The 51,809-nt window shown below is 73.9% G+C and carries 49 protein-coding genes; 17 read left to right on the forward strand and 32 right to left on the reverse strand.

Going from position 1 to position 51,809, the window contains the following annotated elements:
• Positions 1–335 precede the first annotated feature (335 nt).
• Positions 336–515: a hypothetical protein gene (locus ABKW28_RS11780; RefSeq protein WP_348609712.1), complete on the forward strand. Its 180-nt coding sequence runs from the start codon at positions 336–338 to the stop codon at positions 513–515.
• A 49-nt stretch (positions 516–564) separates the two neighbouring features.
• Here the strand turns inward: ABKW28_RS11780 and ABKW28_RS11785 are convergent, their stop codons facing one another.
• The 7 genes from ABKW28_RS11785 to ABKW28_RS11815 form a co-directional block, all read right to left on the reverse strand.
• Positions 565–1,053: an SRPBCC domain-containing protein gene (locus ABKW28_RS11785; RefSeq protein WP_348609715.1), complete on the reverse strand. Its 489-nt coding sequence runs from the start codon at positions 1,051–1,053 to the stop codon at positions 565–567.
• 5 nt (positions 1,054–1,058) lie between these two features.
• A complete protein-coding gene (locus ABKW28_RS11790) occupies positions 1,059–1,433 on the reverse strand; it encodes a metalloregulator ArsR/SmtB family transcription factor (protein WP_348609718.1) in 375 nt (124 codons plus the stop codon).
• Between the two features lie 46 nt (positions 1,434–1,479).
• Entirely contained in the window at positions 1,480–4,074 is a 2,595-nt protein-coding gene (locus ABKW28_RS11795) for an FtsX-like permease family protein (RefSeq protein ID WP_348609720.1), read from the reverse strand.
• A complete protein-coding gene (locus ABKW28_RS11800; protein ID WP_348609723.1) occupies positions 4,071–4,802 on the reverse strand; it encodes an ABC transporter ATP-binding protein in 732 nt (243 codons plus the stop codon). Before ABKW28_RS11800 ends, ABKW28_RS11795 begins: the two co-directional genes overlap by 4 nt.
• Positions 4,799–4,942, reverse strand: a complete 144-nt coding sequence (locus ABKW28_RS11805) for a hypothetical protein (protein ID WP_341241365.1) — start codon at positions 4,940–4,942, stop codon at positions 4,799–4,801. Before ABKW28_RS11805 ends, ABKW28_RS11800 begins: the two co-directional genes overlap by 4 nt.
• A complete protein-coding gene (locus tag ABKW28_RS11810) occupies positions 4,939–5,526 on the reverse strand; it encodes a PadR family transcriptional regulator (RefSeq protein ID WP_348609726.1) in 588 nt (195 codons plus the stop codon). The genes ABKW28_RS11805 and ABKW28_RS11810 overlap by 4 nt, the downstream gene beginning before the upstream one ends.
• 172 nt (positions 5,527–5,698) lie before the next feature.
• Entirely contained in the window at positions 5,699–8,731 is a 3,033-nt protein-coding gene (locus ABKW28_RS11815; RefSeq protein WP_348609729.1) for a S8 family serine peptidase, read from the reverse strand.
• A gap of 210 nt (positions 8,732–8,941) precedes the next feature.
• Here ABKW28_RS11815 and ABKW28_RS11820 point away from each other — a divergent pair, with 210 nt between their 5' ends.
• The gene (locus ABKW28_RS11820) at positions 8,942–9,700 is read left to right on the forward strand and encodes an SDR family oxidoreductase (protein ID WP_348609731.1); all 759 of its coding nucleotides are present in this window, start codon (positions 8,942–8,944) and stop codon (positions 9,698–9,700) included.
• Here ABKW28_RS11820 and ABKW28_RS11825 read toward each other — a convergent pair.
• The 6 genes from ABKW28_RS11825 to ABKW28_RS11850 all read right to left on the reverse strand — a co-directional run bounded on the left by ABKW28_RS11825 (position 9,684) and on the right by ABKW28_RS11850 (position 16,688).
• Positions 9,684–10,715 (reverse strand): VanZ family protein, encoded by a 1,032-nt coding sequence (locus ABKW28_RS11825; protein ID WP_348609734.1) that lies wholly within the window; start codon positions 10,713–10,715, stop codon positions 9,684–9,686. The genes ABKW28_RS11820 and ABKW28_RS11825 overlap by 17 nt on opposite strands.
• Positions 10,716–10,743: 28 nt before the next feature.
• A complete protein-coding gene (locus tag ABKW28_RS11830; RefSeq protein WP_348609736.1) occupies positions 10,744–11,421 on the reverse strand; it encodes a histidine phosphatase family protein in 678 nt (225 codons plus the stop codon).
• Positions 11,421–12,506, reverse strand: a complete 1,086-nt coding sequence (locus ABKW28_RS11835) for a phosphotransferase family protein (protein WP_348609739.1) — start codon at positions 12,504–12,506, stop codon at positions 11,421–11,423. The genes ABKW28_RS11830 and ABKW28_RS11835 overlap by 1 nt, the downstream gene beginning before the upstream one ends.
• Positions 12,507–12,542: 36 nt before the next feature.
• Positions 12,543–13,055, reverse strand: a complete 513-nt coding sequence (locus tag ABKW28_RS11840; RefSeq protein WP_348609742.1) for a thioesterase family protein — start codon at positions 13,053–13,055, stop codon at positions 12,543–12,545.
• A 146-nt stretch (positions 13,056–13,201) separates the two neighbouring features.
• On the reverse strand, positions 13,202–15,409 hold the full coding sequence (locus ABKW28_RS11845) for a 3-hydroxyacyl-CoA dehydrogenase NAD-binding domain-containing protein (RefSeq protein ID WP_348609744.1): 2,208 nt from the start codon (positions 15,407–15,409) through the stop codon (positions 13,202–13,204).
• Between the two features lie 67 nt (positions 15,410–15,476).
• Entirely contained in the window at positions 15,477–16,688 is a 1,212-nt protein-coding gene (locus ABKW28_RS11850; protein WP_348609747.1) for an acetyl-CoA C-acetyltransferase, read from the reverse strand.
• A 133-nt stretch (positions 16,689–16,821) separates the two neighbouring features.
• On the opposite strand from ABKW28_RS11850, the gene ABKW28_RS11855 reads away from it, so the two are divergent.
• Together ABKW28_RS11855 and ABKW28_RS11860 are read left to right on the forward strand one after the other, a co-directional pair.
• Complete coding sequence (locus ABKW28_RS11855) at positions 16,822–17,580, forward strand: MerR family transcriptional regulator (RefSeq protein WP_348609750.1); 759 nt, start codon at positions 16,822–16,824, stop codon at positions 17,578–17,580.
• 36 nt (positions 17,581–17,616) lie between these two features.
• A complete protein-coding gene (locus tag ABKW28_RS11860) occupies positions 17,617–18,507 on the forward strand; it encodes an NAD(P)H-binding protein (protein WP_348609752.1) in 891 nt (296 codons plus the stop codon).
• Here ABKW28_RS11860 and ABKW28_RS11865 read toward each other — a convergent pair.
• The 11 genes from ABKW28_RS11865 to ABKW28_RS11915 all read right to left on the reverse strand — a co-directional run bounded on the left by ABKW28_RS11865 (position 18,458) and on the right by ABKW28_RS11915 (position 29,735).
• Positions 18,458–19,522 carry a cytochrome d ubiquinol oxidase subunit II gene (locus tag ABKW28_RS11865; RefSeq protein ID WP_348609755.1) on the reverse strand — a complete coding sequence of 355 codons (1,065 nt, stop codon included), beginning with the start codon at positions 19,520–19,522 and terminating at the stop codon, positions 18,458–18,460. The genes ABKW28_RS11860 and ABKW28_RS11865 overlap by 50 nt on opposite strands.
• A complete protein-coding gene (locus ABKW28_RS11870) occupies positions 19,519–20,937 on the reverse strand; it encodes a cytochrome ubiquinol oxidase subunit I (RefSeq protein ID WP_348609758.1) in 1,419 nt (472 codons plus the stop codon). Before ABKW28_RS11870 ends, ABKW28_RS11865 begins: the two co-directional genes overlap by 4 nt.
• A gap of 73 nt (positions 20,938–21,010) precedes the next feature.
• The gene (locus ABKW28_RS11875) at positions 21,011–21,718 is read right to left on the reverse strand and encodes a CPBP family intramembrane glutamic endopeptidase (RefSeq protein ID WP_193669480.1); all 708 of its coding nucleotides are present in this window, start codon (positions 21,716–21,718) and stop codon (positions 21,011–21,013) included.
• A gap of 16 nt (positions 21,719–21,734) precedes the next feature.
• A complete protein-coding gene (locus ABKW28_RS11880) occupies positions 21,735–23,213 on the reverse strand; it encodes a DEAD/DEAH box helicase (protein ID WP_348609761.1) in 1,479 nt (492 codons plus the stop codon).
• Between the two features lie 226 nt (positions 23,214–23,439).
• Positions 23,440–23,634 carry a CsbD family protein gene (locus ABKW28_RS11885; protein WP_348609764.1) on the reverse strand — a complete coding sequence of 65 codons (195 nt, stop codon included), beginning with the start codon at positions 23,632–23,634 and terminating at the stop codon, positions 23,440–23,442.
• Between the two features lie 94 nt (positions 23,635–23,728).
• Positions 23,729–25,213: an NAD(P)/FAD-dependent oxidoreductase gene (locus tag ABKW28_RS11890; protein ID WP_348609767.1), complete on the reverse strand. Its 1,485-nt coding sequence runs from the start codon at positions 25,211–25,213 to the stop codon at positions 23,729–23,731.
• 68 nt (positions 25,214–25,281) lie between these two features.
• Positions 25,282–26,028, reverse strand: a complete 747-nt coding sequence (locus ABKW28_RS11895; protein ID WP_348609770.1) for a glutamine amidotransferase — start codon at positions 26,026–26,028, stop codon at positions 25,282–25,284.
• 10 nt (positions 26,029–26,038) lie between these two features.
• Entirely contained in the window at positions 26,039–27,199 is a 1,161-nt protein-coding gene (locus ABKW28_RS11900) for a CaiB/BaiF CoA-transferase family protein (RefSeq protein ID WP_348609773.1), read from the reverse strand.
• Between the two features lie 33 nt (positions 27,200–27,232).
• A complete protein-coding gene (locus ABKW28_RS11905; protein WP_348609778.1) occupies positions 27,233–27,973 on the reverse strand; it encodes an amino acid ABC transporter ATP-binding protein in 741 nt (246 codons plus the stop codon).
• Positions 27,970–28,830: an amino acid ABC transporter permease gene (locus ABKW28_RS11910; RefSeq protein ID WP_193669475.1), complete on the reverse strand. Its 861-nt coding sequence runs from the start codon at positions 28,828–28,830 to the stop codon at positions 27,970–27,972. The genes ABKW28_RS11905 and ABKW28_RS11910 overlap by 4 nt, the downstream gene beginning before the upstream one ends.
• Complete coding sequence (locus ABKW28_RS11915; RefSeq protein ID WP_348609781.1) at positions 28,830–29,735, reverse strand: ABC transporter substrate-binding protein; 906 nt, start codon at positions 29,733–29,735, stop codon at positions 28,830–28,832. The genes ABKW28_RS11910 and ABKW28_RS11915 overlap by 1 nt, the downstream gene beginning before the upstream one ends.
• Positions 29,736–29,797: 62 nt before the next feature.
• Here ABKW28_RS11915 and ABKW28_RS11920 point away from each other — a divergent pair, with 62 nt between their 5' ends.
• The 4 genes from ABKW28_RS11920 to ABKW28_RS11935 are packed head-to-tail and all read left to right on the forward strand — an operon-like array spanning position 29,798 to position 34,009.
• A complete protein-coding gene (locus ABKW28_RS11920) occupies positions 29,798–30,328 on the forward strand; it encodes a PadR family transcriptional regulator (protein WP_348609782.1) in 531 nt (176 codons plus the stop codon).
• On the forward strand, positions 30,325–32,376 hold the full coding sequence (locus ABKW28_RS11925) for an NADPH-dependent 2,4-dienoyl-CoA reductase (RefSeq protein WP_348609785.1): 2,052 nt from the start codon (positions 30,325–30,327) through the stop codon (positions 32,374–32,376). Before ABKW28_RS11920 ends, ABKW28_RS11925 begins: the two co-directional genes overlap by 4 nt.
• A 32-nt stretch (positions 32,377–32,408) precedes the next feature.
• Positions 32,409–32,852 carry an HIT family protein gene (locus ABKW28_RS11930; protein WP_348609788.1) on the forward strand — a complete coding sequence of 148 codons (444 nt, stop codon included), beginning with the start codon at positions 32,409–32,411 and terminating at the stop codon, positions 32,850–32,852.
• A gap of 2 nt (positions 32,853–32,854) precedes the next feature.
• A complete protein-coding gene (locus tag ABKW28_RS11935) occupies positions 32,855–34,009 on the forward strand; it encodes an aminotransferase class I/II-fold pyridoxal phosphate-dependent enzyme (protein WP_348609790.1) in 1,155 nt (384 codons plus the stop codon).
• Between the two features lie 329 nt (positions 34,010–34,338).
• On the opposite strand, the gene ABKW28_RS11940 is transcribed toward ABKW28_RS11935, so the two are convergent.
• The 3 genes from ABKW28_RS11940 to ABKW28_RS11950 are packed head-to-tail and all read right to left on the reverse strand — an operon-like array spanning position 34,339 to position 37,710.
• Complete coding sequence (locus tag ABKW28_RS11940) at positions 34,339–35,265, reverse strand: hypothetical protein (RefSeq protein WP_193669469.1); 927 nt, start codon at positions 35,263–35,265, stop codon at positions 34,339–34,341.
• Complete coding sequence (locus ABKW28_RS11945; protein WP_348609793.1) at positions 35,262–36,335, reverse strand: sulfotransferase family protein; 1,074 nt, start codon at positions 36,333–36,335, stop codon at positions 35,262–35,264. Before ABKW28_RS11945 ends, ABKW28_RS11940 begins: the two co-directional genes overlap by 4 nt.
• A 28-nt stretch (positions 36,336–36,363) precedes the next feature.
• Positions 36,364–37,710 (reverse strand): GH1 family beta-glucosidase, encoded by a 1,347-nt coding sequence (locus ABKW28_RS11950; protein WP_348609795.1) that lies wholly within the window; start codon positions 37,708–37,710, stop codon positions 36,364–36,366.
• Positions 37,711–37,725: 15 nt separating this feature from the next.
• Here ABKW28_RS11950 and ABKW28_RS11955 point away from each other — a divergent pair, with 15 nt between their 5' ends.
• Positions 37,726–38,403: a pirin family protein gene (locus ABKW28_RS11955; RefSeq protein ID WP_193669466.1), complete on the forward strand. Its 678-nt coding sequence runs from the start codon at positions 37,726–37,728 to the stop codon at positions 38,401–38,403.
• Between the two features lie 29 nt (positions 38,404–38,432).
• On the opposite strand, the gene ABKW28_RS11960 is transcribed toward ABKW28_RS11955, so the two are convergent.
• A complete protein-coding gene (locus ABKW28_RS11960; RefSeq protein ID WP_348609798.1) occupies positions 38,433–39,668 on the reverse strand; it encodes a PKD domain-containing protein in 1,236 nt (411 codons plus the stop codon).
• A 244-nt stretch (positions 39,669–39,912) separates the two neighbouring features.
• On the reverse strand, positions 39,913–40,206 hold the full coding sequence (locus tag ABKW28_RS11965) for a hypothetical protein (protein ID WP_193669464.1): 294 nt from the start codon (positions 40,204–40,206) through the stop codon (positions 39,913–39,915).
• 82 nt (positions 40,207–40,288) lie between these two features.
• Between ABKW28_RS11965 and ABKW28_RS11970 the strand changes: the two genes are divergently transcribed.
• Positions 40,289–40,933 carry a hypothetical protein gene (locus tag ABKW28_RS11970; RefSeq protein ID WP_348609801.1) on the forward strand — a complete coding sequence of 215 codons (645 nt, stop codon included), beginning with the start codon at positions 40,289–40,291 and terminating at the stop codon, positions 40,931–40,933.
• A 48-nt stretch (positions 40,934–40,981) separates the two neighbouring features.
• On the opposite strand, the gene ABKW28_RS11975 is transcribed toward ABKW28_RS11970, so the two are convergent.
• Together ABKW28_RS11975 and ABKW28_RS11980 are read right to left on the reverse strand one after the other, a co-directional pair.
• Positions 40,982–41,899 (reverse strand): diacylglycerol kinase family protein, encoded by a 918-nt coding sequence (locus ABKW28_RS11975; protein ID WP_193669462.1) that lies wholly within the window; start codon positions 41,897–41,899, stop codon positions 40,982–40,984.
• On the reverse strand, positions 41,896–43,518 hold the full coding sequence (locus ABKW28_RS11980) for an FAD-binding oxidoreductase (protein WP_348609804.1): 1,623 nt from the start codon (positions 43,516–43,518) through the stop codon (positions 41,896–41,898). The genes ABKW28_RS11975 and ABKW28_RS11980 overlap by 4 nt, the downstream gene beginning before the upstream one ends.
• A 17-nt stretch (positions 43,519–43,535) precedes the next feature.
• On the opposite strand from ABKW28_RS11980, the gene ABKW28_RS11985 reads away from it, so the two are divergent.
• From ABKW28_RS11985 to ABKW28_RS12005, 5 genes are all read left to right on the forward strand, one after another.
• Complete coding sequence (locus ABKW28_RS11985; protein WP_348609807.1) at positions 43,536–44,132, forward strand: TetR/AcrR family transcriptional regulator; 597 nt, start codon at positions 43,536–43,538, stop codon at positions 44,130–44,132.
• Positions 44,129–45,727, forward strand: a complete 1,599-nt coding sequence (locus tag ABKW28_RS11990) for a glycerol-3-phosphate dehydrogenase/oxidase (protein WP_348609810.1) — start codon at positions 44,129–44,131, stop codon at positions 45,725–45,727. Before ABKW28_RS11985 ends, ABKW28_RS11990 begins: the two co-directional genes overlap by 4 nt.
• A gap of 80 nt (positions 45,728–45,807) precedes the next feature.
• Positions 45,808–46,848 (forward strand): sigma-70 family RNA polymerase sigma factor, encoded by a 1,041-nt coding sequence (locus tag ABKW28_RS11995; RefSeq protein ID WP_348609813.1) that lies wholly within the window; start codon positions 45,808–45,810, stop codon positions 46,846–46,848.
• Positions 46,845–47,459 carry a hypothetical protein gene (locus ABKW28_RS12000; RefSeq protein ID WP_348609816.1) on the forward strand — a complete coding sequence of 205 codons (615 nt, stop codon included), beginning with the start codon at positions 46,845–46,847 and terminating at the stop codon, positions 47,457–47,459. The genes ABKW28_RS11995 and ABKW28_RS12000 overlap by 4 nt, the downstream gene beginning before the upstream one ends.
• 94 nt (positions 47,460–47,553) lie before the next feature.
• Positions 47,554–48,546 carry a LuxR C-terminal-related transcriptional regulator gene (locus tag ABKW28_RS12005; RefSeq protein WP_348609819.1) on the forward strand — a complete coding sequence of 331 codons (993 nt, stop codon included), beginning with the start codon at positions 47,554–47,556 and terminating at the stop codon, positions 48,544–48,546.
• Here the strand turns inward: ABKW28_RS12005 and ABKW28_RS12010 are convergent.
• The gene (locus ABKW28_RS12010) at positions 48,536–49,543 is read right to left on the reverse strand and encodes a DUF2332 domain-containing protein (RefSeq protein WP_348609822.1); all 1,008 of its coding nucleotides are present in this window, start codon (positions 49,541–49,543) and stop codon (positions 48,536–48,538) included. The two genes, ABKW28_RS12005 and ABKW28_RS12010, sit on opposite strands and share 11 nt — an antisense overlap.
• A gap of 130 nt (positions 49,544–49,673) precedes the next feature.
• Between ABKW28_RS12010 and ABKW28_RS12015 the strand changes: the two genes are divergently transcribed.
• A complete protein-coding gene (locus ABKW28_RS12015) occupies positions 49,674–50,189 on the forward strand; it encodes an NfeD family protein (RefSeq protein ID WP_193669455.1) in 516 nt (171 codons plus the stop codon).
• A gap of 68 nt (positions 50,190–50,257) precedes the next feature.
• Positions 50,258–51,769, forward strand: a complete 1,512-nt coding sequence (locus tag ABKW28_RS12020; protein WP_193669454.1) for a flotillin family protein — start codon at positions 50,258–50,260, stop codon at positions 51,767–51,769.
• Positions 51,770–51,809 lie beyond the last annotated feature (40 nt).

Here is a 51,809-nt window from a genome sequence, read left to right on the forward strand (position 1 = left end):
CGCAGCACCACCCGCAACCGACGCCGCTCCGCCTTGCGGACCTCCGCCTCGGCCTCGTGGGCGAAGTCGAGCAACCACTCAGCATCGAGGTCGTCGACCTCGAGGGGCTGTCCGTGGCTGTCGGTCTCGATCATGACCCGATTCTACTCGAACACACGTTCGAGCACAAGGGTCGATCGGCCCCTGGGGACAGGCCCTGGGAGCCTCCTGGGCGTCCCTGCCGGCAGTGGGCACGACCGCGGGACAGGTCCCCGCACACCCGGACCGAGCTCGCTTAGCGCTCGACCTACTTCGCCGAGCACTACGTGGCGGGCGCGGCACCCCCGGACGGAGACGTGACGGTCGTCCACTCCGCCGGGGGAGGTCGCTTCCCCTTCGGGCGTTCGTGGAACGTGACCGAGCTGCGGGCCGACTTCTCGCCCTGGGATCCCGAGGACCTGGCCGAGATCCTGTGGATCGAGGACGTGAACTGCCCGAACGGGACGGGCAGGACGGACGTCGCGCGAGCCGGGTGACCCGCCGCGACCTCCCGGGGCCGGGTCGCGGGCTCCCAGCCTCCTCGTCTCACCCGGCGACGAGTTCGTCGATCTGGTTGATCGCCGCCGACGAGCCCTCGACGATGCCCATGTCGAGCACGGCCTGCAGCGCCTCGGCGCTGGCGTAGGTGCCGACGTACGTCGCTCGGGTGCCGCCGTCGTGCTCGACGAAGGTGACGACGTTGGAGCTCACCGGCAGGTCGGTGTTCTTGGTGAACTGCTCGTCGAGCGCGAAACCGTCGTCGAAGGTGAAGCCGAAGGGCTCGTCGACACTGACGACCTCCCAGTAGCCGTAGTAGCGCTCCCCCTCGGGGCTGGTCATGTAGTAGTTCGTCCGCCCGCCGGGGGCGAGGTCGTGATCGACGAAGGTGGCCGGGTAGGTCGGCGGCCCCCAGACCCGCTCGAGCTGGCGCGGGTCGGCGTACACCTCCCAGATCCGCTTCGGCGGCGCCGCGAAGTGGGCGACGATGGTCAGGGTGCGGGTGTCGAGGTCGTGGGTGACGTCGGTGACGGGCATGGCGATCAGTCCTCCGTGGATGGCTGCGTGGGTGGTGGGGGCGCCTGCTCGGCGCCGGGACCGGGCTCGGCGATCAGCTCGTCGATCCGGGAGATGCGGCCCCGCCAGAGGAGCTCCAGCTCGGTGAGCATCGCGCCCACCGACCGCACCGCTGCGACGTCGCCGCTGGCGAGGGCCTCGCGTCCCTGCCGACGCTTGGTCAGCAGGCCCGCCCTCTCCAGCACGGCCACGTGCTTCTGCACCGCGGCGAAGCTCATGTCGTAGGACGCCGCGAGCGTCGAGACGGAGTGCTCCCCGGCCAGCACCCGGCGCAGGATGTCGCGCCGGGTGCGGTCGGACAGTGCGTGGAACCAGGCGTCCGCCGCGTCCTCTCCGTCCATGGAACCAACATACAACCAATTGGTTGTATGTTGTCAAGGCCCCCGTCTACTCGAGCCGGGCCACCAGCGGCAGGCGCGACCGGGCGGTGAGGCCGACGACGGCCGAGGTGAGCAGCGGCAGGCCCACCACCACCCCGAGCACCAGCAGCCACGGCACGTCGAGGTAGTGGCTGGGCCCGCCCGCACCCTCGCCGAACCCGTACGGCGCCGTCAGCGGGTAGGTGATCGCCACCCCCGGCACGGCGCCGACCAGGGCGCCCAGCACCGCACCCACCAGACCCACCACCAGCGCGTACGCCGCCGCCACCCCGCGGCGGGTGCGGGGCGTCGCACCGACCGCGGAGAGGGTGGCCAGGTCGGGCCGGGCGTCGGAGAGCGCCAGGAAGGTGGCGGTCAGGGTGCCGCCCAGCATCAGCACCGCGCCGAGGCCGGCCAGCACCAGCTGCACGACCACGGTCCCGTCGTCGGCCTGGTAGCCGCGCTCGGCGTACACCGAGGCGTCGGGCGCGGCACCACCGACGACCTCGCGGATGTCGCGCTCCTGCCCGGCCGGCACCGGGCCGGGCAGGTAGAGCCCCACCTCGCGCACCGGCGCGGCGAGCCGCTCGGCGGCCGCCTCGGAGAGCACGCCCTGCAGCGGCGCATAGCCCTGCTCGACGACGACGAACGTGGCCGGCAGGACGGCCCGCTCGCGGCGAGCATCGGGGCCGCGCACCCGCAGCACCACCACGGCCTCGTCGTCGGCCACCGGCGCGTCGACGTAGGCGAGCACGCCGCCCGCCGCGAGCGTGCGGTCGGCGGCCTCCCGCTCCGAGTCCGAGAGCCCGGTCGCGGGCCCCGGCACCTCGTCGGCCACCAGCACGCTGGAGGAGAACGAGCCGCCGTACGACGACAGCACCGACTCCCCGCCGGTGCGCCGGAACTGCACGTCGGTCCAGCGCCCCTCGTCGGGATCGACGCCGTCGAGGCGGCGCACCTCGAGGTCGGGCGCCACGCCCGCGACCGTGGCCTCGAGCAGGTCGTAGTCGGCGCGGCGCCGGTAGTCGACGACGCTGACGGCGTCCATCGGCAGCGTGGCGGTGTAGGTCTCGCGGTTCTGCGCCTCGTCGCTGGTGACCGCGATCCCCAGCGCGACGACGCCGGCCACGGTCGCCGCGACCGCCGCGACGGCGGGGACCGTGCGACTGCGGTGCCGGGCGGCGTCGCGGGCCGCGAAGCGCAGCGGCAGCGGCAGCCCCCTGGCCAGTCGCGCCACCGCGACGACCACGACGGGCACCAGCAGGACCATGCCGAGCACGCTGAGCAGCGCGGAGGCGGCGATCGCGATCTCGCCGCCGTCACCCGTGCCCGTCCGGGCACCCCACACCGCCGCGGCGAGGCCGGCACCCAGCAGCACCAGGCCGACCAGCGGGGACCGGCGCGAGGCGCGCGCGTCGCCGCGCCGCCCGTTGAGCACCGCGACCACGTCCTGCCGCGAGGCCAGCCATGCCGGCACGACCGCAGCCAGCAGGGCGCTGAACAGGCCGAACCCGGCGACGACGAGCAGGTGGGTCCACGTGACGTCGAAGGGCCCGAACCGGGTGGCGGAGAAGCGCTGGACCAGCGGCATCAGCGCCAGCGCGCCGAGCAGCCCGAGCAGCACCCCGAGCACGGCGGCCACCGCGCCGAGCACGACCCCGGAGGCAAGGACCACCCTGCGCGCCTGCGCCGGGGTGCCGCCCGCGGCGGCCATCAGCGCCAGGGTGCGGGCCTGGCGACGCGCCCCGACGGCGAACGCCGGCCCGGCGAGCAGCACGACCTCGAGCAGCACCATCACCACGACCAGCACCAGCACCGTGATCACCGAGGCCTCCAGCAGGTCGGAGCCCCACTGCACCTCCATCGGCAGCTCGTCGCCGGCAGGAGGGTCGTTCATCACCGCCCGGGACAGCACCGTGGCCCCCACGGCGTTGAGCTCGAGCACCTGGTCCCAGGTGACGGGGTCGCCCCCCACGAGGTACTGGCGCGACGCGTCCCGCCCGAGCCCGAAGGCGCCCGGCAGACCGAACGCCCGCGGCTGTCCGGTGTAGCGGGCGCTCCGCGCCGTGCCGACGATGCTCAGCCGGGATCCGTCCTCGAGGGTCAGCGCGTCACCGGGACCACGCTCGAGCAGCTCGGGGCTGACCACGACCTCCGAGGTGTCCGCCGGCCAGCGACCCTCGACCAGGTCGACCAGGCCCGCGGCCAGAGGGTCGTCGAGCCGGGTCTCGAGGACGTCGGCGTCGCCGAGGCCGAGCTCGGTCTCGAAGCGCACCCGCCCCTGGTCCAGGACGGCCGTGGGGCGGGGGCCGAGGACCTCCTCGATGCCGGCCGCCGTCAGGGGCTCGGACCTGCCGCCGCCCTCGAACGCCTGCCCTTCGCCCGGGTCGGGCTTCTGGTAGGCCTGCCCACCCCCGACCGGCGCCTCCACGAGCGCCGCGGCCCCGCCCAGGCGGCGTTCGAGCACCTCACCGCCCGAGACCTGTGACGTGCTGTAGACGGTGTCGGCGATCGCCACGGCCGCCACCGGCAGCGCGATCATCACCAGCACCAGCAGGCTGCGCCCGCGGGCGCGCAGGGCGTCACGCCGAGCCACCCGCAGCGCCAGCCGCCAGCTCCTCACGGCCGTGCGCCCAGGTCGAGCAGCGCCTCGACCGGCTCGCAGCCCGACTCGTCGACGACCACGCCGTCGCGCAGGAAGACCACCCGGTCGGCCCAGGCGGCGTGCCGGGCCTCGTGGGTGACCAGCACGCCCGCGGCGCCGGCGTCGCAGCGCGCCCGCAGCAGCCGCAGCACCTCCTCGCCGGTCTCGCTGTCGAGCGCGCCGGTGGGCTCGTCGGCCAGGACCAGCCGACGCTCGCCCACGATGGCGCGGGCGATGGCGACCCGCTGCTGCTGGCCGCCGGACATGTCGTCGGGGAAGCGGTCGGCCAGCTCGACGATGCCGACCTCCTCCAGCGCCCGCAGCGCGGCCTGCCGGGCCGCGCGGGTGCGGGTGCCGTCGAGCTCGAGGGGCAGGGCGACGTTCTCGGCGGCGCTCAGCGCCGGGATCAGGTTGAAGCCCTGGAAGACGTAGCCGATCGACGTACGCCGCAGCCGCGAGCGCCCGGCCTGGGGCAGGGCGACCAGGTCGGCGCCCTCCACCTCGACCCGGCCCTCGGTGGGCTGGTCGAGGCCGCCGGCGATCGTCAGCAGCGTCGACTTGCCGGAGCCGCTGGGGCCCATCACCGCGACCAGCTCGCCGGCGTGGGCGGCGAAGGAGACCCCGCGCAGCGCCTCGACGCGGGTGGGGCCCTCGCCGTGGACCCGGGTCACGCCGTGCAGGCGCAGCACCGCACCGCCGGGGCTCATCGGGTCGCCTCCGTCGTGGTCTCGCGGCGAGCGCGGGAGCGCGCGACGGCCTCGCGCAGCCGGTCGGCCGACTGGGCCAGCCAGCGCTGCTCCTCGCGGCGCAGCCGGGCCGCCTGGGCGACCTGCAGCTCCCCGCTCATCGTCCGGCCTCCTGCTCGTCGCGCTCGAAGCGGGCGGGGGTGATCAGCGGCTTGGACCGGGTGGCCTCGCGACGTACGCGGGCCTCGCAGTGGTCGAGCCAGCGGATCTCGGCCTCGGCGGCGAAGACCAGCGAGTCGAGCACCAGGCTCCAGGCGAGGTCGGTGCGACCGGTCGACGCGTCGGCCTGCCGCTTGAGGCGGGTGTAGTCCTGCAGCGCCCCCATCGTGGCGCTGCGCTGGCGCTGGATCAGGGTGCCGACGTCGACGCCGGGCACGGTGACCGCCAGGGCCAGCTTGATCGCCAGCTCGTCGCGCGGAGGCTGGGTGCGCGCGACCGGGGTGGTGAACCAGGTGGCGACCTCGTCGTGGCCGGCAGCGGTCAACCGCCAGATCTCGTGACCCTCGTCGTCGGCGCCCGCGGGCTCGACGAGGCCGTCGCGCTCGAGCCGGGTCAGGGTCGTGTAGACCTGCCCGACGTTGAGCGGCCACGCCGACCCGGTGCGGGCCTCGAACTCCGTGCGCAGCTGGTAGCCGTACATCGGCTCCTGCTCCAGCAGCGCCAGCAGCGCCTGCTTGACCGACATCTCGTGCCTCCACCCGTCGAGGACCCGCGTCCTGGGAACCTGCCTACCGGGTATGTATACCACGTATGCATACTCGGTAGGCAACGGTTTTCCGCAGGCACGCACGAGGCGGCCGCCCCGGTCCCCCGGGACGGCCGCCTCTGCGTGCTGGGTGGTGCTGGTTGCTAGCTGGTCACTCGGTGGAGACCGACAGGACGGTCGGCGCGAGCGCACCCTCGTAGGTCAGCAGGCCGAGGTACTCCGCCCCCTCGTCCAGGCCGGTCCAGCTCACGTCGAAGGACGTGGGCTGCTGGGCCTGGGTCGGCACCGGGTTGGGGTCGACGGTGAGGTCACCGAGGTCCGCACCGGCTCCGACGAGGAAGGTGTCGAAGTCGTACTCGACCGGGCTGCCCTCGGAGCCGGCGGCGTAGCCGTCGACCTCGAAGAAGTACGCCCCGGCCTCGGGAGCGGTGATGTCGACCCGCTCGTCGGCCGAGCCGGTCGCGGACTGGCCGGCGTAGGCGTAGATCGTGGCCGGGTCGCACGAGCGGGCGGCGTAGACGTAGAGGTCGAGGTCGCTGCTGTCGTCGATCGCGTCGAGGTCGAAGCGGGCGAAGTCGACGCCCTCGGGGACCTCGATGCACTCCGACAGCACGCTGTCGCCCTCGGCGACGGAGCCGTCGGCCGAGATGCCCTGGGCGAGGCCGGCGGTGCCGATGGCCAGCTCACCGGTGGTCGACGGGGTGATCTCGACCGTGGTCGAGCCGTCGGTGCCGGTGCCCTCGACCGAGAGCGGGGCCTTGACCGAGACCGGGCGCAGCGCGACCGGCAGACGCATCTTGGTCGGGCCGACCAGCGTCACGACACCCTGCGAGAACTCGCCGAGCGGCGCGTCGGTGCGGGTGAACTCGATGGTGAGGTCCTCGATGTCGCCCTTGCGCTTGGCGGTGACGGTCTCGGGGAAGCTCGCCTCGAAGCCGGGCAGGTTGACCTTGACCTTCCAGGTGCCGGTCATGGTCGAGACCATGGTGCGGGTGAAGGAGGTCGTGCCGGCCACCTGGCCCTGCGCCATCGAGGGCAGGTTGACCTCGGTCGCCGGGATCGCCGGGACGCCCGTGGGCAGGCCCTGGCCGGTCAGGAAGCCGCGCCACTCGCGCGCGCCGGAGCCGATGTGCCAACCCGGGTTGAAGAACTTCTTCGGGTTCACGATGCCGGCGCCCTGGGCGAGGGCCTCGCCCGAGCCCTTGCCGTCGGCGGTGCGGGTGCGGTTGGCGGTGGTCATCATGGCCGACTGCACGTCCTGGGGCGACCAGGTCGGGTAGGTGCCCATCAGGAAGGCACCCAGGCCCGCAACGTGCGGGGCGGCCATCGAGGTGCCGGAGTAGAGGTCGTAGTCGCGCCCGGCGTTGGTCGGGGGCGAGACGGCGGCCAGCACGCTCGAGCCCGGCGCGGCGATGTCGGGCTTGAGGATGTCGGACTCGTTGGCGACGGCCGGGCCGCGCGAGGAGAAGCCCGAGACCTGCGGCAGCGGGGTGACCTTGTCGGTCTTGTTGCCCAGGCGGAACGCGGCGGTGGCGGCGGTGCCGGCCTCGTCGAGGTACTCGTAGACCGTCGCGCCGTCGACCTCGTCGAGGTGGATCGTCGGGACCGAGTGGAAGTCGGCGTCGAGGCTGTTCTCCGACGGGTTGACCATCACCATGCCCACACCACCGGCGCGGGCGACCTCGGCGGACTTGGCCACCCGGTCGTAGGCGCCGCGGTCGCAGACCACGATCTTGCCCTCGGCCAGGGCCGGGTCGAGGCTGTCCGGGCCGCACAGCGCGGCGTCGGCGAGGTCCTCGGTGCCGGCCACGGAGACCGAGTCGACGAGCGGGGTCTGCGGCAGGCGGGTGCCCGAGATCGAGGCGCCGACCAGCTTGGTGCCATCACCCAGCTTGAGGGTGTTCTCGAAGTTCACGTGCGTGGTCGAGGCCACGGTGGTCAGCCAGGGGCTGTTGTGGGCGACCGTCGAGGCGTCGGGGCCGCTGTTGCCGGCGGAGGCCGCGACGAAGATGCCCGCCTCGGCCGCACCCTCGAAGGCCACCTCGACGGAGTCCACGACGGTGTCGGTGGCGCCCGAGATCGAGAAGTTCAGCACGTCGACGCCGTCGGCGACCGCGTCGTCGATGGCGCCGAGGATGGCGTCGGTGTAGCAGCCACCCGAGTCGGGGTCGGTGTCCTCCCAGCAGACCTTGTAGACCGCGATCTTCGCGGCCGGGGCCATGCCCGAGAGCTTGCCGAACTCGCGGCCCTCGACCTCGACGCCGCGCACGATGTTGCCGGCGGCCGTCGAGGCGGTGTGCGAGCCGTGCCCGCCACCGTCACGCGGGGAGAGGAACTCGTCCTCGGCCTTCTCGGCGGCACCCGAGGCGATCTGGGCCTCGAAGGAGTCGGAGTAGAAGCGCGCCCCGACCACCTTGTCGTTGCACAGGGTGGCCTCGAACTCCTCGCCGGCCTCGCAGGCGCCGGTGAAGACACCGCCGTCGAGCTTCTCCATGCGGGTGTTGCCCTCGGCGTCCATCGTGATGTCCCACTTGGTGCGGGGCTCCTCGCCGATGGCGTTGCCCGAGAAGGACTCCGACTCGGGCCAGTAGCCCGAGTCGATGACGCCGGCCACCACACCGTCGCCGGCCCTCGGCCGCGGGCCCTGCGCCTTCCAGGCGCCCTTCTTGCCGGTCATGCCCAGGAAGTCACCGGTGTTCCAGGTGTCGAGCTCGCGCGCCTGGTTCTTCTCCACCAGCAGCACCCGGCGGTCGCCGGCGAGCTCGAGGGCCTGCTTGGCGCTGAGGTCGGCGACGAAGGAGTTGCTCGCGATGGTGTTGCTCAGGACCGGCTCGACGCCGGCCTCGTCGGCGACGGTGCGCTGGGTGCGCTCGAGGTGCGCGGTGTAGGCGCGCACCTTGTCGCTGTCGGCGCGGAACTGACCACCCTGGGGGGCACGGGTGGCCGCGAAGCGGCGGTCGCCGCCGGCGTACGTCGCGGCCGCGGGGTCACGCAGCACGACGACGTAGCGCCCGGCGTCGTAGGACGTCAGGGCGTCGGCGCCGGTGGGCGCCTGGGGGGTGGCGGTGTCGTCGGCGGCGGAGGCCGCCGGCACCGAGGCCGCGACTCCGGCCGCGAGGAGTCCCGCGGAGATGAGGCCGATGCCGCGCTGGCGCGCGGAGCGGCTCGCTGCAGTGGTGTGCACGAGTGTGATGTCTCCTGTAGCTGCCCGAGAAACCACCCGTGCGCCGACACCGAGACGGTCGGTCGCGAACACGGGGGTGGTACAGACCACAATTCATCACCCCCCTTCAGGTCAAGGGGTTGCCCCCCAGGGCATGGCAACGGTTTCGTAACGGTGACCGCGGCGTGACCTCCCGGGTGAGGTGTGGGCGGCGTCGCCGAGACTGTCCCCATGACCACCACCCTGATCACCGGCGCGTCCTCCGGCCTCGGCGCCGAGATGGCCCGCCAGCTCGCCGCGCGCGGCGAGGACCTCGCCCTGTGCGCGCGGCGCACCGACCGGCTCGACCAGCTGCGCGCCGAGATCCTCGCCGCCCACCCCGGGCGCCGCGTGGCGCTGCGCACCCTCGACGTCACCGACCCCGAGCAGGTGCCGGTCGTCTTCGAGGAGCTGCGCGCCGAGCTCGGCGGGCTCGACCGGGTCGTCGTCAACGCGGGCCTCGGCAAGGGGGCCGCGCTCGGCACCGGCCAGGCCGCCGCCAACCGCGAGACCGCCACCACCAACTTCCTCGGCGCGCTGGCCCAGACCGAGGCCGCGATGGAGGTCTTCCGGGCCCAGCGCTCGGGCCACCTGGTGATGGTCTCGTCGATGTCGGCGATGCGCGGCATGCCCACGTCGATGACGACCTACGCCGCCACCAAGATCGGCGCCGCGTTCCTCGCCGAGGGCCTGCGCACCGAGCTGCACGGCACCGAGCTGGGCCGCACCGTCGACGTGACCGTGCTCTACCCCGGCTACATCGCCTCGGAGATGAACGAGCAGGTCGCGCAGCAGACCCCGCTGATGGTCTCCACCGAGAAGGGCGTGCGCTCGATGGTCGCGGCCATCGAGAAGCGTGCCGACTCCGCCTGCGTGCCCGCGCTGCCGTGGGCACCGCTGTCGGTGGTGATGAGGCACGCCCCGCTGGGCGTGCTCAAGCGTCTGCTCTGACCGCTGTGGTGAGGTGGAGTCCCGCGAGCACGTGGCTCAGGCCGCGGTGCTCGCGGGTCGGCCACGTCGCCGCCAGCGTCAGCGCGAGGTACGCCGCCAGCGCGGCCCCGCCCCACGGCAGGTCGCCCAGCCCGAGCGCGAAGACCGGCGCCAGCCCGGTGGCGAGCTTGACCACCCGCTGGGGGCCCACCAGCCAGCGCGAGCGGCTCGTCGTGCGCAACGAGACAACCCACTCCCCCACGGTGCGACCGGCCCCCAGCACCAGCACCGCCTCGAGCGCGAACGGCACGCTCCACTGCAGCAGCACCTGCAGGTCGCGCCACGGGCCCACGTCGAGCACGTAGACGTTGAGGAACCGCACGCCGATCGCCACCGCCGCCCCCACGGCCACCACGAAGACCACGTCGCAGGCCATCCCCACGACCCGCCGCCCCCAGGTCACCCGCTCGGGCAGCGGCCGGGCCTGCGGGTCGCGGCGCCGCACCACCGCCCACGAGGCCAGCGAGCCCAGCACCGCCCCGGTCGCGTTGAGCAGCACGTCGTCGACGTCGAGCAGCCGGTAGGCGCAGTCGTAGAGGCCCCAGATGCCGGTGCCCTGCGTGGTCTCGACCAGCACCGAGGCCGCCAGCCCCAGCAGGCCCGCCACGACCACGCCGCGCCGCAGCACACGGCGTACGAAGAACCCGAAGGGCACGAAGAGCAGCACGTTGAGGGCGACCTGCAGGAAGGCCGGCTGGCGCAGCAGCGCCCGCACACCGCCCTCGTCGGGCAGCGCGACCCGGCCCACCGAGGTGAGCGGGTCGAGCTGGGTGGGCCGGCAGGTGAAGGAGCCGGGGTCGGGCAGCGGCAGCAGCGTGTAGGTCCACAGCGCCAGGCCGTAGACGGCCGCGGCCAGCAGGAGCAGCAGCTCGCCGGGCGGCAGCCGGCCGGTGCGGCGGTAGCGCACCGCCGCGGTCGGCACCAGCAGCAGCACCGCGACGACCGAGCCCAGCCCGACCGCCCAGAGCGCGTTCATCGCCTGGGTCGACACCGCGGTGGCCCGGCTAGCGGTAGGTCAGCCGGTCGGGCGCGAGGTGCTCGTGCTCGTTGAAGGTCAGCAGCCGCGGTCCGCCGCGCCCGACGACGACCCGGGTGACCGAGGTGTTGGCGCACACGGTGTTGAGCCGCTGCCAGGTGGCGGCGTACGTCGCGTCGTCGGCCTGCTCGCCCAGCAGCAGCGCCGCACCCACCGCGGCCACGACCCCGCCCGAGGTGACCACCACGACGCTGCGCCCGCTGCCGGCCTGCTCGGTCACGGCGTCGAGGGCGGCGCGGGTGCGCGCCCGGAAGCCGCGGTAGGTCTCGTCGTAGTCGGCGTCGTGGTCACCGGTGCTCCAGCGCTCGGTGGCCCGCTCGAAGACCTCCTGGAAGGCGCGGCGGTCGAGCTCGCCCTCGGGCAGGTCGGGGTAGGCGCCGACGACGGAGAGGTGGTCGAACTCGTCCCAGCGCTCGTCCAGCTCGTGGGCGGGATCCGCCTGCCAGCCGGCCCCCTCGGCGAGCGCCTCGAGGGTCTCGCGGTGCCGGCGCATCGAGCCGTGCACGACGCCGGTGGGGGCCACCCCGCGCTCGGTGAGCCAGCCCCCGAGGGTGCGGGCCTGCTCCCAGCCGGTCGGCGAGAGCACGTCGTAGTCGTCGGCGCCGAAGGAGGCCTGGCCGTGGCGGACCAGCAGCACGACGCCCATCAGCGGGCGGCCAGCAGGCGTCGGCAGCGCTGCTCGAGGTAGGCCACGACCTGGCCGAGCGGGGCGTAGGCCTCGTTGGTGGTCTGGCCGTGCACGTAGCGGTACCAGATCTGCTGGGCGATGACCGCGAGCCGGAACAGGCCGAAGACCTCGTAGAAGGCCAGGTCGTCGGCCGAGGGGGCGTGGCCGGTGCGCTCGCAGTAGCGCCGCACCAGCTCCTCGCGCGTCCACATGCCCGGCGCGTTGGTCGGCTGGCGGCGGAAGAGCTGGAACATGTCGTCGTCGTCGGCCTGCACCCAGTAGGCCAGGGTCGAGCCCAGGTCCATCAGCGGGTCGCCGACGGTGGCCAGCTCCCAGTCGAGCACCGCGACGACCCGCGGGTCGTCGGGGCCGCCGTCGAGCACCAGGTTGTCGAAGCGGTAGTCGTTGTGGATCAGCACCTGCGCGACGTCGGCGGGCTGGTGCTCCTCGATCCAGCCCAGCACGTCGGACCAGTCGCCGGTGTCGTCGGTGCGCGAGCCCTCGAGGCGCGTCGTCCAGCCGCGCACCTGCCGGGCGACGTACCCCTCGCCGCGCCCGAGGGCGGCCAGCGCCGGCACCTGGGTCACGTCGACGGAGTGCAGCTCGACCAGCACGTCGAGGGCGCGCTCGCAGAGCAGCCCCACCGCGGCCGGGTCGACCTCGCCCCACGAGGCGGGCAGGTCCTGGCGCAGGATCGTGCCCGGCACCTGCTCCATCACGTAGAACGGCGAGCCCAGCACCGACTCGTCGCTCTCGTGGCCCACCATCCGCGCGACGTGGTCGAAGACGGGCGCCAGCGCCGCCTGGATGTCGTGCTCGCGACCCATGTCGTGGGCGCCGGCGGCCTTGCGCCCGCTCGGCGGGCGCCGCAGCACCAGGTCGTACGTCGACCCGTCGGGGCGCGGCTGGCGCACCAGGTAGGTCAGGTTGGAGGCGCCACCACGGAACTGGCGCACCTCGGCGACCTGGTCGATCCCGGTGCGCGGGGCGAGCCACGCGGCGAGCGCGTCGGTGTCGAAGGCGTCCTCGTCACGGACCCGCCCGGCCGGGTTGTCCTGCTGCATCGGCTGCGTCTCCTGCGTCTCCTGCGGTGGCGGGGCTCAGCGCAGCGACATCGAGCCGGACACGTCGGCCGCGAAGGGCAGCTCGGCGTGCTCGGCGATGCGGCCGTCGAGGTTGGCGGCGACGTCGTCGGGCCACGGGGCCGTCTTGCGGGTCTCCATGTCGATGTGGAGGAAGATCTCCTCCATCACGTAGCTGACCCGCTCGTGGGTGTCGTCGAGCAGGTAGACCAGGGCGTGCGCGGCCCGCTCGGAGCGGCCCAGCAGCCGCACCCGCGCCGACATCCGGTCCCCGGTGCGCAGCTCGGCGAGGTAGGTCAGGTGGTGCTCGGCGGAGAAGATCGCGTGCCCCTCGGCCGGCCACATCTGCGGGATGCCCAGCTCGACGAGCGAGTAGTCGAGGCCCTCGCTGGCGATGCCGGTGTAGTGGCGCACGTTGAGGTGGCCGTTGGCGTCCTCGAAGGCGACCGGCACGGGCTGCTCGGCCCAGGCCGGCAGACCGACGAGGTCGGCGTAGGTGGGGTGCGCGTTCTTGCTCTCTGGAGTGCTCACGGGGCACGACCTTACTGATCCCCGGCCCCACCCACGCCGACCCGGCCCATATCTCGCGCCGAGCCGGCGCAAATGTCACACCGGCCCGGTCCCGGAGCCCCTCGAGGAGGGGCGTCCGGGCCGGGCCGGTGCGTGGTGGTGCGGGATCAGGCGGGGAAGGACTCGCCCTTCTCGGCCATCTCGCGCAGGCGGTCCGTGGGGCGGAACCGGTCGCCGTACGCCGCCGCGAGCTCGTCGGCGCGACGCACGAAGGCACCCAGGCCCACCTCGCCGTCGACGTGGCTGTAGCCCTGCATGAACTGCGCGGCGCCACCGGTCATCGGCGGGAAGCCGATGCCCATGATCGAGCCGATGTTGGCGGCCGCGGCGGAGGTGATGACGCCCTCCTCGAAGCACTTGGCGGTCTCGAGCGCCTCGGCGAAGAGCATCCGGTCGCGGCAGTCGGCGATCGGGGGCTGCTCCTGGGCGAGGGGGAACATCTCGGAGAGGCCCTCCCACAGCGTGACGCGCTTGCCCTGCTCGTCGTAGTCGTAGAACCCGGCGCCGCGCAGGCGGCCGGCGCGGCCGGCCTCGAGCATCCGGTCGACCACGGCGGTGCCGGGGTGCTCGGCGACCTGCTTGCCGTCGCGCTCACCTGCCTCGCGGGTGGCCTTGGCGATCTTGCCCATCAGCTCGAGGTTGAGCTCGTCGGAGAGCTGCAGCACCGGGGCCGGGTAGCCGGCCTGGCTGGTGGCGCGCTCGATGGTCCAGGGCGCGACGCCCTCGGCGAGCATCGCCATGCCCTCGTTGACCATGAAGCCGATGACGCGCGAGGTGTAGAAGCCACGCGAGTCGTTGACCACGATCGGGGTTTTGCGGATCTGCTGGACCACGTCGTAGGCCTTGGCCAGCGCCTCGTCGGAGGTCTGCTCGCCCTTGATGATCTCGACGAGCGGCATCTTGTCGACGGGGCTGAAGAAGTGCAGGCCGATGAAGTCGGCGGGGCGGTCGACGCCCTCGGCGAGCTCGGAGATCGGCAGCGTCGAGGTGTTGGAGCACAGCAGCGCGTCGGGGTTGACGTGCGGGGCCACCTCGGCGAAGACCTTCGCCTTGAGCGCGGGGTCCTCGAAGACGGCCTCGATCACCAGGTCGCAGCCGGCCAGGTCGGCCGGGTCGCCGGTGGCGTGGATGCGCCCGAGCAGCTCGTCGGACTTCTCCTGGGTCAGCTTGCCGCGCTCGACGGCCTTGGCGTTGAGCTTCTCGGAGTAGGCCTTGCCCTTGGCGGCGTTCTCGGCCGAGACGTCCTTGAGCACGACCTGCATGCCGGCGCGGGCGCAGGAGTAGGCGATGCCGGCTCCCATCATCCCGGCGCCCAGGACGCCGACCTTGGTGGCCTGGAAGCGCTCGACGCCCTGCGGGCGCAGCTTGCCGGCGCCGATGGCCTGCAGGTCGAAGAAGAACGCCTGGATCATGTTCTTCGAGCCCTGGTTGACGATCAGGTTGGTCAGGTAGCGCGACTCGATGCGCGAGGCGGTGTCGAAGTCGCGGCTGGCGCCCTCGACCGCGGCCGAGAGGATCGCGCGGGTGGCGGGGTAGACAGCGCCCTTGGTCTGCTTGCGCAGCAGCGCCGGGAAGGCCGGCAGGAACGCCGCGAGGCCGGGCGAGCGCGGGGTGCCGCCGGGCATCTTGTAGCCCGGCGCGTCCCACGGGTTGGCGTGCGCGTCGGGGTTGGCCTGGATCCAGGCCTTGGCCGCGGGCACCAGCTCCTCGCGGGTGGCGACGAGCTCGTCGACCAGGCCGGCCTCCTTGGCCTGGGCCGGCTTGAACTGCTTGCCCTCGAGCAGCACGCCCATCAGGGCGTCCTGCAGGCCCAGCATCCGCACGGTGCGGGTCACACCGCCACCGCCGGGCAGCAGCCCGAGGGTGACCTCGGGCAGGCCGAGCGCGACCTTGGGGTCGTCGACGACGATGCGGTGGTTGCAGGCCAGGGTGATCTCGAGCCCGCCGCCGAGCGCGGCGCCGTTGATGGCGGCCACGACCGGGCGGGGCAGCTTCTCGAGGCGGCGCAGGGCGGCCTTCATGCCCTCGGCCATCTCGAAGACGGCCGCGGCGTCCTCGGGGCCGGTCTTGACCATGCCCTTGAGGTCGCCACCGGCGAAGAAGGTCTTCTTGGCGCTGGCCACGACCACGCCGGTGACCGACGACTCGTCGGCGGCCAGCTCGTCGTACAGGCGGTCGATCGCGGCGTCCATGGACGACCGGTAGAGGTCGTTCATGGTGTTCGCGGACTGGTTCGGGTCGTCGAGGGTCAGGGTGACGATGCCGTCGGCGTCCTTGTCGTAGCGGACTGCCGTCTGGGTCTCGGTGCTGCTCATGTCTGTGTTCGTGTCCTGTTCGGTCTCAGGGAAGTCTTCTCGGTACGGCGACCGTGGTCGCCGCGCGTCACACCAGCTCGACGATGGTGGCGATGCCCATGCCCCCGCCGACGCAGAGCGTGGCGAGGCCGCGCTTCTGGTCGCGGCGGGCGAGCTCGTCGATGAGCGTGCCGAGGATCATCGCGCCGGTGGCGCCCAGCGGGTGGCCCATGGCGATGGCGCCGCCGTTGACGTTGGTGATCTCGTGGCTGATGCCCATGTCGCGCATGAAGCGCATCGCCACCGCGGCGAAGGCCTCGTTGATCTCGAACAGGTCGATGTCGCCGACCTCGAGCCCGGCCTTGGCCAGCGCCTTGCGGGCGGCGGGGGCGGGGCCGGTGAGCATGATCGTCGGGTCGGCGCCCGAGACGGCCATCGAGACGATGCGCGCTCGCGGGGCCAGGCCCAGGTCGGTGCCGACCTGCTCGCTGCCGATCGCCATCAGGGCGGCGCCGTCGACGATGCCGGAGGAGTTGCCGGCGTGGTGGACGTGGTCGATCTTCTCGATCCAGTGGTACTTCTCCAGCGCCACGTCGTCGAAGCCGGCGTCGCGGCCGGGCTGGGCGAAGGACGGCTTGAGCCCGGCCAGGCCCTCGGGGCTGGTGTCGGGACGGATCGTCTCGTCGTGGTCGAGGATCGTCAGGCCGTTGAGGTCGCGCACCGGGACCACGGCGTCGGCGAAGTAGCCGTTGGCCCAGGCCTTCGCGGCACGGTGGTGCGACTCGGCGGCGTAGGCGTCGACGTCGTCGCGGTTCCAGCCCTCGATGGTGGCGATCAGGTCGGCGCCGATGCCCTGGGGCACGAAGCCGGTGCTCAGCGCGGTGGCGGGGTCCATCGCCCAGGCGCCGCCGTCGGAGCCCATCGGCACGTTCGACATCGACTCGACGCCACCGGCGAGGACCAGGTCCTCCATGCCGCCGCGGATGCGGGCGGCGGCCTGGTTGACGGCCTCGAGCCCGGAGGCGCAGAACCGGTTGAGCTGCACACCGGCGACGGTCTCGGGGTAGCCCGCGGCCAGCGCGGCGGTCTTGGCGATGTCGCCGCCCTGCTCGCCGACGGGGGTGACGACGCCCAGCACGACGTCGTCGACGCGGTGCGGGTCGAGGCTGGGGTTGCGGGTGCGCAGCTCGTCGAGCAGCCCGACGGCGAGGTCGATGGCCTTGACCTCGTGCAGCGAGCCCGCCGCCTTGCCCTTGCCTCGCGGCGTGCGGATGTGGTCGTACACGAATGCTTCTGCCATGACCGTCCTCGGTTCTCGTGGAGCGCCGCGACCGCCGGGAGGCGTGGGCGCGCGCGTGCTGGCTCGATTGTGACACTATTACTGTCAGTGTCGTCAAGGACCAGGGCGACCGGGTTGGTCAAGAAGGAGTGTGATGGGCACCACGTCGGAGTCCGGGGCCGCGGACCTGCTCACCCTCGAGGAGCTCACCTCCCGGGTCGGGATGAGCGTGCGCAACGTGCGCTTCTACACGACCAAGGGCCTGGTGCCGCCGCCGATCCGGCACGGCCGCTCGGGCTACTACAGCGACGACCACGTGGCCCGGCTCGAGCTGGTGCGCGAGCTGCAGGGCCACGGCTTCACGCTCTCCGCCATCGAGCGCTACCTCGCGGCGGTGCCCGACGAGGCCACCCCCGAGCAGATCGCGCTGCACCGCACCATGCTCGCGCCCTGGCAGGCCGAGGCCACCGAGTCGATGACCCACGCGGAGCTGGCGACCCGGGCCGGGCGCACCCTCGAGGACGACGACGTGGCGCTGCTGGTCGCGCTGGGCATCGTGCGCCGGCGCAGCGGCAGCGACCTGCTCGACGTCACCCCCACCCAGCTGACCGTGGGCCTGGGCCTGCTCGACCTCGGCTTCCCCACCGCCGCCGCGACGGCCGCCGCCGAGGTGTACGCGCGGCACGGCCGCCAGGTCGCCGAGGAGCTCAACGAGCTGTTCCGCACCGTGGTGTGGCCCGCCTACAAGGAGGCGGGCGCCTCGGCCGAGACCGTGCGCGAGGTCGTGGAGCGCATCAAGCCGCTGTCGATCTCGAGCCTGGTGGCGGCCTACGAGGCCGCGATGGACCAGACCCGGCGCGAGCAGATCCGCGCCCGCGCCGACCGAGCCGGCCGGGGCTCCACCGCTGGGTGACCCCGGCGCAGGGGCCGAGTCCCTAGTGTGGGACCCATGAGCCTCACCGTCCTGGTCACCGGCGCCACCGGATTCGTCGGTCGCCGACTCGTCCCCGCCCTCGTCGAGGCCGGCCACCAGGTCAAGGCCATGACGCGCCACCCCGACACCTACGACGGCCAGGGCGACCCGGTCTTCGGCGACGTCAACGACCCCGGCAGCCTCGCCGCCCCGCTCGAGGGCGTCGACGTCGCGATCTACCTCGTGCACTCCCTCGACGACAACGACTTCGAGCGCAAGGACGCCGAGGCCGCGAAGACCTTCGCCCTGGCCGCCGCGGCCAACGGGGTGCAGCAGATCGTCTACCTCGGCGGTCTGGGCAAGGAGGGCTCCCAGCTCTCGCCCCACCTGCGCTCGCGACGCGAGGTCGAGAAGCTGCTGGCCGGCTCCGACGTGCCGGTCACGGTGCTGCGCGCCGCGATCGTCGTCGGCGCGGGCGGCATCTCGTGGGAGATGACCCGCAAGCTGGTCAAGAACCTGCCGGCCATGGTGGTGCCCAAGTGGGCCGCCACCCTGACCCAGCCGATCGCCCTCGACGACGTGATCCGCTACATCGTGGGGGTCACCGGGCTGGAGAAGGCCTACGGCCAGGTGCTCGAGATCGGGGGCGCCGACCAGCTGAGCTACGTCGGGATGATGCAGGAGGCCGGCGAGGTGATGCTCGGGCGGAAGGTGCCGGTGCTCAAGGTGCCGGTGGGCACCCCGCTGCTGTCGTCGTGGTGGATCAAGCTGATCACCGGCGTCAACGCCACCACCGCCGGCAACCTGATCGACTCGATGGGCACCGAGGTCGTCCAGACCGACTACACCATCCGCGACCTGGTGCCCGGCGAGCCGCTCACCTACGCCGAGGCCGTGCGCCGGGCCCTGGAGGAGGGCCCGCGCTGACGGCCGGCGCCTCCGGCGCTCCGCTCCAGGCCTGCGTCTGGGTCAGCCACAGCAGGTAGCCCAGGGCGGGGAGCACCAGCACCACCGCGAGACCGACCGCGACCAGCAGCCCCTGCAGGGTCGCCGCCGCGCCGGCGGCCTGCGCGAGGGTGACCTCGTCGACCAGCAGCCAGGGGTACTGCGCGACGCCCCAGCCGCTGACCACCGATGCCACGGCCAGCACGGCGCTCCACCGGGCGGGGCCGAAGCGGCGTACGGCGACGAGAGCCACGGTGGTGGAGCCGGCGAGGAACGAGACCAGCACCAGGGGCAGCGCGCGCCCCGTGAGCCCCGCCCACAGCGTGGGCGCGTCGTCGTGGAGCGGCACCAGGGCCGCCAGCACCACGGCTCCGGTGACCAGGCCCACGACCAGCACCCGCCGGCGCAGCGCGGCGGTGAGCCCGGTCTTGCCGGCCCGCGCGGCGTCGGTGAGCAGGAAGACCCCGGCGAGGAAGGCGCAGGTGCCGACCGCCACGACCCCGCCGACCAGCGACGTGGTGCCCGTCCAGGACGACCACGGGTCGCCCTCGCCGGCCGCGGGCACCCGACCGGACGCGATCGCCCCGGCGACGGTGCCGAGGAAGAAGGGGGTGACCACGGACGAGGCGGCGAAGACCACGCCGAAGAAGCGCGCCTGGGCCACCGTGGCGGCGTACTTGCGGAAGGCGAACGCCGAGCCGCGCAGCACGATGCCCACCAGGGCCAGGACCAGCGGCACCGCCAGCGTGGTCGCGACCGCGGCGAAGGTCGCGGGGAAGCCGGTCCACCACACCACGAGCACGAAGATCAGCCAGACGTGGTTGGCCTCCCAGACCGGGCCGATGCTGTGGTCGACCTGGCGGCGCAGCTCGGCGCCACGACGGGTCCCGCCCGCGGTGAGGTCGTAGAAGCCGGAGCCGAAGTCGGCCCCGCCCAGCACGGCGTAGGCGACCACCCCGGTGAACAGGGCCGCGGCGACCGCGATCTCGAGGCTCATCGGCGCTGCTCCTCGACGCGCTCGAGCTCGGGGCCGTAGGGGCTCGGCAGGCTCTCGTCGCCCTCGCGCCAGCGGCGGGCCATCGAGCGCAGCACCAGCACGGCGCCCACCGTCATCGCGGCGTACAGCAGCGCGGAGGCGCCCAGCACCCACCACAGCGCGGTGGAGGCGTTGCCCGCGGCCTCGGTCGTGCGCATCACCCCGTAGACCACCCAGGGCTGGCGACCCACCTCGGTGGCGATCCACCCGGCCTCGAGCGCCACCACGGCCAACGGCCCGGCGGCCACCGCGGCCCGCAGGAGCCAGGTGCCGCCACGCGCCTCCGGTCGCAGGAGGTCGTGGCCGCGCCAGCGCGCGACCCAGTAGACCAGGGCGAGCAGCGCCAGCGCGGTGCCGATGCCCACCATCGACTGGAAGGCCAGGTGCGTGATGTTGACCGGCGGCTGCTCGTCGAGCGGGATGGTGTCGAGGCCCTGGACCGGGGCCGTCAGCGAGTTCCTCGCGATCACGGACCCGAGGTAGGGGATGTCGATCGACCAGCGCACCTCGCCGTCGACCAGCAGTCCGCCCAGCCGCAGCGGCGAGGGGCTCTCGGTCTCGGTGGCGAGCTCGAAGGCGGCCAGCTTGGCGGGCTGCGTGTCGGCGAGCCGCGAGCCGAGCAGGTGCCCGATGGCCGGCTGCAGCAGCGCCGCCACCGACGCGAAGGCGAAGGGCACCGTGAAGCCGAGGCGGTGGTGCCGGTCGCGTCGACCGCGCAGCATCCCGGCGGCGTACACCGCGGCGATCGAGAAGCCGGCGACCATGAAGGCGGCGACCCACATGTGCAGGAACTGCCACAGCACGCCGCTGTTGAACATCGCGGCCCACGGGTCGACGTCGGTGACCTCGCCGTCGACGATGCGGAAGCCGGTCGGGTTGTTCATCCACCCGTTGACCGCCAGCACGCTGAAGGTGCCGGCGATGCCGGTCAGGGCCATCGGCACCAGCATGAGCAGGTGCCGGCGAGGCGGGATCCGTCCCCAGCCGTAGAGGTAGATGCCCAGGAAGATCGCCTCGAGGAAGAAGGCGACCCCCTCGAAGGCGAACGGCAGCCCGAGCACGTCCCCGAAGCGGCCCATCAGCCCGGGCCACAGCAGGCCCATCTCGAAGCTCAGCACGGTGCCCGAGACCGCACCGATCGCGAAGAGCACCGCGGAGACCTTCGCCCAGCGCCGGGCCAGCACGAGCGCCAGCGGGTCGTCGCGGTAGACCCCGCGCCAGTGCATCACCAGGATCATGGTGGGAAAGGCGACGCCGAAGCAGGCCAGCACGATGTGCCAGCCCAGCGAGAGCGCCATCTGCTGGCGCGCGGGCAGCAGGCCGGCCGGGTCGGGGACGTCGGCCGCGAGGGTGGTCAGTCCGGTGAGGAGGTCCACGCCGTCGACGGTACGACGGAGGGCGCCCGGCGCCCAGACTTTGTGAAGCGATTCACGAAGTCGTTGGGCCGCGTCAGGACAGGAAGATCAGCGGCAGCAGGAACAGCATCGACAGCGACCAGGTCAGGTGGGTCAGCACGGGGGCGAGGATGCCCCCGGAGGCCCGGCGCTGCAGGCCCACCACGACGCCGAGCAGCACGGCTGCGAAGCCGAGCATCACGTTGCCGGTGGCCAGCGTGGCCACCGTGTAGGCCACCGAGGTCACCGTGACCGGGTGCCGGGTCACCGCGGCGTAGCCCGCCCCGCGGAAGAAGAGCTCCTCGGCGATGCCGTTGAGCGCGGTCACCACGACCAGCAGCGCGATCGGCGTCTCCTCGGTGTAGCGCAGCACCGAGCGAATCTGGCTGACCAGGGGATCGGCGAAGGGGATCTCCCGGATCACCAGGGCCCCGGCGACGAAGACCGCGACCAGCAGCGCCCCGAGCAGGATCGGCGAGAGCACCGGGCGTCGCAGCCCGTCACCGCGCGCGATCCGGCCCAGGTGCAGCGGGCCGGAGGCGAAGGCGCCCACGGTCCACACCGCGGCGAGCACCAGGGTGAGCAGGTAGAACTGCTGGCTGCCCGGGTCGGTGCGCAGGGTGAAGCCGAGGACGACCGCCCCGACGAGGACGAACCCGATGGTCACGAGCTGGCGGCGGCGCAGCGCCGTGGGGGTCTGGCGCTGGTCGCGCGGGACCATCTCCCACAGGCTGCGGCGTACGAACTCGCGCACCGGGCTCATCCTCTCGTCGGGTGGATCAGCGCACTCCTGCGCTGAAGCTCGCTGCGTTGTGGGAGCCACCGCCGGCGGGACGACCGCCGCCACGACGGGCGGCGGGCTTGGCGCCCTGCTTGGCAGCCGGCTTCGAGCCGGGCTTGCCGCCCTGGCGGGCGCCGCCCTGGCCGGCCTGGCCGCGCGGGCCTCCCTGGCCGCCCGAGCCGGAGCCCGAGCCGGAGCGACGGCGGTTGCGGTTGCGGCCGCCACCGCCGCCGGCCGCGCCGCCGCCACCACCGGTGGAGCCGGTCGCGGGACGCGGGGCCTCGACGACGATGCCGCCGGGCACCAGCACCCGCTCGCCGGGGGCGAGCTGGGAGAGGACCGGGTGGCCGAGCGCGTCGACGCGGGTGATGGTCGGCTTGATGCCGGCGGCCCGGGTCAGGTCGCGCACGTCGCGCTCCTGCTCGGGGGTCATCAGGGTGATGACGGTGCCGGCGGCACCGGCACGGGCGGTGCGGCCCGAGCGGTGCAGGTAGGCCTTGTGCTCGGCGGGCGGGTCGGCGTGCACGACGAGCGAGACGTCGTCGACGTGGATGCCGCGCGCGGCGATGTCGGTGGCGACCAGGGTGGTGGCCCTGCCCGAGTGGAAGGCGTCCATGTTGCGGGTACGCGCGTTCTGGCTCAGGTTGCCGTGCAGCTCCACGGAGGGCACACCGCTCTTGTTGAGCTGGCGCGCCAGCGCCTTGGCGCCGTGCTTGGTGCGGGTGAAGACGACCGTGCGGCCGGGGGCGCTGGTCAGGTCGACCAGCACCGGCACCCGGTGCTCGCGCGGCATCCGCAGCACGTGGTGGTCCATCTGGACGACCGGCGACTGCGCGGAGTCGGCCTGGTGGGTCACCGGCTGGCTCAGGTAGCGCTTGACCAGCACGTCGATGGCGTTGTCGAGGGTGGCCGAGAACAGCAGGCGCTGGCCGTCGCGCGGGGTCGCGTCGAGCAGGCGGCGCACCGCGGGCAGGAAGCCGAGGTCGGCCATGTGGTCGGCCTCGTCGAGGATCGTGACCTCGATGTCGTCGAGGCGGCAGTGGCCCTGCTTGATGAGGTCCTCGAGACGACCGGGGCAGGCGAGGACGATGTCGGCGCCGCGCTTGAGGCCGGCGACCTGCGGGCCCTGGCCCACGCCACCGAAGACGGTCTGCATGGTGAAGCCGTGCACCTTGGCCAGCGGGACCAGCGACTCGTGGATCTGGGCGACCAGCTCGCGGGTCGGGGCCAGCACGAGCGAGCGCGGCTTGCCGGCGCGGGCCGTGCGGCCGGACGCGGCCAGGCGGGCCACGAGGGGCAGCAGGAAGGCGTAGGTCTTGCCGGAGCCGGTGCGACCCCGGCCCAGGACGTCGCGTCCGGCCAGGGAGTCGGGCAGCGTCGCGGCCTGGATCGGGGTCGGGGTGCTGATCCCCGCGGCGTCGAGGACGCGGGTCAGGTCGGTGGGGACGCCGAGATCGGCGAAGGAGGGTGAAGACACGTTAGGACTACTCACTGTTGGCGTGTCTCGCCAGAACGTGCTGCGCTCGATGTGACACGCAGCAGCCTCTCGCAGGAGAGGGACGCGGCGCCGAGGCGCGCGGGGGGCCCGAGGCAAGACTGGACGGGCTGCTCCCCAGCATAGGGGGAGCAGCCCGGGACGACCTACTCGTCGCAGGGTGTTCCGCGCCACTACCGCCGCGGTGGTCGGCGCGGGTCGCCACCTGCTACTTGGTGAAGCCGTCCTTGATGTCCTTGCCGGCGTCCTTGATCTTCTCGCCGGCGCCCTTGAGCGAGGCGGAGGCCTGGTCGCCCTTGCCCTCGCCCTCGAGCTCGGGGTCGTTGGTGGCCTTGCCGGCGCCCTCCTTGCCCTGACCCTTGAGGTCCTCGGCCTTGTTCGACGCCTTGTCAGCGATGCCCATGGTGTTACCTCCTGGTAGCGGATGACGTGCACCCAATGAACCAGGCACCCACCGCCCCCTGCTCACCCCCGCGGATGCCGGCCGGCGCGAGGGGTCAGCGGAAGGTCAGCACCCCGTCGTCGATCTTGTCGTGGCGGATCGTGCGCAGGTCGGTGAGGTAGTTCTGCTTCAGCATCCACGGAGCCCGGTCGCCCTGGCGGGGCAGCTGGTCGAGGGCGCGCACGACGTAGCCCGACTGGAAGTCCATGAAGGGCCGCTCCCCCACCGTGGGGTCCTTGTCGACGACGAACATCGAGGCGCCGCGCTCGCGCATCTCCTCGAGCACCCGCACCGCGAAGTCGGCGACCAGGTCGGCCTTGAGGGTCCACGAGGCGTTGGTGTAGCCGATCGTGTAGACGAAGTTCGGGATGCCCGAGAGCATCAGCGACTTGTAGGCCATCGTCTCGTGCATCTTGACCTCGGCGCCGTCGACGCTGAAGCGGATGCCGCCGAAGGCCTTGAGCTTCAACCCGGTCGCGGTGACCACGACGTCGGCCTCGAGCTCCTCGCCCGAGCTGAGCCGGATGCCCTTCTCGGTGAAGGTCTCGATGGTGTCGGTGACCACGGAGGCCTCGCCCTTGCGGATCGCCTTGAAGAGGTCGCCGTCGGGCACGAAGCACAGCCGCTGGTCCCACGGGTTGTACGCCGGGCGGAAGTGCGTGTCGACGTCGAAGTCGTCGGGCAGCTGCTTGACCGTCTGGTCGCGGATCAGCTTCTTGCCCCACTCGGGCTTGCGCTGGAAGAGCTGGTAGGACACCACGGCCTCGAGGATGTTCTTCCACCGCACGACCGGCTGCTTGACCTTGGCGGGCAGCCGCGAGAGGCGCTGGGCCAGCGGGTCGGAGCCCGGGCGGGTCAGCACGTACGACGGCGAGCGCTGCAGCATCGTGACGTGCTCGGCGGTGCCGGCCATCGCGGGCACCAGCGTGATCGCGGTGGCGCCGGAGCCGATCACCACGACCCTCTTGCCCGCGTAGCCCATGTCCTCGGGCCAGAACTGCGGGTGCACGACCTGGCCACCGAAGGACTCGACGCCGGGGAACTCCGGGGCGTGGCCCTGGTCGTAGTCGTAGTAGCCCGAGGCGCCCCACAGCATCGAGCAGGTGATCTGCTGCTCGCGGCCGTCGTGCTCGTAGGTCACCGTCCAGCGGCGCTCGTCGCTGCTCCACGACGCGGCGCTGACCCGGTGGTCGTAGCGGATGCGCCGCTCGACGTCGTACTCGCGGGCGACGGTGCGCACGTAGTCGAGGATCAGCTCGCCGTCGGCCAGCGCGGTGTCGCTGGGCCAGGGGCGCCAGCGGTAGCCGAAGGTGAACATGTCGGAGTCGGAGCGGATGCCGGGGTAGCGGAACAGGTCCCACGTGCCACCGCTCGCGCTGCGACCCTCGAGGACCGCGACGCTGGTGCCGGGGACGCGCGAGAGGACCTGCGCGGCCGCGCCGATGCCGGAGAGGCCCGCGCCCACGACGAGCACGTCGACGTGCTCGGGGGCCTGCTGGGCCTGCGGCTCGGGGGCAGGGGTGGGCTCGGGAGTGCTCATGGACGAGCACGGTAGTCCAGATCCGACTCTATTGACAGATGTTCAGCAAGGATTCCGGGTGGGCCCGGTCACCGGGCGAAGAGCTCGACGAAGCGGGCCAGCAGCCGCGGCGGCTCGCTCACCGTGGCGGCCCGCGCGGCCGCCAGGGCGTCGTCGAGCCCGCCGGGCGCGGTGTAGCCGTGGTCGCGGTAGACGGTCAGCCGGTGCACCAGCCCGTCGACGTCGAGCTCGGGGTGGAACTGGGTGGCGTAGACGCGACGCCCGAGCCGGAAGGCCTGCACCGGGCAGGTCGCGGAGCCGGCGAGCAGCACCGCGCCCTCGGGCAGCCGGCTGACCGCCTCCTTGTGGCCCACGAAGGCGTCGAAGCGTGCCGGCAGCACCCCGAAGAGCGGGTCGGCGACCCCCTCCTCGCTCAGGCGTACGTCGACCGCGCCGACGGGCTCGCCGTGGGTGCGGTCGACCAGGCCGCCGCGCAGCGAGCCGAGCGTGCCGATGCCGTAGCAGGCGCCCAGGAAGGGCGTGTCGGCCCCGATCACGCGCAGCGCGAGCGCGCGGAGCTCGGCCTCGACCCGGTGCTGGGTGGCGGTCTTGGCCTCGGCGGGGTCGGAGAGGTTGAAGGGACTGCCGCCCAGGACGATCCCCGACCAGTCGGCGGGGTCGACGGGGCCGCCCAGCTGCTCCTCGAGCGGCGCCCGCTCGAGCCGCACGCGGCGCAGCCCCGACTCGTCGAGACCGGCGCAGCGACGCAGGGCGTCGTACTCGCCGTCGGCGGCGTCGTCCTCGGCGCGGGTGCCGAGGAACAGGAAGGGCCGCACGCCGCGCAGACTAGTCGGCCTGCACCGCCACCCCGCGCTCGAGGAGCCCGTCGACGTCGGCGACGCCCCAGGCGGCCAGGGCCTCGCGGGTGTGCGACCCGGCCTTGGGGGCGGGCGGGAGGTCGAGGGTGGCGGCGGTGCGCGAGAAGCGCGGCGCGGGCTGCGGCTGCGCGATGCCGTCCTTGGTCACGAACGTCTGGCGGGCCTGCAGGTGGGGGTGCTCGACGGCGCGGCTGAGCGGCACGATGCCGGCCACGCAGGCGTCGGTGCCCTCGAACAGCTCGACCCACTCGGCCTGGGTGCGCCGGGCGAAGGTCTCGGCGAAGAGGGCGCGCATCTCGTCGTACCGCTCGAGGTCGAGCTGGCCGGGGCAGCGGTCCTCGACGCCCAGCAGGCGCACCAGCTCGGCGAAGAACTGCGGCTCGAGCGCGCCGACGCTCATGTGCTCGCCGTCGGAGGTCTCGTAGACGTCGTAGAAGGGGGCGCCGCCGTCGAGCAGGTTGGCGGCGCGCTGCTCGCTGAAGGTGCCCGAGGCCAGGAACGCGGCGCCCATGGCGTTGAGGTGGGCGGTGCCGTCGACGATCGCGGCGTCGACGACCTGGCCCTGGCCGGAGACCCTCGCCTCGAGCAGGGCGGCGAGGACGCCGATGACCAGGTAGGTCGACCCGCCGCCGAAGTCGCCGACGAGGTTGCCGGGGAAGTGCGGGCGCGACCTGTCCTGGCCCAGGCCGTGGAGGGCGCCGGTGATGGCGATGTAGTTCATGTCGTGCCCGGCCGCGGTGGCCAGCGGTCCGTCCTGGCCCCAGCCGGTCATCCGGCCGTAGACCAGGGCGGGGTTGCGCTCGTGGCACTGCTCGGGACCGAGCCCGAGGCGCTCGAGCACGCCGGGGCGCATGCCCTCGACGAGCACGTCGGCGCCCTCGACCAGGTCGAGCACGGTGGCCACGGCCTCGGGGTCCTTGAGGTTGAGCCCCACGCTGGGCCGCCCCCGGTTGAGCAGGTCGTGGCTGCCGCCGGTGAGCATCTGCCCGCCCGGGCGCTCGACGCGGATCACGTCGGCGCCCAGGTCGGCCAGGATCATGCAGGCGTGCGGGCCCGGCCCGATCCCCGCGATCTCCACGACCTTGACGCCCTTCAACGGGCCCGTGCCCCTGCCCAGCTCGATGCTCATGGCGAGCATCCTGACAGCATCGCTGTCACGGTGCTAGGGGCGGTCCAGCACGCGGCGCAGGAAGGCCCGGGTGCGCTCCTCGCGGGGCTCGGCGAAGATCTGCGCCGGCGGGCCCTGCTCGAGGATCCGCCCGCCGTCGAGGAAGGCCACCTTGGTGGCGACCTCGCGGGCGAAGGCCATCTCGTGGGTGGCCAGCACCATGGTGGTGCCGGCCGCGGCCAGGTCGCGCACGATGCCGAGCACGTCGCCGACCAGCTCGGGGTCGAGCGCCGCGGTGACCTCGTCGAGCAGCAGCAGCGTCGGCTGCGTGCACAGGGCGCGTACGACGGCCGCGCGCTGCTGCTGCCCGCCGGAGAGCCGGTCGGGGTGCTTGTCGGCGTGCTCGGCCAGCCCGAAGCGCTCCAGCAGCTCGCGGGCCCGCTCGCGCGCGGCGCGGCGGCCCAGGCCGTGGGCGTGGCGCGGGGCGAGCGTGCAGTTCTCCAGCACCGTCAGGTGCGGGAAGAGGTTGTAGGCCTGGAAGACCATCCCGATGCGCCGGCGCACCTGCATCGGGTCGACGCGCGGGTCGGAGATCTCGCGGCCCTCGAAGGTGATCACCCCGTCGTCGATCTCCTCGAGCAGGTTGAGGCAGCGCAGCAGCGTCGACTTGCCCGAGCCCGACGAGCCGATCAGGCAGACCACGTCGCCGGGCTCGACGCGCAGGTCGACGTCGTCGAGGACCACCCGGTCGCCGTAGGTCTTGCGCAGGCCGGCGACCTCGACCAGCGGGCTCACAGCGCCCCCGCCCGCTCGCGCTCCATGACGCGACGCTGCAGCCAGTCGGTGAACCGGGCCAGCGGCACGGTCAGGGCGATGAAGAGCAGCGAGACGACGACCAGCGAGGTGTAGTTGAAGTTGTAGGCGCTGTAGTCGCGGGCGGCGAAGACGCCGTCGTAGGCGCCCACCAGCGAGACCAGGGCGGTGTCCTTCTGCAGCGAGATGAAGTCGTTGAGCAGCGGCGGCACCACGCGGCGCACCGCCTGGGGCACCACCACGTGGCGCAGGGTGCGCACCGGGCCCAGCCCCAGCGCCCGGGCGCTGGCGATCTGGGAGGGGTGGATCGACTCGATGCCGGCGCGGAAGACCTCGGCGACGTAGGCGGAGTACGACAGGATCAGCGCGACCGTGGCCCACACGAGCCGGTCGTTGGTCAGGCCCTGCAGCTCCAGGGCCGGCACGCCGAAGCCGAGCAGCACCACCAGCAGCAGCGTCGGGATGCCGCGCATCACGTCGGTGAAGGCGACCGCCACGATGCGCGCCGGCGCCAGCCAGGCCGAGCGGGTGCCACGCATGATCGCGACCAGCAGGGCGAGCAGCAGGATCGCCGGCTCGGCGACCAGGAAGATCCGCACGTTGAGCCAGAACGCCTCGAGCACCAGCGGGAAGGACTCCTTCGCGTCGGACCACGAGAAGAAGGTCTCCTGCACGCGCTCCCAGCCCGGCGAGAGCACCAGCCCGAGGCCCAGCAGGGCGAAGAAGACGACGGTCGAGGCGCTCGCGGTGCCGGAGCGGCGTACGCGCAGGCGACGGCGCTCGGCGCGCCGGGCGAGCTCGCGCTCGCTGGGGCGCCACGCCCCGGGACTGGTGGGCACTACTGCAGCTCGGGCACGCCGACGACGTCGGAGAGCCACTCCTGCTCGATGTCGGCGAGCTCGCCGTCGGCCTCCATGGCCTGCAGGGCGGCGTCGACGCAGGGCACCAGCTCGCTGCCCTTCTCGAAGAGCATCCCGAACTCCTCCTGCTCCCCGGTCTCGGGCTGGAACTGCCCGACGATGGTGCTGCCGGGGATCTCGACGGCGGAGATGTAGAAGGCGGTGGGCAGGTCGGCCAGCACGGCGTCGACCTGGTCGTTGGCCAGCGCCTGCTTGGCGGAGTTGGTGTCCTCGAAGACGGCCGGGTCGACCTCGGGCTCGATGATGTCGCGGATCGCGGTCAGCGAGGTGGTCCCGGTCTGCGCGCCCAGGCGCAGGTCGGCGAGGTCCTCGAGGCTGGCGGCCTCGGCGCCGGCGGTGCCCTCGAGCGCCACGACGGCCTGCGCGGCCTGGTAGTAGCCCTGCGAGAAGTCGACGACCTCGGCGCGCTTCGGGGTGATCGAGATCTGGTTGATGTCGAAGTCGAAGTCCTTGGCGCCGGGGGCGTAGGAGGTGTTGAAGGGCACCCGCACCCAGCTGACCTCGTCCTCGGAGAAGCCCAGGCGCTCGGCGACGGCGTAGGCCACCGCCGACTCGTAGCCCTCGCCGTTGGTCGGGTCGTTGTCGGCGAACCACGGCTCGTAGGCCGGCGAGTCGGTGCCGACGGTGAGGGTGCCGCCCTCGAGCAGCATGTCGTCGGTGACGCAGGTGGCCGGGTCGACCTCGGCGGCGGGCTCCTCGGAACCAGCGTCGGAGCCAGCGTCGGCGGCGGTGCTCGGCTCCTCGTCGGCGGGCGCGCAGGCGACCGCTCCGAGCAGCAGGGGCAGGGAGGCGAGGGCGGGGACGACCGCAGACCGGCGCAGCATGGGGGAATCGTAGGCCGAACCGGGTCTTGCAACTAGTTGCATAGGTCGGGCGCGATACGGCCATGGCCCTCGAGCACGCCCTGCTGGTCGCCCTGAGCGAGCAGCCGGCCGCCGGACTCGAGCTCAGCCGACGCTTCAGCCGCTCCATCGGCTACTTCTGGGGCGCCACCCACCAGCAGATCTACCGGGTGCTGGGCCGGATGGAGGCCGACGGCTGGCTGCGCGCCACCACCGTCGAGCAGGCCGGGCGCCCGGCCAAGAAGGTCTACGAGGTCGCCGCCGCCGGCCGCGAGGTCCTGGCCGCCTGGCTGGGCGAGCCGACCGCCACCCCGCCGCTGCGCTCCGACCTGGCGGTCAAGATGCGCGGCGCCTCCTTCGGCGACCGCGCGGCCGTGCTCGACGTCGTGCGCGCCGACCTCGCCCAGCACCGCGCCCGCCTGGCGCGCTACGAGCAGCTGATGACCCGCGACTACCCCGACCCGACCACCCTGGGCGGCCTCGAGCTCGACCAGTACCTCGTCCTGCGCGGCGGCGTGCTGGCCGAGCAGACGTCGATCACCTGGCTCACCGAGTACCTGGAGGCACACGCATGAGCGCCAACCCCTACCCCCACCTGCTGGAGCCCCTGCAGCTCGGGTCGCTGACGCTGCGCAACCGCGTGGTGATGGGCTCGATGCACACCGGGCTCGAGGACGCGCCGTGGGACGTGCCCAAGCTGGCGGCGTACGCCGCTGAGCGTGCGCGGGGCGGGGTCGGGCTCATCGTCACCGGCGGCTACGCCCCGACCAAGCGCGGCTGGCTCAAGCCGTTCGCCTCCGAGCTGACCACCCGGCTGCAGGCGATGCGGCACCGCCAGGTCACCGACGCGGTGCACGACGAGGGCGGCGCGATCGCGCTGCAGGTGCTGCACGCTGGCCGCTACGGCTACCACCCCTTCATCCACTCCGCCTCCGACCGCAAGAGCCCGATCACGCCGTTCAAGCCGTCGGCGATGTCGTCGCGCCAGGTCGACCGCACCGCCACGGCGTTCGCGCGGACCGTCGCGCTGGCGGTCAAGGGCGGCTACGACGCGGTCGAGATCATGGGCTCCGAGGGCTACCTGATCAACCAGTTCCTCGCCGAGCGCACCAACCAGCGCGACGACGAGTGGGGCGGCAGCGCCGAGAAGCGGATGCGCTTCCCGCTCGAGGTGGTGCGCCGCACCCGCGACCTGGTCGGCGACGACCTTCCGATCATGTACCGGATCTCGCTGCTCGACCTCGTCGAGGGCGGCCAGAGCTGGGACGAGGTGGTCACCCTGGCCCACCGGCTGACCGAGGCCGGCGTCAACGTGCTCAACACCGGCATCGGCTGGCACGAGGCGCGGATCCCCACGATCATCACCCAGGTGCCGCCGGCGGCGTGGCGCTCGGTGACCGCGCGGCTCAAGGCCGAGGTGTCGGTGCCGGTCTGCGCGTCCAACCGGATCAACACCCCCGAGCTTGCCGAGTCGATCCTCGTCGAGGGCGGCGCCGACCTGGTCTCGATGGCCCGCCCGCTGCTGGCCGACCCCGAGCTCGTCACCAAGGCCGCCGCCGGTCGCGGCGACGAGATCAACACCTGCATCGCCTGCAACCAGGCCTGCCTCGACCACACCTTCTCCAACAAGACCGCCTCCTGCCTGGTCAACCCGCGCGCCTGCCGCGAGACCACGCTGGTGCTCGCCCCCACGCGCGTACGCCGCTCGGTCGCCGTGGTCGGCGCCGGCCCGGCGGGCCTGGCCACCGCGGTCTCCGCGGCCGAGCGCGGCCTGGCGGTGACCCTCTTCGAGGCCCAGCCCGCGCTGGGCGGGCAGTTCCGCCTGGCGATGGCGGTGCCCGGCAAGGAGGACTTCGCCGAGACGCTGCGCTACTACACCCGGCGCCTCGAGGTGCTCGGCGTCGACGTGCGGCTCTCCACCCGCGCCACCGCCGCCGACCTGGCCGGCTTCGACGAGGTCGTGGTCTCCACCGGCGTCGAGCCGCGGCTGCCGGTGATCCCCGGCGGCGACGACCCGCGGGTGGTCTCCTACGCCGACGTGCTCTCCGGGCGGGTGGTGCCCGGCAAGCGGGTCGCCGTCATCGGCGCCGGCGGCATCGGCGTCGACGTCAGCCACTGGCTGGTCCACGACCCCGCCTCCCCCGGCCCCGACGAGGAGGCCGGCGTCGAGGAGTGGATGGCCCACTGGGGCGTCGGCGACCCCAGCCTGCACCGCGGCGGGCTGACCGAGCGCAAGCCGCGCGAGCCGTTCCGCGAGGTGACCCTGCTGCAGCGCAAGACCTCGATGATCGGCAAGGACCTGGGCAAGACCTCGGGCTGGGCGCACCGCGCCGTGCTCAAGCAGTCGGGCGTCAGCCAGGTCGCGGGTGCGGCGTACGAGCGCATCGAGGGCCGCGACGACGCCGTCGTCCTGCACGTCACGGTCGAGGGCGAGCCGCGCGAGCTCGTCGTCGACCACGTCGTGCTGTGCGCCGGCCAGGAGTCGGTGCGCTCGCTCTTCGACGACCTCACCGCCGCCGAGACCCACCCCGGCCTGCACCTGGTCGGCGGGGCCGACGTGGCCGCCGAGCTCGACGCCAAGCGCGCCATCGAGCAGGGCACGCGGGTCGCCGCGGCGCTGTGAGGCGGCCGGGGACGGCTGGCTAGGGTCGGGGCATGCCGGGCGAGGTCAACCGAGACGACAGCTGCCTGTTCTGCGCGATCGTGGCAGGCACCATCCCCTCCACCAGGGTCGACGAGGACGAGCGGACGGTGTCCTTCATGGACATCAACCCCGCCACCGACGGGCACCTGCTCGTGGTGCCGCGTGCGCACGCGGTCGACCTGACCGACATCACGCCCGACGACCTCGCGGCCTGCGCACTCACCGCCCAGCGGCTGGCCAGGCGCCAGCTCGAGGTGCTGGGGGCCGACGGGGTCAACCTGCTCAACTGCACCGGCGAGGCCGCCTGGCAGAGCGTCTTCCACTTCCACCTGCACGTGGTGCCGCGCTACGCCGACGACCCTGCGCGAGACGGGCTGTCGCTGCCGTGGACCCCCACGCCGGGCGACCCCGACGCCATCGGCGCCACCGGCCGGGCCCTGCAGGGCGGGGCCTGAGGATGCTGCGCGACCTCACCGACTCCGAGGCCCGCGCGGCGCTGCCGCTGAAGTGGGGCGCGGTGCCCGAGGGCACCATCCCGGCCTGGGTGGCCGAGATGGACTTCGCGCCGCCGCCGGCGGTGACCGCGGCCCTGACCGCCGCTGTCGGTCGCGGGATGCTCGGCTACTCGGCGTTCCCCGGCACCGCCCAGCCCGCCGACCTCGACGCCGCGTTCCGCGGCTTCGCCGAGCGGCACTGGGGCTGGGACGTGCCGCTCGACTCCTCCACCCCCGTCGGCGACGTGGTCGCCGGGCTGCGCCTGGCCCTCGACGAGCTCTGCCCGCCGGGCCCGGTCGTGGTGCCGCTGCCGTGCTACCCGCCGTTCCGCGACGTGGTCGCGCTGGCCGGGCGCGAGGCGGCGTACGTCGGCCTCGACCCCGACCACGACCACGACGACCGCGCCGCGGCGGCCCTCGACCTGGCCGCCGTCGAGCGGCACCTCGAGGCCGGCGCCCGCACCGTGCTCCTCTGCCACCCGCACAACCCGCTGGGCCGGGTCGCGCACCGCGCCGAGCTCGAGGCGCTGCGCGAGCTCGTGCGCGCCCACGGCGCCCGGGTGCTGGTCGACGAGATCCACGCCCCGCTGGTGCTGCCCGGGCAGGAACGGTTCGTGCCCTACCTCAGCGTCGACCCCGAGGCGGTGCTGGTCACCAGCCACTCCAAGGCCTTCGGCACCCCCGGGCTGCACGCCGCGCAGATCGTGCTGATGGACCCCGACGAGACCCGCCGGCTGCGCTCGGTGCCCGTCCCCGCCAACCACGGCCACTCCGGGCTCGGCATGGTCGCCGGCTCCGCCGCCTGGCGCGACAGCGACCTGTGGCTGCACGCCCTGCGCTCCCGGCTGCGGGTCAACGCCGAGGACCTGGGCGAGCTCGTCGCCGAGCACCTGCCCCAGGCACGGCTGCGCCCGCTCGAGGCGACCTACCTGGCCTGGCTCGACCTGCGTGCGTACGGCGTCGCCGACCCGGCGGCCGCCGCGCTCGAGCACGGCGTGCGCCTGGCTCCCGGCCACGACTACCAGCCGGGCCTCGAGGGCCACGTGCGCCTCAACATCGCCACCTCCGAGAAGCGGCTGGCGCAGGTCGTGGAGCGCCTCGCCGCCGCCCTCACCTGACGCTGGTCGAGCAGGGAGGAGCGCCAGCGACGAGCGACGCCGAGACCCGGTGAGTGACTCGCCCACCGCAACCGTGGTCGCCGTACGCCATGGGGTCACGCGGTTTCGGCGACGCTCGAGCCTCCGGCCCTCGCTGCTCAACCAGCGACTCCGTTGGTCGAGCAGGGAGGAGCGCCAGCGACGATCGACGCCGAGACCCGGTGAGTGACTCGCCCACCGCAACCGTGGTCGCCGTACGCCATGGGGTCACGCGGTTTCGGCGACGCTCGAGCCTCCGGCCCTCGCTGCTCAACCCACGACGGCGCCTCGCTGCTCAACCAGCGGGGTCGTCAGACCTCGAGGCGGCCCTTGCGGCGGACGAGGGGGCGCTCGGCGCGGGGCAGCCAGGTGCGGGTGACGTGGTCGACGACGTGGACGCCGGGGGGCGACTCGATGCGGTGCAGGCCGGGCACCTCGTGGCCCAGGCCGTCGCGCAGCGCGGAGTAGACCTGCCACTCGCGGCGCTTGCGGGGGGCGCGGGAGGTGTCGAAGTCCATGTCGCTCCAGTGCGCGAACTCGTCGCGGTCGAGCCACTTCAGCTCCACGCACAGCCCCTCGGGGGCCACGATGCGGGTGGTCGACTCGGGGAACTCGCGCACCTCCCACTCGAAGGCCTTCACGAAGGTGAACTCCGGGCCCATCGGGTAGATCCACGGCTCGAGGAAGCGGAAGCCGAGGTCGAGCCAGGCGACCTGCTCGCTCTCCACCGAGAGCGGGTGGCGCGGCACGGCGACGACGGCGTTGGAGTCCTCGAGCTGCCACGACAGGTCGCGCAGGATGCTCACGCCCTCGCGGGTCAGCACCATGTCGCCGTCCCACTTCATCGAGTAGGCCGTGCGCACGTGGGAGAACGACCAGTTGTAGAAGTGCGTCAGGGAGTGCACCGAGTCGGGCCGGGTGGCCAGGTGCTCGCTGCCGGCGCGCGAGACCTGGAAGGGGTACGACGTCACGGTGATCCGCTCCCCCGCCCCGCACTCCTCGGCGACCCGCTGGGCCACCTCGGGGGTGCCGTCGTCGGAGAGGTTGTCGACGATGACGACGTGCTGGACCGCCTCGAGCATCGGCGGCAGCACCCACGGCAGGTTGTGCGCCTCGTTCTTGAGCCGGAACACGCAGGTCAGCCCGGGCCGCAGCGCGCCGTCCTTCCAGGGCCAGCGCACGTCGTAGGCGCTCTCGCCCTCGAGGCAGGCGATGTCGGCCCCGCGCACCGGGCTCATCCGCGCTCCCGCCCGGCGGCCTTGCGCAGCCCGCGGCGCACCGAGGGCGGCACCATCGCGCGCACCGAGTGCGGCACCCGGTCGACGGCGCTCGGCGGCGCCGGCTGGGTGCGGGCCCCCTCGCGGCGGGCCGCGTCGGCCGTCGAGCGGGTCAGCGCCTGCGCCTCGTCGTACATCTCGGCGTACGCCGCGCGCAGCTCGTCGAGGGTGGCCTGCACCTCGGGGGTGTCGCCGCCCTCGTCGGGCAGCTTGTCGAGGGCCTCCCAGGTCTCCTGGGCGATGTCGCGCAGCCGGCGCGGCACGTCGACGTCGGCCCAGGTCAGCGCCACGCGCCGCAGGGAGGGGTCGACGAACTGGTGGACCTGGCGGATGTCGTTGGCCGAGGCCGACTTCACGGCGTCGAGGTCGAAGCGCTGGCCCAGGCCGAAGACCGGCACGGTCCAGTCGTCGAGCATGTCGTGGTAGCGCACGAAGGCGCGGGACGAGCCGCGGGTGCTGCGCTCGACGTGGAGCATCATGTTGACCCAGGCGGCGGTGCGGTGCACCTCGCTGGTGCGGGCGTCGTAGACGCGCTGCTTGGAGCCGACCACCTCGGTGACCGGGCGCAGCATCGTCACGTAGCCGGCCTCCGCCTCGCTGCGCATCGCCGCGGAGCGCCACAGGCCCAGGAACCAGGCCAGGCGGGGGTCCTTGACGACCAGCTCGGGTCCGCCGGCGACCAGCTGCTCCTCGAGCCAGGTGTGCAGCCGGGTGCGCAGCGGCTCGAAGTTGTTGAGCCGACCGGTGTCGAACCACGCCGAGGGCCGCGCGTCAGCCATCGAGACGTTGGTGCGCTCGAGCAGCTCGTCGTGCAGGTCGACGACCCACTGCGACTCCGCGAACCCCTTGGGGTTGGTGTCGTCGGCGGCCACCTCGGGCGCCGGCACCGTCATGCCGAGGGTCTGCAGCGCCCCGGCCATGGTGCTGGTGCCGCTGCGTCCCGACCCGACCACGAAGACGACACGGCGCTGTGGCGGGGCCGGGTCGACGAGCTGGGCAGGGGACTCCGAGGGGGTGGGCGCGTCGACCATGGACCTCAGACTAACGACGTCGGGCCGCTCAGCCGACCGACCGGGTCTGGGCGGCGATCACCGCGGCGTACCACTCGAACGACGCCTTGGGGGTGCGCGCCTGCGTCTGGTGGTCGACGTGGACCAGCCCGTAGCGCTGCTCGAGGCCGTGCACCCACTCGAAGCTGTCGAGCAGCGACCACACGTAGTAGCCGCGCACGTCGACCCCGCGCTGGCAGGCCGCGGCGACGGCGCGCAGGTGGGCGTCGAGGTAGGCGATGCGCTCCTGGTCGTCGACCACCCCCGACCCGTCGGGCCCCGTCGAGTACGCCGCCCCCGACTCGGTGACGACCACCGGCGGCAGCGCCGCGCGGTAGCGGGCGCGCAGGGTGATCAGCCACTCGCGCAGCGAGTCGGGCACCACCGGCCACCCGATGTCGGTGACCGGGTAGCCGACCAGCTCGCACACCTCGAAGGGGATCGGGGAGTCCTCGGGCGCCGCGCCGATCTTGATCGGGCTGTAGTAGTTGACCCCGTAGAAGTCGAGCGGCTGGCGGATCGTGGCCAGGTCGCCGGGACGCACTGCCTCCTCGACCAGCGGCGCCAGGTCGACGGGGTAGCGCCCCAGCAGCATCGGCTCCAGGAACAGCCCGTTCCACAGGGCGTCGAAGAGCTTGGTGGCACCCACGTCGGCGGGGTCCTCGCTGACCGGCCACATCGGGGCGTGGTTGTTGGCGCAGCCGACCGAGGAGGCCCCGGCGGCACGCAGCTCGACCACCGCACGGCCGTGGGCCAGCAGCAGGTGGTGGGCGACCGGGAGCGAGTCGAAGCCCATCTCGCGGCCCGGGGCGTGCATGCCGGTGGCGTGGCCCATGATCGTGGCGACGTTGGGCTCGACCACGGGGATCCAGTGCTCGACCCGGTCGGCGGGCGCCTCGCCGACCACGGCGGCGTACTCGGCGAACGCCTCGACGGTCTCGCGGTTGAGCCACCCGCCCTCGTCCTCGAGCACCTGCGGCAGGTCCCAGTGGTAGAGCGCGGCCATCGGGGCGACGCCCTGGGCGAGCATCTCGTCGACGAGCCGGTCGTAGAAGTCGAGGCCGGCGGCGTTGACCGCCCCGCGCCCGGTGGGCAGCACCCGCGACCACGAGACCGAGAAGCGGTGGCCCCCGACCCCCAGACGGGCCATCAGCGCGACGTCGTCGCGGTAGCGGCGGTAGGAGTCGCAGGCCGGCTCACCGGTGGTGCCGTCGAGGACGGCGCCCGGCAGCTTCGAGAAGGTGTCCCAGATCGAGGGACCCCGGCCGTCGACGTCGGTGCTGCCCTCGCTCTGGAAGGCCGACGTGGCGGTGCCGAGCCGGAAACCCGGCGGCAGCTCGGGAAAGGAGGCTCGCACCGGCACAATGATGCCGTGACCGTGGAGATCCGTCGGGGGAACACCCGCTTCTTGACCCGGGTGCCCGGGCGACTGACCCGGCACGCCTTCTCGTTCGGCGAGCACTACGACCCCGAGCGGCTCTCGTTCGGGCCGATGGTCTGCCACGACGACCACGTCGTGCGCGGCGGGCAGGGCTTCGAGGAGCACGCCCACAGCGACCTCGAGATCGTCACCTGGGTGGTCTCGGGCGCGGTGCGCCACGTCGACGACGCGGGGCGCGAGGAGGTGGTGCCCGCCGGCTCGCTGGCGGTGCTCTCGGCAGGCAGCGGGGTGCGTCACTCCGAGACCGCCGTCGAGGGGGCCGGCCCGACCCGGTGGGTGCAGACCTGGCTGCGCCCCGACGCCACCGGCACCGACCCGTCGTACGCCGTCGCGGCGGTCGACCCGGGTGCGCGCGGGCTGGTGCCCGCGCCCCTGGGCGTCGGCGTCGACGGGGCGAGCCTGGCGGTGGCGCAGCTGCGGGGCGGCGACACCCTCGAGCTGCCCGTCGCGCCACGGGTGCACGTCTACGTGGTGCGGGGCGCACTGCTGCGCTTCTCGCTCGCCGAGCCGCTGGCGGTCGGCGACTCGATCTGCGCCACCGACGAGCCGGCCCACCCGGTGGTCGCGGCGGTCGACACCCAGCTGCTGGTGTGGACCTTCACGTCCTGAGCCCGGAGGACCGGCTCGAGGGGTAGCGCTCAGCGCTTCTTCGGCTTGCCGATCTTGATCATGAAGCGCGTCTTGACGGTCTCGGTGCCGTCGTTGACCTTGAGGATGATCCGGTACTGGCCGCGGAAGTCGTAGCGGTTGATCACCCGGATGCCTCGGCCCTTGTTGCCGTCGCCGAAGTCCCAGCGGTAGGTGAGCGGGTCACCGTCGGGGTCGGTGGCCTTGACGCGGAACCGGATCGGCGACTTGGCACGGGCCTTGCCCTGGCCCTCCAACGGCTTGGCGGCGATCCGCTTGACCTGCGGCACCCGGTTGCCCGGTCCGGTGGTGACCGTCTCCGTGGCGGTCGCGGTGGCCGTCGCGGTGGCCGTCGTGGTCGCCGTCGTGGTGGCCGTGGCCGTGGCGGTCGGTTGGCTGGTCACCGTGGTGGTCGCGGTGGCGGTGGGCTGGCTGGTGACGGTGGTCGTCGCCGTGGCCGTCGCCGTGGCCGTCGTGGTGGCGGTGGTGGTCGCGGTGGCGGTGGTGGTCGCGGTGGCGGTCACCGTGGCGGTCGGGTCGGGCGAGGGCGTCTTGTCGCCGATCCGGTAGGTGCACGGGCTGGTCGCGCGGTCGGCCACGTCGTCGGTGATGAGCAGGGAGCGCAGAGAGGTGATCGAGAAGCCGCTCAGCACGTCGCCGACCACGAACGCGTCCTGGGCCGGGCTGGCCGTCGTCAGGTCGCTCGCGGCGAGTGTCACCGTGACCAGGTCGAGGGCCGGGTCGAAGCTGCCGGCCAGGCCCGTCTTGAGCGTCGTGCCCGACCCGTCGGTCAGCGTGTAGGTGCCGGGCGCCTCGATCGGCACCTCCGGCTGCAGCAGCGGCCGGTCGGCCTCGACGACGTAGTCCTGGCCACCCAGGACGAACGCCCAGCGGAAGAGCTCGCTGGTGCCCCGCAGGCCTCCGCTGAGCACCGACAGGTCGGTGACCTTGATGTGGAAGGTGATCGCGTCGTCGGTGGCGTTGGTGCTCACCCACGCCTCGCGCAGGTCGAGGCCGTCGGGGTCGAGAGCCGGATCCACCGGCAGGATCAGCAGGTCGTTGACGTCGCCGGCGGGGTCGGTGAAGCGCGCGTCGAAGGAGCAGGCGCTCTGCGCCTGGGCCGGGCCGGCGGGTCCGCCGACGGCGGAGACCACCGCCAGCACGGGGAGACCGACGAGCGCGGTGCCCACGGCGGTGGCGACCGCTGTGGACCGGGTGCGCGACCTTCGGGAGGACAGGGGGGACATGGCGGGGCTCGCTTCCGGTGGGGGACCAGGTACAGGTCCAACGCACGTCCACCCGAGGAGTGACTCGCGGCCCGTCGACGGTCTAGACCCCTGCCGGTGACGCGCCGCGACCCCGTCGGTCCTCGGTCGACGGGGTCACGGCGTGTCGGCGCCCGGGAGGGCAGCGGCCGCCCCCTGGGTTCGAGCTGACCAACGAGCCGGTGCCCGCCGGGTCACCCCGGGCGCGACGAGGTCTGGACCACGCTCAGCCGAGGGGGCCCGGGCCGAGGGGCCCGGGGCCGCTCTGCCCCGGTCGACGCTCCTGGCGCAGGTCCTCCTCGCCGAGCCCGCCGAGGTGGGTGGCCAGGGCCACGAGCAGCAGGAAGCCGCCCCACACCAGCCCGGCGACGAGCACCATGCCCGGTGCCGCCAGGTCGCCGGTGAGCCGCACCAGCAGCAGCGAGGCCGCCGTGGCGATCGCGATGGTCCAGCCGCCCCGCCGCGCCAACCGGCCCGGTCGGGTCTGCGGACGCCCGGAGGTCTGCGCGGGCTCGCTCACACCGGCCACTGTAGTGACGAGGGCCGCGCCGCCCGCCGCGCCCCGGCTGCGGGCGCCGCGGGCGCTGCGGCAGGCTGGACCCATGGAACCCGACGGCACCCGTGAACGGCTGGCGACCTGGCTCGAGCAGCTCGGCCTGGTCGACCACCTCGGCGAGGCCGGCCTGCCGACGATGACGCGCGACGCCGCGGGCCGCGCGGTGTGGACCGACCCGGGCACCGGCGCCGAGCTGAGCGACGACCAGGTCGCCGAGCTCGACGCGGTGCTGCACCAGGAGGGCAGCGACCCCGGTCACGCCGTGCCCGTGCCGCTGCTGCAGATCGCCCAGCAGGCGCGGGTGCACGACGAGCTGCTGACCAGCCCCTGGCACACCTACGAGTCGCTGGCCCGGCTGCGGGGCTCGACGGCCGAGCGCACCCGCTTCGCGGTGCACAAGGCGGCCGGGCAGCACCGGCTGCTCGTCGTCACCGGCCCGACCGGCGCGATGGTGCCCGCCTTCCAGCTCGACGCCGCCGGCGAGCCGCGGCCCGAGCTCGCCCCCCTCCTCGAGCCGCTGCTCGGCGCCGGCATGGACGGCTGGCGGGCCTGGGCCTGGCTGACCCGGCCCGCCGCCCTGGCCGCGGGCCTGGTGCCCGAGCGGGCCGCCGGCGGCGACGACCCCGACGACGCCGACGTCGTACGCCGCGCTGCACAGCGGCTGGCCCGCACCCTCACTGGCGAGGGGTGACCCGCGCCTTTGCAGAGGGGCACACGCGTGCCCCTCTGCAAAGCGCTGTCAGCCGATCACCCGCAGCGCGCCGGGGCGCACCTCCACCACGGCGGGCGCCCGGCCGAGGCCCGGCAGCTCGCCGAGCGGCTCGCCGTCGCCGCCCACCGGGAGCGGGGTGCGGCCGTCGGCGTTGAGCTCGACGCGGGCGCCGCGCAGCACCGTGACCTGGGGCAGGTCGACGTGGGAGCCGTCGTAGATCTTGGGGAACGAACGCACCAGCGCGGTCCGCGAGGCGGCCTCGACCACCACGACGTCGAGCAGGGCGTCGTCGACGACCGCGCCGGGGGCGACCTTCATGCCCTTGCCGTAGTAGGCGGAGCCGGCCACCACGACCAGCCCGGCGGCGTACTGGCGCGCGTCGCCGTCGACCGCCACCCGGAACCGGCCAGGCCGGTACGTCGCGATCGCGCGGACCGCGGCCAGCGGGTACTGCAGCTTCTGCGGGGTCCAGCGCATCCGGTCGACCATCGCCGCGGCACGGGCGTCGATGCCGGAGTAGACGGACCCGGCCACCAGCCGGCTCGGCCCGCCGGGGAGGGTCCAGGCCAGCAGGTCGACCTCGCGCACCGGCGCGTGCAGCAGGTGCTCGGCGACCGCGGCCGGCTCGGAGGCCAGCCCCAGCATCCGCGCGAAGTCGTTGCCGCGGCCGGCCGGCAGCACCCCCAGGACGCCACCGGCGGTCGAGACCGCGCCGGCGAGGTGGGAGAGCATGCCGTCGCCGCCGACCGAGACCACGACGTCGCCGCGCCCGACGGCGGCCCGCACGAGGTCGTCGGTGGCCCGCGGGCCCGGCGAGTAGGTCACCTCGACCGAGGCGCCCGCCTCGCGCAGCAGCCGCGCGACCGGCACCACGGCCTCGGGCGCCGCGCCACCTCCGGAGGCGGGGTTGACCAGGAACGTGAAGGTGCGATCGGGGGCGCTCACGGGACCAGCACCCCGGGGTTGAGCACGCCGGTGGGGTCGAGGTCGGCCTTGACCGCGCGTAGCACCGAGGCACCCAGGTCGCCGATCTCGGCGCCCAGCCACGGCCGGTGGTCGGTGCCGACGGCGTGGTGGTGGCTGATGGTGGCGCCGTCGGCGACGATCGCGTCGTTGGCGGCGGCCTTGGCCCGGCCCCAGCGCTCGATCGGCGCCTCACCCGCGCTGGTCGCCACGGTGAAGTAGAGCGAGCAGCCGGTCTCGTAGACGTGGGAGATGTGGCACAGCACGATCGCCGAGCCGCCCTCGGCGCCGAGCTCGCGCTCCAGGGCGCCGCGCACGTCGGCGTACAGCGCGTCGACCTTCGACCAGAAGGTGGCGGTCTCGAGGGTCTCGACCAGCACGCCCACGTCGAGCATCGAGTCGCGCAGGTACGGCGCGTGGAAGCGGCCGTGGGCCCACGACGCGCCCGGCTCCTCGCCCAGCGGGGTGCCGCCGAGGCCGGTGAGCACCTCGGTGACGGCGGCGCGGCGGGACTCGACCTGGGCGGGCGTGCCCTCGTGGCCCACGATCATCAGGCAGCCGGTGGACTCCTCGCCGATGGCGTCGGGGCGAGCCAGGTTGAGCCCGGTCTCGGCCTCGTCGGAGAGCCGCAGCACCGTGGGCAGCGTGCCCGACTGGGCCAGCGTGCGCATCGCGGCGGCGCCCTCGACGAAGGAGCCCCAGCGCCAGCCCTCGTAGACCTTCACCTCGGGCAGCCGGCGCACCCGCACGGTGACCGCGGTGATCACGCCGAAGGCGCCCTCGGAGCCCAGCACCAGCTGGCGCAGGTCGGGGCCGGCGGCGTTGGCGGGCGACGAGCCGAGCCGCCACTCCCCGCGCGGGGTGGCCACCCGCAGGCCGACGACCATCTGGTCGAAGCGGCCGTAGCCGGCGCTCGACTGGCCCGAGGAACGGGTCGCGGCGAAGCCGCCGATCGAGGCGTGCTCGAAGGACTGCGGGTAGTGGCCCAGGCAGAGCCCGTGCTCGGCGAGCAGCGCCTCGGCCTCGGGGCCGCGCAGGCCGGGCTCGAGGGTGGCGGTCATCGAGACCTCGTCGACCTCGAGCAGCGCGTCGAGGCGGACCAGGTCGAGCGAGACCAGGCCGGCGAAGCCGTCACGACGCGCGGCCAGGCCACCGGTGACGCAGGTGCCGCCGCCGAAGGGAACGACCGCCAGGTGGTGCTCGACGGCGAGGGCGAGGACGCCCGCGACCTCGTCGTGGCTGCCCGGGCGCACCACCGCGTCGGGGGCGTCGGTCAGGTCGCCGGCGCGGGCGCGCAGCAGGTCGGGGGTCGACTTGCCCCGGGTGCGCAGCCGGCGCGAGGCGTCGTCGACGTGCACGTGGTCGGGCCCGACCACGTCGGCCAGCGCCGCCAGCACGTCGTCGCCGAGGCCCACCGGGGGCAGCTCGACCTCGGCGGCGGCGGGCGTCTCGTGCAGGCCGAAGGCGAGCTCGACGAGCCCGCGGGCGGCCTCGGGGAGCGCGGTCGCGGCGGCCGGGTCGCCCCAGCGCTGCGGGTGCATCTCGCGCGGGTGCGCACCGGTGGACGGGGAGCCGTGGGGAGCAGCGGTGTCGTGGGTCACGTGTTACAGTGTGACATATGACGTCACTGTGTCACAACGATCCGCCGCAGGACCCACGCGACGCCTACCTCGACGCGGCCCGCGAGTGCATCCTCGACGTCGGCTGGCGGCGTACGACGCTCACCGAGGTCGCGCGCCGCGCCGGCGTCTCGCGGATGACGATCTACCGCTCCTGGGCCGACATGCCGACCCTGCTCGGCGACCTGATGACCCGCGAGTGGTCGGGGCTGGTCGCGCGCACCGTCGCCGACGAGGGACCTGGCGACACGGTCGAGCGGATCGTCGACGAGGTCGCACGCACCGTCGACGCGCTGCGCCGCAACGAGCTCTTCGTGCGCATCGTCGAGCTCGACCCCGAGCTGGTGCTGCCCTACCTGCTGCACCGCCGCGGCCGCTCGCAGGAGCTGATCGCCACCCTGCTCACCGACGAGCTGGCCCGCGGCCAGGCCGCCGGCGAGGTGCGCGCCGGCTCGCCGCTGGCGATCGCGCGCGGCCTGGTGCTCGCCGCCCACGGCTTCGTGCTCTCGGCCCACACGATGGTCGACGACGACGTGTCGGCCGCCGACCTCGACGCCGAGCTGCGCCACCTGCTGGCCCGGGCGGTGCGCCCGTGAGCGCCGAGACCCGTCCCGGGACCCGCATCCGCGCCGGCCTGGCCGGGGCACCCGTCGAGGTCGACCTCGTGGTCGTCGGCCTCGGCGTCACCGGCGTGGGCGTCGCCCTCGACGCGGTCACCCGCGGGCTGTCGGTGCTGGCCGTCGACGCCCACGACCTCGCCTTCGGCACCTCGCGCTGGAGCTCGAAGATGGTGCACGGCGGGCTGCGCTACCTGGCCCAGGGACAGGTCGGCGTCGCCCACGAGAGCGCCGTCGAGCGCGGCATCCTGATGCAGACCACCGCGCCCCACCTGACCCGCGCGATGCCGATGCTGATCCCGATCACCTCCGGCACCGCTCCCCTGCAGCGGCTGCTCTCGCGCAGCGGGCTGGCCGCCGGCGACCTGCTGCGCCGCGGCGCGCGCACCAGCGCCGAGACCCTGCCGCGCCCGCGCCGGCTCTCGCGCACCGAGACCCTCGCGATGGCCCCCGGCCTGCGCCCCGCGGGGCTGGTCGGCGGCCTGCTCGGCTGGGACGGCCAGCTCGAGGACGACGCCCGCCTGGTCACCACGATCGCGCGCACCGCCGCGTCGTACGGCGCCCACGTGCGCACCCGCGCCCGGGTGCTGCGGGCCAGCGGCACCGAGGTGTCGCTGCGCGACGAGACCACTGGCGCCACCACGACGGTGCGGGCCCGTGCGGTCGTCAACGCCGCCGGCGTGTGGGCCGGCGACCTGGCCGACGAGGTGACCCTGCGCCCCAGCCGCGGCACCCACCTGGTGCTGCGCGGCGACCGGCTGCCGGGGCTGCGCACCAGCGTCTTCGCCCCGGTGCCCGGCTCGACCAACCGGTTCGTGATGGTGCTGCCCCAGCCCGACGGCACGATCTACGTCGGGCTGACCGACGAGCCCGCGCCCGGCCCGGTGCCCGACGTGCCCCAGCCCACCGAGCCCGAGATCGGATTCCTGCTCGACGTGGTCGCCGCGACCTTCGCGACCCCCCTGCGCCGCGACGACGTCGTGGGCGCCTACGCCGGGCTGCGGCCGCTGCTCGACGTGACGGCTCCTGACGGGTCCAAGGGGTCCGAGGGGTCCGGCCAGACCGCCGACCTGTCGCGCCGGCACGCGGTGCTGACCGGGCGCTCGGGCATGGTCACGGTGGTGGGCGGCAAGCTCACCACCTACCGGCGGATGGCCCAGGACGCCGTCGACGCCGCGGTCGCGGCGGGCGGGCTGGTCGCCGGGCCGTGCACGACCGCGACCCTGCCGCTGCTCGGCGCCGCGCCGCGCCCGGTGCTCGACGCCCTCGAGGAGCCCGCCCGGCTCGTACGCCGCTTCGGCACCGACGCCGCCCTGGTGCTGGCCACCGCCCGCGAGGTCGCGGCCCGGGCCGGCGAGCCGCTCGCCGACGAGGAGCTGCTGGCCCCCGCAGCCGCGCAGGTGCCGGTGACGCTGGCCGAGCTCGTCTTCGCGGTGACCCACGAGGGCGCGCACGACGTCGACGACCTCCTCGACCGGCGTACGCGGGTGGGACTGGTGACCTCCGACCGGGTGCTCGCCGAGCCGCTCGCCGAGCGGGCCCTCGCGCTGGTGGGGCGAGCGATGAGTTCGTGAGCCTGGCCGGGTCGGACCGGTGAGCGCACACTATGAGGAGCCCACACCCGATGACGGCACCGGCGACGGAGACCCCGCGCATGACCTCTCGCACCACCCCCACCCCGGCACCCAGCACGGCGCAGGCCGAGCTGGGCGACTTCCCGGCCCTGACCCAGCGCTACTCGCGCGAGCTGCTGGCGCACTGCTACCGGATGAGCGGCTCGGTGCACGAGGCCGAGGACCTGGTGCAGGAGACGTTCCTGCGTGCCTGGAAGGCCTCGGCGGCCTTCGAGGGCCGCTCGTCGGTGCGGACCTGGCTCTATCGCATCGCGACGAACGTGTGCCTTTCAAGCTTGGAGGGGCGCCCCCGGCGGCCGCTGCCGACGGGCCTGGGCACCAGCGACCAGCCCGCCGGTGACGCCCTCGAGCAGGACCACGAGATCGCCTGGCTCGAGCCGGTGCCCGACGCCGCGGTGGTGGTCGAGGAGCGCGACTCGATCCGGCTGGCCTTCGTCGCGGCGCTGCAGCACCTGCCCGCGCGACAGCGGGCGGTGCTGATCATGCGCGACGTGCTGCGCTGGAGCGCGGCCGAGGTCGCCGAGGCCCTCGAGACGACGAGCGCGGCGGTCAACTCCGCGCTGCAGCGCGCGCACGCCCAGATGAGCGCACGGGCGCTGACCCAGGACACCGTCGAGCCCGACCTCACCCCCGAGCAGCAGCACCTGCTCGAGCGCTACGTCGACGCGTTCTGGCGCAAGGACGTCGACCAGATCGTCTCCATGCTCACCGCCGAGGCCGTCTGGGAGATGCCGCCCTTCACCAGCTGGTTCCGCGGGCGGGCCAACATCGCCTGGCTGATCGGCAACGAGTGCCCCGGCGGCACCCGCGACATGCCGATGATCGCCACCCGCGCCAACGGCCAGCCCGCGTTCGGGATGTACATGCGCGGCCCGGGCGGCGAGTTCACCCCGTTCCAGCTGCACGTCCTCGACGTGACGGGACCCCCTGACGCACCCGAGATCCGCCAGGTCGACGCCTTCTTCGACCCCCGGCTCTTCACCGCGTTCGGCCTGCCCGCGAGCCTGCCGGCCAACCACGTGCCGCAGGGCACCGACCCCCGTCCCGGCGCTCCGGGATGAGCAGGCGGCTCGACCACGCGGTCGGGCTGCTGGAGCGCTCCCTGGTCGGCACCCGCACGGTGCTGGGCCTGGTCGAGCCCGGCGACCTGGGGCGAGCCACGCCCTGCGCCGCCTGGGACCTGGCGGCCCTGCTGGGCCACGTGGACGACTCGCTGGGGGCCTACCTCGAGGCCAGCCAGGGGGCGCTGCGGCTGGTGCCGGCGCTCCCGCCCGCGGCTGCGGCGTACGACGCCCCGGCCGGGCGGCTGCGGGTGCGGGTCGGCACGCTGCTGGGTGCGTGGGCGGGGGCCGCCGAGCGGGAACTCGACCGCGTCGGGCTCGACGGCCCGGCCGGGCTGGCGGCCGACCTGCTCGTCTCGACCGCGGCGCTCGAGGTCGCGGTGCACGGCTGGGACGTCGCGCGCAGCCTCGGTGCGCCGAGCGCGCAGCAGGAGGCGGCCGCCACGGTGCTGCCGCCCGCCCTGGCCCAGGCGCTCCTGCCGGTGGCGCGCCGCACCGTCGCGGCCGGGCGCACCGAGGGGCTCTTCGCGGGCCCGCTGCCCGCCCGCCCGGGCGACGGGCCGGTCGAGGTGCTGCTCGGGCTGCTGGGCCGACCCGGCCGGCAGCGCTGACGGCGCCGGCAGCACCGGCAGCGCTGACTGGACCGGCCGAGACGTTCCCGGGGAAAAAGCCCCGGGTAAAACTTTACCTTCCTACGCTGCTGCCATGCCGCACACCCGATCGGGGGGCCCGACCACCCGCATCGCCGCCACCACCCCGCTCCAGCACGCCGGGTCACTGCTGCGCGCCGGGCGGGTGCGCGACGCCGCGACGGCGCTCGCCGCCCTCGCTGCCACCACGCCCTCGGGCCACACCGACCAGGCCGGGCTGCTGGCCGCGCGGGCCGAGGTCCTCCTCGGGCGGGGCGACCTCACCACGGCCGCCACGCTCGTCGCGCCGCTGCTGGAGCTGGTCGCGGCTCCGGGGCCCAGCGGCCAGGCCGGCGCCGCCGTCGCCCACCACGCACTCGGCGAGCTGGCGGCGGCCGCCGGCGACGTGGACTCCTCGGTCGAGCACCACGCGCGGGCCGGCGTCCTGGCCCCCGGCGCCGACCCCGAGCAGCTGCCCTGGCGGGCCAACCAGGCCCTGGCGCTGGCCCGGGCGCGCCGCAGCGAGGACGCGGCCCGCCAGGCCCGCGCCCACCTGCGGGTCGGCCGGGCGGTGGGGTCGGCGTACGCCGTCGCCCACGGCCTGCGCGCCCTGGCCACGGTCAGCCCCACCACCGAGGGGGTCGGGCTGCTCGAGGAGGCGCGCGCGGCGCTCGCTCCCATCGACGCCGCGCGGCTGGCCGCCCAGGTCGACACCGACCTGGCGGGGCTGCTGGTGCTCTCGGGCAGCGGGTCGTCGCTGCAGGTGCTGCGGCTGCTGCGCGACGCCGAGACGTACGCCGCCCAGGAGGGCCTGTGGCCGCTGCGCCAGCGGGCCCGGCGCCTGCTCGACCTCGTCGGCGCCGGCACCGAGAGCCGCAGCGAGGCGCTCGCGACGCTGACCCTGGCCGAGCGCCGGGTCGCCGAGCTGGCCGTGCAGGGGCTGAGCAACCGCGAGATCGCCACCGCGCTGGTGGTGACGGTCAAGGCCGTCGAGTGGCACCTGTCGCGGGTCTACCGCAAGGTGCAGATCACCTCGCGCCGCGAGCTCGCCGGCGCGCTCATGAGCTGAGGTCGGTCCAGGTCAGGGTGCGGCCGTGGCCGTGCGTCCAGGCCACGGCGCGCGCGTCGAGACCGAGCACGAAGGACCCGGGCGGCGGGGCCGGCCCGGTGCCGGTGACCGCGGGCAGCACGTCGGGGCCCTCGTTGCTGAGCCAGTGGCAGGCGCCCTCGGCGACCAGTCCGCCCAGCAGCGCCTCGGCCTCGCGGCGAGCTGGCTCGGGCAGGTAGCTCAGCACCGCGCTGTGCTGCACCACCACCCGCCCGTGCGCCGAGGCGCGCTCGACCAGCGCCGGCAGCTCCTCGACCAGGTCGCCGGCCACCAGGTGCGGCGGGTCGCCGCGCGCGACCTCGACCGCGCTCGCCAGCACCCGGCGCCGGTCGTCGTGCTCGGGCCAGACCAGCGTCTCGAGCCACGCCGTCGCGTCGGCGTCGGTCACGTCGAGGGGGTGCAGGTCGACGCCGCCGCGCCAGGCGACGGTGGGCAGGTCCCGCGGCAGGGGGGCCCGGGCGCCGCCGTGGCCGCTGATGCGGCACTCCAGCACCGGTCGGTCGCCGTCGACGCCCACCTCGTGCACGACCCGTCCGTCGGCGGCGCGGTAGCGGTGGCCCCAGCGGTCCGGGTAGAGGCACAGGCCGGCGCTCGCCCCCACCTCGACCAGCGCCAGCGGGCCGGGGCCGAGCGCGGCCAGCGCCGGCAGCAGGGTGGCCATCCGCCCGGCCTCGTTGGTCTGGGTGCGCCGCTCCAGGATCGTGGCCCGGATCGACCCGTCGTCGCCCAGCAGCGCCGCACGCAGGGCGGCGTACGGCGCGGGGGTGGCGACGCCGTGCCACCGCGCGGCCGCGAAGACCAGGTTGGGCTGGCGGCGCGGCGCCGGCAGGGTCTCGAGCCAGGCCCGCACCTCGGCGTCGCCGACCACCCCGAGCGCCCACTCGGTGAAGCACGGCGAGTCGTCGGTGTACCTGGCGAAGTCCTCGTAGACCGCCACCACGTCACCCTCCAGCAGCATGCGCCCCATCATCGCCGACCCGGCCCAGACTTCGCGCTGACCCGGCCCGAACTTCGCCCCGACCCGGCCCGAACCGGCCCGGGTAAAGGCCGGTGCTGCGGGGACCGCCCACGTGGGGGAGGCTGGGCACGTGACGACGTACCTCATCATCGGCGTGCTCGGTCTCCTGCTGCTCCTGGTCTCGCTGGTGGTCGGCGACCTGCTCGACGGTGCGCTCGACGCCCTGGCCGGCGACACGTTCTCGAGCGCGGTGATCGGGGCCTTCCTCTCGGCGCTGGGCTTCGGCGGCGCGCTCGCCGAGGGGCTCGGGGCACCGCTCCTGGTCTCGGCGCCCGCCGGGGTCGCGGCAGGGGTCGGCTTCGGCTGGTTCGCCGCCTGGCTGACCCGGCTGCTGCGCGACGACACCTCGGGCACCTCGCCACGCACCGACGACACCGTCGGCCGCGAGGCCGTCGTGCTCACGGCCATCCCCGCCGACGGCTACGGCACGGTCAAGGTGCTGGTCGGCGGGCACGAGATGCGCCTCAACGCCCGGCTCGACACCGACCACCCGATCCCCGTCGAGCCCGGCACGCGGGTCCACGTCACCAGCACCGTCTCCCCCACCGCCGTCACGGTCGCGCCCACGTGGCGCGAGCTCGGCTGATCCCCGGCACCACCACCCGGCACCACCACCAGGCACCACCTCGCCCCAGTCCTCCCAAGGAGTCCCGTGTGAACACGTCCGTGCTGATCCCCGTCGGCGGATTCGTCGTCCTCTTCGTCCTGCTGGTGCTCCTGGTCACCAGCCGCTACAAGGTCGCCGGGCCCAACGAGGCCTTCATCGTCACCGGCCGCAAGGGCAAGGCCGTGGTCAACCCGGAGACCGGCGAGCTGACCACCGACCTGTCGGGGCAGAAGGTGATCCTCGGCGGCGGCACCTTCGTCATCCCCTTCGTGCAGAAGCTCGGCACCCTCGACCTGTCCTCGCGCCGGATCTCGGTGCAGATCCGCGGCGCTGTCTCCGGCCAGGGCATCAAGCTCAACGTCGAGGGCGTGGCGATCGTCAAGGTGGGCGGCAACGCCGACCAGATCCGCCTGGCCGCCCAGCGCTTCCTCTCGCAGCAGGCCGACGTGGAGTCGTACACCCAGGAGGTGCTCGCCGGTGCGCTGCGCTCGATCGTGGGCGGACTGACCGTCGAGCAGATCATCCGCGACCGGGCCGCCTTCGCCCAGCGGGTGGCCGACGAGTCGGAGAACTCCCTGACCGGCCAGGGCCTGATCCTCGACACCTTCCAGATCCAGGACGTCACCGACGACGGCACCTACCTGGCCGACCTGGGCCGGCCCGAGGCCGCGCGGGTCGCGCAGGAGGCGCGCATCGCCGAGGCGAACGCCCGGCAGGCCGCCGAGCAGGCCCAGATCGCCGCCGAGCAGGAGATCGCGATCTCGCAGCGCGTGCTGGCCCTGAAGCAGTCGGAGATCAAGGCCGAGACCGACGCCGCGTCCGCGCAGGCCGCGGCCGCCGGCCCGCTGGCCCAGGCCGACCGCGACCAGTCGATCCTCACCGAGCAGGAGAAGGTCGCGGTGCGCCAGGCGGCGCTGACCGAGCGCCAGCTCGAGACCGAGGTCCGCAAGCCCGCCGACGCCGAGCGCTACCGCGTCGAGCAGGAGGCCGAGGCCCGCCGCAGCGCCGAGATCGCCGCCGCCGAGGCCCGCAAGGCCTCGACCATCGCCGCCGCCGAGGCCAAGGCCCAGGAGGCCCGCCTCTCCGGTGAGGCCGAGAAGTCGCGGCGCGCGGCGCTCGCCGAGGCCGAGGCGATCGAGGGCGAGCGCCGCGGTGCCGCCGAGCGCGCGCGGCGTACGGCGGAGGCCGACGCGACCCGCGCCGAGGGCGAGGCCCAGGCCGCGGCAACGCTGGCGGTCGGCCAGGCCGAGGCCGAGGCGATGGACCGGCGCGCCGAGGCGTTCGCGCACTACAACGACGCCGCGGTGCTGCAGATGCTGATCGAGGTGCTGCCCAAGGTCGCCAAGGAGGTCGCGGCGCCGATCAGCGCCATCGACCAGCTCACCGTGATCTCGACCGACGGTGCCGGCGCGATGCCCAAGCAGGTCACCGACAACGTCACCCAGACGATGAGCATGCTCAAGGCCACCACCGGTCTCGACCTCGAGGCGCTCATCAAGAGCTCGGTGGGCAAGGCCGCCGCGAGCAGCGGCCTCGAGGCCTCCGGCGCCGACCAGTGACGACCGGCCCGGACCTAAACCCTCTCTCATAAACACATCT

The sequence above is a fragment of the Nocardioides sp. 31GB23 genome, from assembly GCF_040012395.1.
Taxonomy (GTDB): domain Bacteria; phylum Actinomycetota; class Actinomycetes; order Propionibacteriales; family Nocardioidaceae; genus Nocardioides; species Nocardioides salarius.

What these genes read in the sequence shown, in the direction of transcription:
- ABKW28_RS11785 (WP_348609715.1), bottom strand. Translation starts at nt 1,053, where the DNA reads ATGCCCGTCACCGACGTCACCCACGACCTCGACACCCGCACCCTGACC.
- ABKW28_RS11790 (WP_348609718.1), bottom strand. Translation starts at nt 1,433, where the DNA reads ATGGACGGAGAGGACGCGGCGGACGCCTGGTTCCACGCACTGTCCGAC.
- ABKW28_RS11800 (WP_348609723.1), bottom strand. Translation starts at nt 4,802, where the DNA reads ATGAGCCCCGGCGGTGCGGTGCTGCGCCTGCACGGCGTGACCCGGGTC.
- ABKW28_RS11805 (WP_341241365.1), bottom strand. Translation starts at nt 4,942, where the DNA reads ATGAGCGGGGAGCTGCAGGTCGCCCAGGCGGCCCGGCTGCGCCGCGAG.
- ABKW28_RS11810 (WP_348609726.1), bottom strand. Translation starts at nt 5,526, where the DNA reads ATGTCGGTCAAGCAGGCGCTGCTGGCGCTGCTGGAGCAGGAGCCGATG.
- ABKW28_RS11820 (WP_348609731.1), top strand. Translation starts at nt 8,942, where the DNA reads ATGACCACCACCCTGATCACCGGCGCGTCCTCCGGCCTCGGCGCCGAG.
- ABKW28_RS11825 (WP_348609734.1), bottom strand. Translation starts at nt 10,715, where the DNA reads ATGAACGCGCTCTGGGCGGTCGGGCTGGGCTCGGTCGTCGCGGTGCTG.
- ABKW28_RS11830 (WP_348609736.1), bottom strand. Translation starts at nt 11,421, where the DNA reads ATGGGCGTCGTGCTGCTGGTCCGCCACGGCCAGGCCTCCTTCGGCGCC.
- ABKW28_RS11835 (WP_348609739.1), bottom strand. Translation starts at nt 12,506, where the DNA reads ATGCAGCAGGACAACCCGGCCGGGCGGGTCCGTGACGAGGACGCCTTC.
- ABKW28_RS11845 (WP_348609744.1), bottom strand. Translation starts at nt 15,409, where the DNA reads ATGAGCAGCACCGAGACCCAGACGGCAGTCCGCTACGACAAGGACGCC.
- ABKW28_RS11850 (WP_348609747.1), bottom strand. Translation starts at nt 16,688, where the DNA reads ATGGCAGAAGCATTCGTGTACGACCACATCCGCACGCCGCGAGGCAAG.
- ABKW28_RS11855 (WP_348609750.1), top strand. Translation starts at nt 16,822, where the DNA reads ATGGGCACCACGTCGGAGTCCGGGGCCGCGGACCTGCTCACCCTCGAG.
- ABKW28_RS11860 (WP_348609752.1), top strand. Translation starts at nt 17,617, where the DNA reads ATGAGCCTCACCGTCCTGGTCACCGGCGCCACCGGATTCGTCGGTCGC.
- ABKW28_RS11865 (WP_348609755.1), bottom strand. Translation starts at nt 19,522, where the DNA reads ATGAGCCTCGAGATCGCGGTCGCCGCGGCCCTGTTCACCGGGGTGGTC.
- ABKW28_RS11875 (WP_193669480.1), bottom strand. Translation starts at nt 21,718, where the DNA reads ATGAGCCCGGTGCGCGAGTTCGTACGCCGCAGCCTGTGGGAGATGGTC.
- ABKW28_RS11885 (WP_348609764.1), bottom strand. Translation starts at nt 23,634, where the DNA reads ATGGGCATCGCTGACAAGGCGTCGAACAAGGCCGAGGACCTCAAGGGT.
- ABKW28_RS11890 (WP_348609767.1), bottom strand. Translation starts at nt 25,213, where the DNA reads ATGAGCACTCCCGAGCCCACCCCTGCCCCCGAGCCGCAGGCCCAGCAG.
- ABKW28_RS11900 (WP_348609773.1), bottom strand. Translation starts at nt 27,199, where the DNA reads ATGAGCATCGAGCTGGGCAGGGGCACGGGCCCGTTGAAGGGCGTCAAG.
- ABKW28_RS11915 (WP_348609781.1), bottom strand. Translation starts at nt 29,735, where the DNA reads ATGCTGCGCCGGTCTGCGGTCGTCCCCGCCCTCGCCTCCCTGCCCCTG.
- ABKW28_RS11920 (WP_348609782.1), top strand. Translation starts at nt 29,798, where the DNA reads ATGGCCCTCGAGCACGCCCTGCTGGTCGCCCTGAGCGAGCAGCCGGCC.
- ABKW28_RS11925 (WP_348609785.1), top strand. Translation starts at nt 30,325, where the DNA reads ATGAGCGCCAACCCCTACCCCCACCTGCTGGAGCCCCTGCAGCTCGGG.
- ABKW28_RS11930 (WP_348609788.1), top strand. Translation starts at nt 32,409, where the DNA reads ATGCCGGGCGAGGTCAACCGAGACGACAGCTGCCTGTTCTGCGCGATC.
- ABKW28_RS11935 (WP_348609790.1), top strand. Translation starts at nt 32,855, where the DNA reads ATGCTGCGCGACCTCACCGACTCCGAGGCCCGCGCGGCGCTGCCGCTG.
- ABKW28_RS11940 (WP_193669469.1), bottom strand. Translation starts at nt 35,265, where the DNA reads ATGAGCCCGGTGCGCGGGGCCGACATCGCCTGCCTCGAGGGCGAGAGC.
- ABKW28_RS11945 (WP_348609793.1), bottom strand. Translation starts at nt 36,335, where the DNA reads ATGGTCGACGCGCCCACCCCCTCGGAGTCCCCTGCCCAGCTCGTCGAC.
- ABKW28_RS11960 (WP_348609798.1), bottom strand. Translation starts at nt 39,668, where the DNA reads ATGTCCCCCCTGTCCTCCCGAAGGTCGCGCACCCGGTCCACAGCGGTC.
- ABKW28_RS11970 (WP_348609801.1), top strand. Translation starts at nt 40,289, where the DNA reads ATGGAACCCGACGGCACCCGTGAACGGCTGGCGACCTGGCTCGAGCAG.
- ABKW28_RS11985 (WP_348609807.1), top strand. Translation starts at nt 43,536, where the DNA reads ATGACGTCACTGTGTCACAACGATCCGCCGCAGGACCCACGCGACGCC.
- ABKW28_RS11995 (WP_348609813.1), top strand. Translation starts at nt 45,808, where the DNA reads ATGACCTCTCGCACCACCCCCACCCCGGCACCCAGCACGGCGCAGGCC.
- ABKW28_RS12000 (WP_348609816.1), top strand. Translation starts at nt 46,845, where the DNA reads ATGAGCAGGCGGCTCGACCACGCGGTCGGGCTGCTGGAGCGCTCCCTG.
- ABKW28_RS12005 (WP_348609819.1), top strand. Translation starts at nt 47,554, where the DNA reads ATGCCGCACACCCGATCGGGGGGCCCGACCACCCGCATCGCCGCCACC.
- ABKW28_RS12010 (WP_348609822.1), bottom strand. Translation starts at nt 49,543, where the DNA reads ATGCTGCTGGAGGGTGACGTGGTGGCGGTCTACGAGGACTTCGCCAGG.